The organism is Kitasatospora nipponensis, assembly GCF_039528135.1.
Classification (GTDB): domain Bacteria; phylum Actinomycetota; class Actinomycetes; order Streptomycetales; family Streptomycetaceae; genus Kitasatospora; species Kitasatospora nipponensis.
Map to the genome: position 1 here is coordinate 1 of NZ_BAAALF010000021.1, position 56,552 is coordinate 56,552.

Annotated in this window: 53 protein-coding genes and 1 pseudogene; 34 read left to right on the forward strand and 20 right to left on the reverse strand. The window is 72.5% G+C overall.

The window, feature by feature from the left end; genetic code table 11:
- Window positions 1-86 precede the first annotated feature (86 nt).
- From mshD to pstB, 8 genes are all read left to right on the forward strand, one after another.
- A complete protein-coding gene (mshD, locus tag ABD323_RS09005) occupies window positions 87-1,151 on the forward strand; it encodes a mycothiol synthase (RefSeq protein ID WP_344440719.1) in 1,065 nt (354 codons plus the stop codon).
- 263 nt (window positions 1,152-1,414) lie between these two features.
- Window positions 1,415-3,670, forward strand: a complete 2,256-nt coding sequence (locus ABD323_RS09010; protein ID WP_425555923.1) for an RNA degradosome polyphosphate kinase — start codon at window positions 1,415-1,417, stop codon at window positions 3,668-3,670.
- A 43-nt stretch (window positions 3,671-3,713) separates the two neighbouring features.
- A complete protein-coding gene (locus ABD323_RS09015) occupies window positions 3,714-4,874 on the forward strand; it encodes a CHAD domain-containing protein (protein WP_344440721.1) in 1,161 nt (386 codons plus the stop codon).
- The gene (locus ABD323_RS45950; protein WP_425555921.1) at window positions 4,859-5,530 is read left to right on the forward strand and encodes an NUDIX hydrolase; all 672 of its coding nucleotides are present in this window, start codon (window positions 4,859-4,861) and stop codon (window positions 5,528-5,530) included. The genes ABD323_RS09015 and ABD323_RS45950 overlap by 16 nt, the downstream gene beginning before the upstream one ends.
- A gap of 272 nt (window positions 5,531-5,802) precedes the next feature.
- On the forward strand, window positions 5,803-6,945 hold the full coding sequence (gene pstS / locus ABD323_RS09025; RefSeq protein ID WP_344440722.1) for a phosphate ABC transporter substrate-binding protein PstS: 1,143 nt from the start codon (window positions 5,803-5,805) through the stop codon (window positions 6,943-6,945).
- Window positions 6,946-7,108: 163 nt separating this feature from the next.
- On the forward strand, window positions 7,109-8,113 hold the full coding sequence (pstC, locus tag ABD323_RS09030) for a phosphate ABC transporter permease subunit PstC (RefSeq protein WP_344440723.1): 1,005 nt from the start codon (window positions 7,109-7,111) through the stop codon (window positions 8,111-8,113).
- Window positions 8,110-9,189: a phosphate ABC transporter permease PstA gene (gene pstA / locus ABD323_RS09035; protein WP_344440724.1), complete on the forward strand. Its 1,080-nt coding sequence runs from the start codon at window positions 8,110-8,112 to the stop codon at window positions 9,187-9,189. The genes pstC and pstA overlap by 4 nt, the downstream gene beginning before the upstream one ends.
- Window positions 9,190-9,231: 42 nt before the next feature.
- On the forward strand, window positions 9,232-10,008 hold the full coding sequence (pstB, locus tag ABD323_RS09040) for a phosphate ABC transporter ATP-binding protein PstB (RefSeq protein ID WP_344440725.1): 777 nt from the start codon (window positions 9,232-9,234) through the stop codon (window positions 10,006-10,008).
- A 205-nt stretch (window positions 10,009-10,213) separates the two neighbouring features.
- Here pstB and ABD323_RS09045 read toward each other — a convergent pair whose 3' ends face one another.
- Both ABD323_RS09045 and ABD323_RS09050 read right to left on the reverse strand, forming a co-directional pair.
- A complete protein-coding gene (locus ABD323_RS09045) occupies window positions 10,214-11,209 on the reverse strand; it encodes an inorganic phosphate transporter (RefSeq protein ID WP_344440726.1) in 996 nt (331 codons plus the stop codon).
- 5 nt (window positions 11,210-11,214) lie between these two features.
- On the reverse strand, window positions 11,215-11,835 hold the full coding sequence (locus ABD323_RS09050) for a DUF47 domain-containing protein (RefSeq protein WP_344440727.1): 621 nt from the start codon (window positions 11,833-11,835) through the stop codon (window positions 11,215-11,217).
- 313 nt (window positions 11,836-12,148) lie between these two features.
- Here ABD323_RS09050 and ABD323_RS09055 point away from each other — a divergent pair, with 313 nt between their 5' ends.
- Window positions 12,149-12,571 (forward strand): metal-sensitive transcriptional regulator, encoded by a 423-nt coding sequence (locus tag ABD323_RS09055; protein WP_344440728.1) that lies wholly within the window; start codon window positions 12,149-12,151, stop codon window positions 12,569-12,571.
- On the opposite strand, the gene ABD323_RS09060 is transcribed toward ABD323_RS09055, so the two are convergent.
- A complete protein-coding gene (locus ABD323_RS09060; protein WP_344440729.1) occupies window positions 12,549-12,797 on the reverse strand; it encodes a hypothetical protein in 249 nt (82 codons plus the stop codon). The genes ABD323_RS09055 and ABD323_RS09060 overlap by 23 nt on opposite strands.
- Before the next feature lie 214 nt (window positions 12,798-13,011).
- Window positions 13,012-13,899, reverse strand: a complete 888-nt coding sequence (locus tag ABD323_RS09065) for an SCO4651 family lipoprotein (RefSeq protein WP_344440730.1) — start codon at window positions 13,897-13,899, stop codon at window positions 13,012-13,014.
- A gap of 323 nt (window positions 13,900-14,222) precedes the next feature.
- Here ABD323_RS09065 and ABD323_RS09070 point away from each other — a divergent pair, with 323 nt between their 5' ends.
- A complete protein-coding gene (locus ABD323_RS09070; protein ID WP_344440731.1) occupies window positions 14,223-14,402 on the forward strand; it encodes a hypothetical protein in 180 nt (59 codons plus the stop codon).
- 41 nt (window positions 14,403-14,443) lie between these two features.
- Here ABD323_RS09070 and ABD323_RS09075 read toward each other — a convergent pair whose 3' ends face one another.
- Together ABD323_RS09075 and ABD323_RS09080 are read right to left on the reverse strand one after the other, a co-directional pair.
- Complete coding sequence (locus ABD323_RS09075; protein WP_344440732.1) at window positions 14,444-15,178, reverse strand: phosphatase PAP2 family protein; 735 nt, start codon at window positions 15,176-15,178, stop codon at window positions 14,444-14,446.
- Window positions 15,179-15,344: 166 nt separating this feature from the next.
- Complete coding sequence (locus ABD323_RS09080; protein WP_344440774.1) at window positions 15,345-16,544, reverse strand: C40 family peptidase; 1,200 nt, start codon at window positions 16,542-16,544, stop codon at window positions 15,345-15,347.
- A 399-nt stretch (window positions 16,545-16,943) separates the two neighbouring features.
- Here ABD323_RS09080 and ABD323_RS09085 point away from each other — a divergent pair, with 399 nt between their 5' ends.
- The 6 genes from ABD323_RS09085 (at window position 16,944) to ABD323_RS09110 (ending at window position 24,568) form a co-directional block, all read left to right on the forward strand.
- Window positions 16,944-17,255 (forward strand): hypothetical protein, encoded by a 312-nt coding sequence (locus ABD323_RS09085; protein WP_425555924.1) that lies wholly within the window; start codon window positions 16,944-16,946, stop codon window positions 17,253-17,255.
- Window positions 17,256-17,461: 206 nt separating this feature from the next.
- Window positions 17,462-18,292, forward strand: a complete 831-nt coding sequence (locus ABD323_RS09090) for a hypothetical protein (protein ID WP_344440734.1) — start codon at window positions 17,462-17,464, stop codon at window positions 18,290-18,292.
- A complete protein-coding gene (locus ABD323_RS09095) occupies window positions 18,282-19,586 on the forward strand; it encodes a hypothetical protein (RefSeq protein ID WP_344440735.1) in 1,305 nt (434 codons plus the stop codon). The genes ABD323_RS09090 and ABD323_RS09095 overlap by 11 nt, the downstream gene beginning before the upstream one ends.
- 7 nt (window positions 19,587-19,593) lie before the next feature.
- Complete coding sequence (locus tag ABD323_RS09100; protein ID WP_344440736.1) at window positions 19,594-21,183, forward strand: SCO6880 family protein; 1,590 nt, start codon at window positions 19,594-19,596, stop codon at window positions 21,181-21,183.
- 56 nt (window positions 21,184-21,239) lie between these two features.
- Complete coding sequence (locus ABD323_RS09105) at window positions 21,240-22,550, forward strand: ATP-binding protein (protein WP_344440775.1); 1,311 nt, start codon at window positions 21,240-21,242, stop codon at window positions 22,548-22,550.
- 209 nt (window positions 22,551-22,759) lie between these two features.
- On the forward strand, window positions 22,760-24,568 hold the full coding sequence (locus ABD323_RS09110; RefSeq protein ID WP_344440737.1) for a bifunctional metallophosphatase/5'-nucleotidase: 1,809 nt from the start codon (window positions 22,760-22,762) through the stop codon (window positions 24,566-24,568).
- On the opposite strand, the gene ABD323_RS09115 is transcribed toward ABD323_RS09110, so the two are convergent.
- The 5 genes from ABD323_RS09115 to ABD323_RS09135 all read right to left on the reverse strand — a co-directional run bounded on the left by ABD323_RS09115 (window position 24,559) and on the right by ABD323_RS09135 (window position 30,135).
- Window positions 24,559-26,097 (reverse strand): ATP-binding protein, encoded by a 1,539-nt coding sequence (locus tag ABD323_RS09115; protein ID WP_344440738.1) that lies wholly within the window; start codon window positions 26,095-26,097, stop codon window positions 24,559-24,561. The genes ABD323_RS09110 and ABD323_RS09115 overlap by 10 nt on opposite strands.
- A 5-nt stretch (window positions 26,098-26,102) precedes the next feature.
- Window positions 26,103-26,876, reverse strand: a complete 774-nt coding sequence (locus ABD323_RS09120; RefSeq protein WP_344440739.1) for a response regulator transcription factor — start codon at window positions 26,874-26,876, stop codon at window positions 26,103-26,105.
- Window positions 26,877-26,963: 87 nt separating this feature from the next.
- Window positions 26,964-28,145, reverse strand: coding sequence for a S1C family serine protease (locus ABD323_RS09125; protein WP_344440740.1), 1,182 nt, complete (start codon window positions 28,143-28,145; stop codon window positions 26,964-26,966).
- An 88-nt stretch (window positions 28,146-28,233) separates the two neighbouring features.
- A complete protein-coding gene (locus ABD323_RS09130) occupies window positions 28,234-29,280 on the reverse strand; it encodes a LacI family DNA-binding transcriptional regulator (RefSeq protein ID WP_344440741.1) in 1,047 nt (348 codons plus the stop codon).
- Window positions 29,281-29,373: 93 nt separating this feature from the next.
- A complete protein-coding gene (locus ABD323_RS09135) occupies window positions 29,374-30,135 on the reverse strand; it encodes a response regulator transcription factor (RefSeq protein ID WP_344440742.1) in 762 nt (253 codons plus the stop codon).
- Between the two features lie 469 nt (window positions 30,136-30,604).
- Between ABD323_RS09135 and ABD323_RS09140 the strand changes: the two genes are divergently transcribed.
- The 6 genes and pseudogenes from ABD323_RS09140 to ABD323_RS09160 form a co-directional block, all read left to right on the forward strand.
- Window positions 30,605-30,892, forward strand: coding sequence for a MoaD/ThiS family protein (locus ABD323_RS09140; RefSeq protein ID WP_344440743.1), 288 nt, complete (start codon window positions 30,605-30,607; stop codon window positions 30,890-30,892).
- Between the two features lie 159 nt (window positions 30,893-31,051).
- Window positions 31,052-31,741 carry an LmeA family phospholipid-binding protein gene (locus ABD323_RS09145; protein ID WP_344440744.1) on the forward strand — a complete coding sequence of 230 codons (690 nt, stop codon included), beginning with the start codon at window positions 31,052-31,054 and terminating at the stop codon, window positions 31,739-31,741.
- Between the two features lie 128 nt (window positions 31,742-31,869).
- Complete coding sequence (locus ABD323_RS45955) at window positions 31,870-31,950, forward strand: Ms5788A family Cys-rich leader peptide (protein WP_369405619.1); 81 nt, start codon at window positions 31,870-31,872, stop codon at window positions 31,948-31,950.
- 253 nt (window positions 31,951-32,203) lie between these two features.
- Window positions 32,204-33,043, forward strand: coding sequence for a sulfurtransferase (locus ABD323_RS09150; RefSeq protein WP_344440745.1), 840 nt, complete (start codon window positions 32,204-32,206; stop codon window positions 33,041-33,043).
- A 36-nt stretch (window positions 33,044-33,079) separates the two neighbouring features.
- Window positions 33,080-33,370 carry a DUF1416 domain-containing protein gene (locus tag ABD323_RS09155; protein WP_344440746.1) on the forward strand — a complete coding sequence of 97 codons (291 nt, stop codon included), beginning with the start codon at window positions 33,080-33,082 and terminating at the stop codon, window positions 33,368-33,370.
- 54 nt (window positions 33,371-33,424) lie between these two features.
- Window positions 33,425-33,673 (forward strand): annotated as a pseudogene (locus tag ABD323_RS09160) (DUF3099 domain-containing protein); the annotation flags it as partial.
- A gap of 115 nt (window positions 33,674-33,788) precedes the next feature.
- Here ABD323_RS09160 and ABD323_RS09165 read toward each other — a convergent pair.
- A complete protein-coding gene (locus ABD323_RS09165; protein ID WP_344440748.1) occupies window positions 33,789-34,151 on the reverse strand; it encodes a DsrE family protein in 363 nt (120 codons plus the stop codon).
- Between the two features lie 283 nt (window positions 34,152-34,434).
- Between ABD323_RS09165 and ABD323_RS09170 the strand changes: the two genes are divergently transcribed.
- The 3 genes from ABD323_RS09170 to ygfZ all read left to right on the forward strand — a co-directional run bounded on the left by ABD323_RS09170 (window position 34,435) and on the right by ygfZ (window position 36,616).
- On the forward strand, window positions 34,435-35,034 hold the full coding sequence (locus ABD323_RS09170; protein WP_344440749.1) for a heme-binding beta-barrel domain-containing protein: 600 nt from the start codon (window positions 34,435-34,437) through the stop codon (window positions 35,032-35,034).
- A 134-nt stretch (window positions 35,035-35,168) separates the two neighbouring features.
- The gene (locus ABD323_RS09175; RefSeq protein WP_344440750.1) at window positions 35,169-35,624 is read left to right on the forward strand and encodes a Fur family transcriptional regulator; all 456 of its coding nucleotides are present in this window, start codon (window positions 35,169-35,171) and stop codon (window positions 35,622-35,624) included.
- Window positions 35,625-35,650: 26 nt separating this feature from the next.
- On the forward strand, window positions 35,651-36,616 hold the full coding sequence (ygfZ, locus tag ABD323_RS09180) for a CAF17-like 4Fe-4S cluster assembly/insertion protein YgfZ (protein ID WP_344440751.1): 966 nt from the start codon (window positions 35,651-35,653) through the stop codon (window positions 36,614-36,616).
- Window positions 36,617-36,832: 216 nt separating this feature from the next.
- Here the strand turns inward: ygfZ and dtd are convergent, their stop codons facing one another.
- Window positions 36,833-37,282: a D-aminoacyl-tRNA deacylase gene (gene dtd, locus ABD323_RS09185; protein WP_344440752.1), complete on the reverse strand. Its 450-nt coding sequence runs from the start codon at window positions 37,280-37,282 to the stop codon at window positions 36,833-36,835.
- A gap of 396 nt (window positions 37,283-37,678) precedes the next feature.
- Between dtd and ABD323_RS09190 the strand changes: the two genes are divergently transcribed.
- Both ABD323_RS09190 and ABD323_RS09195 read left to right on the forward strand, forming a co-directional pair.
- Window positions 37,679-38,275 carry an RsiG family protein gene (locus tag ABD323_RS09190; RefSeq protein WP_344440753.1) on the forward strand — a complete coding sequence of 199 codons (597 nt, stop codon included), beginning with the start codon at window positions 37,679-37,681 and terminating at the stop codon, window positions 38,273-38,275.
- Between the two features lie 60 nt (window positions 38,276-38,335).
- Entirely contained in the window at window positions 38,336-39,295 is a 960-nt protein-coding gene (locus ABD323_RS09195; RefSeq protein ID WP_344440754.1) for an asparaginase, read from the forward strand.
- Between the two features lie 136 nt (window positions 39,296-39,431).
- Here the strand turns inward: ABD323_RS09195 and ABD323_RS09200 are convergent, their stop codons facing one another.
- On the reverse strand, window positions 39,432-39,926 hold the full coding sequence (locus ABD323_RS09200; protein ID WP_344440755.1) for an inorganic diphosphatase: 495 nt from the start codon (window positions 39,924-39,926) through the stop codon (window positions 39,432-39,434).
- Window positions 39,927-40,041: 115 nt separating this feature from the next.
- Between ABD323_RS09200 and dacB the strand changes: the two genes are divergently transcribed.
- From dacB to ABD323_RS09215, 3 genes are all read left to right on the forward strand, one after another.
- Window positions 40,042-41,412 carry a D-alanyl-D-alanine carboxypeptidase/D-alanyl-D-alanine endopeptidase gene (gene dacB / locus ABD323_RS09205; protein ID WP_344440756.1) on the forward strand — a complete coding sequence of 457 codons (1,371 nt, stop codon included), beginning with the start codon at window positions 40,042-40,044 and terminating at the stop codon, window positions 41,410-41,412.
- A gap of 86 nt (window positions 41,413-41,498) precedes the next feature.
- Window positions 41,499-42,704, forward strand: coding sequence for a zinc-dependent metalloprotease (locus ABD323_RS09210; protein ID WP_344440757.1), 1,206 nt, complete (start codon window positions 41,499-41,501; stop codon window positions 42,702-42,704).
- A 155-nt stretch (window positions 42,705-42,859) separates the two neighbouring features.
- Complete coding sequence (locus ABD323_RS09215) at window positions 42,860-43,270, forward strand: Rv3235 family protein (protein ID WP_344440758.1); 411 nt, start codon at window positions 42,860-42,862, stop codon at window positions 43,268-43,270.
- Between the two features lie 86 nt (window positions 43,271-43,356).
- Here ABD323_RS09215 and secA read toward each other — a convergent pair whose 3' ends face one another.
- A complete protein-coding gene (gene secA, locus ABD323_RS09220) occupies window positions 43,357-46,125 on the reverse strand; it encodes a preprotein translocase subunit SecA (protein ID WP_344440759.1) in 2,769 nt (922 codons plus the stop codon).
- Between the two features lie 233 nt (window positions 46,126-46,358).
- Here secA and ABD323_RS09225 point away from each other — a divergent pair, with 233 nt between their 5' ends.
- The 3 genes from ABD323_RS09225 to ABD323_RS09235 all read left to right on the forward strand — a co-directional run bounded on the left by ABD323_RS09225 (window position 46,359) and on the right by ABD323_RS09235 (window position 48,783).
- Window positions 46,359-46,913: a GNAT family N-acetyltransferase gene (locus ABD323_RS09225; protein ID WP_344440760.1), complete on the forward strand. Its 555-nt coding sequence runs from the start codon at window positions 46,359-46,361 to the stop codon at window positions 46,911-46,913.
- Window positions 46,913-47,503: a GNAT family N-acetyltransferase gene (locus ABD323_RS09230; protein ID WP_344440761.1), complete on the forward strand. Its 591-nt coding sequence runs from the start codon at window positions 46,913-46,915 to the stop codon at window positions 47,501-47,503. The genes ABD323_RS09225 and ABD323_RS09230 overlap by 1 nt, the downstream gene beginning before the upstream one ends.
- 80 nt (window positions 47,504-47,583) lie before the next feature.
- Complete coding sequence (locus ABD323_RS09235) at window positions 47,584-48,783, forward strand: winged helix-turn-helix domain-containing protein (RefSeq protein ID WP_344440762.1); 1,200 nt, start codon at window positions 47,584-47,586, stop codon at window positions 48,781-48,783.
- A 34-nt stretch (window positions 48,784-48,817) separates the two neighbouring features.
- On the opposite strand, the gene ABD323_RS09240 is transcribed toward ABD323_RS09235, so the two are convergent.
- Together ABD323_RS09240 and hpf are read right to left on the reverse strand one after the other, a co-directional pair.
- Entirely contained in the window at window positions 48,818-49,549 is a 732-nt protein-coding gene (locus tag ABD323_RS09240; protein ID WP_344440763.1) for a response regulator, read from the reverse strand.
- 273 nt (window positions 49,550-49,822) lie between these two features.
- A complete protein-coding gene (gene hpf, locus ABD323_RS09245) occupies window positions 49,823-50,512 on the reverse strand; it encodes a ribosome hibernation-promoting factor, HPF/YfiA family (protein ID WP_344440764.1) in 690 nt (229 codons plus the stop codon).
- 584 nt (window positions 50,513-51,096) lie between these two features.
- Between hpf and ABD323_RS09250 the strand changes: the two genes are divergently transcribed.
- A complete protein-coding gene (locus ABD323_RS09250; protein ID WP_344440765.1) occupies window positions 51,097-51,702 on the forward strand; it encodes a ComF family protein in 606 nt (201 codons plus the stop codon).
- Here the strand turns inward: ABD323_RS09250 and ABD323_RS09255 are convergent.
- The 3 genes from ABD323_RS09255 to mtrA are packed head-to-tail and all read right to left on the reverse strand — an operon-like array spanning window position 51,690 to window position 56,467.
- Window positions 51,690-53,621, reverse strand: coding sequence for an LpqB family beta-propeller domain-containing protein (locus tag ABD323_RS09255; RefSeq protein ID WP_344440766.1), 1,932 nt, complete (start codon window positions 53,619-53,621; stop codon window positions 51,690-51,692). The two genes, ABD323_RS09250 and ABD323_RS09255, sit on opposite strands and share 13 nt — an antisense overlap.
- A gap of 52 nt (window positions 53,622-53,673) precedes the next feature.
- A complete protein-coding gene (mtrB, locus tag ABD323_RS09260) occupies window positions 53,674-55,788 on the reverse strand; it encodes an MtrAB system histidine kinase MtrB (protein ID WP_425555922.1) in 2,115 nt (704 codons plus the stop codon).
- 1 nt (window position 55,789) lies between these two features.
- Complete coding sequence (gene mtrA / locus ABD323_RS09265) at window positions 55,790-56,467, reverse strand: MtrAB system response regulator MtrA (protein ID WP_344440767.1); 678 nt, start codon at window positions 56,465-56,467, stop codon at window positions 55,790-55,792.
- Window positions 56,468-56,552: the final 85 nt, after the last annotated feature.

The following is a 56,552-nucleotide window of genomic DNA, read 5'->3' on the forward strand; positions in this document are numbered from 1 at the left end:
AACAATCATTCAGGAGAAGCCCCCACCGTTTATTCGGTGGGGGCTTCTTCGCGTTTCGGGACCTTTCGCTGACGTATGGTCTGGCCATGGACGCTACGACGGGGGCGAGCCCCGAACAGAGCCGCAGCTATGCCAGGACGCCTGACCCGACGGGTGCCGCGCCCGGGGCGGGGACGAGCGGCCCGGAGAGTGTCGTCGTGGCCGGCCCGGTGCTGTCGGACGAGGAGCGCGACGGCGCGCTGAAGGTCCTGGCCGCCGCGCTGGCCGAGGACGGTCGGGAGGCGGTCTCCGAGCAGGGGCGGATCCGGCTTCGTTCGGCCGGGCAGCCCCGGCCCGCTGTCACCCATCTGGTGCAACTGACCCCCGCGGCTTCTCCGGCCCCCGACCGGCCGAGCCCGCAGGTGGTCGGATACGCGCAGTTGGAGGGCCGCAGCGGCAGCAGCGGGCCCACCGCCGAGCTCGTGGTCGAGCCCAGCCGCCGCGGTGAGGGCCTGGGCCGGCACCTGCTGGACGCTCTGCTGACCGAGGCCGCGGCGCCGCTCGACATCTGGGCGCACGGCGACCACCCGGCCGCCCGCCACCTCGCGGCGCGCTACGGCGCCGAGCTGGTCCGCGAACTGCGCCAGATGCGCCGCGGCGGCCCGTTCACCGTGCCCCTCGAGTCCACCCCGCTGCCCGCCGGCGTCACCCTGCGCACCTTCCGGCCCGGAGTGGACGACGAGGCCTGGCTGCGGCTGAACGCGCTGGCCTTCTCCCACCACCCCGAGCAGGGGTCCTGGACGGCTCAGGACCTGGCCGACCGCATGGCCGAGCCCTGGTTCGACCCGGCCGGCTTCTTCCTGGCCTTCCGCGGGGAGCGGCTGGTCGGCTTCCACTGGACCAAGGTGCACCCCGCCGGTGTCGCCGGCCCCGCGCTGGGCGAGGTCTACGTGGTCGGCGTCGACCCGCAGGAGCAGGGCAGCGGCCTGGGCCGGGCGCTGACCGCCGCGGGCCTGCGCCACCTCACGGGCTCGGGCCCGGGCGACCGTGGCCTGGGCGGGGTTCTTCTCTACGTCGACGAGGGGAACACGGCCGCGGTGCGGGTATATGAACGATTGGGGTTCACCGTCCACGAGGTGGACCTGATGTACCGCGTTCCGTCCCCGAAGTAGGCCAGGCGCCGTCGGGGTGGTCGGTACCGCCCGAACGGCCGCGGGGCCGACCGCCTCAGCTTTCCTCCTGGCCATGCGGTGTTTACCGTGGATTCAATTGCCGCCGCGAAGATCACAGGATGACGTCCGTAGTGTCTCGCTCCCGCAGCTCCGGCCACGCGGCCGGGCCCGGTCGGATATCGACCGGGCCCGGCGACGAGCCGAACCCGCAGCGGTCGGTGAGTGCGGCACGGCTCTCGGGTTCGACGGAGCAGTCGGGCGTCATGCCGCTGGAGGAGCTGGAACCCATGAGCATCCCCCGCCCGGTCCCGTCCGGAGCGCCCGAAGCACCAGGAGTCGTCCCCATGCCCGAGCCCGCGGCCGTCACCACCCCGTCCCGGCTGGTCAACGCGCTGGGTCTGGCCCTCGACCAGTTCTCCGACGCCGACGGCGCCGAGGCGGCCGAGGAGCTGCCGCAGGGGCGGTTCCTGGACCGGGAGCGCAGCTGGCTGGCGTTCAACGAGCGGGTGCTGGAGCTGGCCGAGGACCCGCAGATCCCGCTGCTGGAGCGGACCAAGTTCCTGGCCATCTTCGCCAGCAACCTGGACGAGTTCTTCATGGTGCGGGTGGCCGGGCTGAAGCGCCGGATCGCCACCGGGGTGGCCCAGCGCAGCGCCTCGGGCCTGCAGCCGCGCGAGGTGCTGGACCAGATCTGGACCCGTTCGCGCGAGCTGATGGCCCGCCACGCGGCGGCCTTCCAGCAGGACGTGCTGCCCGACCTGGCGGCCGAGGGCATCGAGCTGGTCCGCTGGGCCGAGCTCACGGACAAGGAGCAGGCCCGCCTGCACACCCTCTTCCGGCAGAAGATCTTCCCCGTGCTCACCCCGCTGGCGGTGGACCCGGCGCACCCCTTCCCGTACATATCGGGCCTGAGCCTCAACCTGGCCGTCGTGGTGCGCAACCCGGTCTCCGGGCACAAGCACTTCGCCAGGGTGAAGGTTCCGCAGTCGCTGCCGCGCTTCCTGGAGGCCTCCCCGCAGCGGTACGTCCCGCTGGAGGACGTGATGGGGGCGCACCTGGAGGAGCTCTTCCCGGGCATGGAGGTGCTGGCGCACCACGCCTTCCGGGTGACCCGCAACGAGGACCTCGAGGTGGAGGAGGACGACACCGAGAACATCCTCAAGGCGCTGGAGAAGGAGCTGATGCGCCGGCGCTTCGGCCCGCCGGTGCGCCTGGAGGTCGAGGAGTCGATCGACCCGTACATCCTGGACCTGCTGATCCGGGAGCTGAACATCACCGAGGCTGAGGTCTTCCCGCTGCCGGGGCCGCTGGACCTGACCGGTCTGTTCGGCATCGTCGCGCTGGACCGCCCCGACCTGCAGTACCCCAAGTTCGTGGCCGGTACGGCGCGCGGGCTGATCGACGTGGAGTCCGCCTCGCAGCCGGACATCTTCGCCGCCATGCGCGAGCGCGACGTGCTGCTGCACCACCCGTACGACAGCTTCTCGACCTCGGTGCTGGCGTTCCTGGAGCAGGCGGCGGCCGACCCGCAGGTGCTGGCGATCAAGCAGACGCTGTACCGGACCTCCGGCGACTCGCCGATCGTGGACGCGCTGATCGACGCGGCGGAGTCCGGCAAGCAGGTGCTGGTGCTGGTCGAGATCAAGGCGCGCTTCGACGAGCAGGCCAACATCAAGTGGGCCCGCAAGCTGGAGGAGGCGGGCTGCCACGTGGTCTACGGCCTGGTCGGGCTGAAGACGCACTGCAAGCTCTCCCTGGTGGTGCGCCAGGAGGGCGAGACGCTGCGCCGCTACGCGCACGTGGGCACCGGCAACTACCACCCCAAGACCGCGCGGCTGTACGAGGACCTGGGCCTGCTGACCGCGGACCCGCAGGTCGGCGCGGACCTGTCCGACCTCTTCAACCGGCTCTCCGGCTACTCGCGCCGGGAGTCCTACCGCCGGCTGCTGACCGCGCCGCGCGGGCTGCGGGACGGGCTGGTGGCGCGGATCCACAACGAGATCGCGCACCACCGGGCGGGCCAGCCGGCGTCGGTGAAGATGAAGCTCAACTCGATCGTCGACGAGACGGTGATCGACGCGCTCTACCGGGCCTCGCAGGCCGGGGTGCCGGTCGACGTCTGGGTGCGCGGGATCTGCGCAATCCGCCCCGGGGTGGCCGGTCTGAGTGAGAACATCCGGGTGCGCAGCATCCTGGGCCGGTTCCTGGAGCACTCCCGGATCTTCGTCTTCGGCAACGCCGGGGATCCCGAAGTCTGGTTCGGCAGCGCGGATATGATGCACCGTAACCTGGATCGACGGATCGAGGCCCTGGTCAGGGTGGCCGACCCGGCCCACCGGGCCGAGCTGGTCCGGCTCTTCGAACTCGGCATGGCGGATGACACCGCCTCGTGGCACCTGGGCCCGGACGGGGCGTGGTCCAGACGGAGCCAGGACGGCGAGGGCCACCGGCTCCGGGACATCCAGGAGCTGCTCATCGACTCGCGCCAGCGCCGCCGGAGTCCCTCCAGCACCCTCTGAACCATTCGTCGCCTGCCCTGGGGGAACGGGGAGTACCCAAGACATGACTGACGCGCCCATGACGGCCGCGGCGCCCTCGACGGCGCCGGGGCCCGCGACGGCCCCGGCGTCCACCGCGACCGCCGGGGAGGTTCTCTCCGGATACCTGACCGCGCAGGCGGGCAACTTCCTGCGCGCGCTGCCCCAGGCGGTGGGGGAGGCGGGGGCCAGGCCCGGTGCCGTGCCCTCGCTGAACTCGCCCACCGGTGCCGCCGGCACCGGTGAACTGCTGCGGGCGGTGCGCCGGATCGGCGGCGCGCTGCACACCTTCGGTCCGCTCTTCGAGCCGTCCTGGGCGCGTGAGGCGCGCGCCGAGCTGCGCTGGCTGCTCAACCTGCTCGCGCAGGAGCCGGCCTACCTGCGGCGTTCGGCGCGGCTGCTGGCCGCGCTGGACTCGCTGAGCGCCACCGGGGCGGCCAGTGAGGGCGGTGGTCCCGGGATGCTGGCCGGGCACCAGGGCGCACCGAAGGCCCGGGCCCTGCTGGACCGCCAGCTCACGCTGGCCCGGACCCGGGCGCACAGCACGGTGCTGCAGGAACTGCGGTCGGCGCGGCTGCACGCGCTGGCCGACCGGATGACGCTGCTGGTCGGTGAGGCGCCGCTGCTCGACTCCGCCACCGCGCGGGCCGGCGAGGTGCTGCCGCCGCAGGGCGCCGGGGCGTTCGCGGAGCTGGCGGCGACCGTGCAGCTGCTGCCGTTGCAGCGGGCCGCGTCGGCCTACCAGGGGGACGCGCTGCACCGGCTGGCGGGCGGGCCGGGCCGGGCGGGTGGCACGCCGGGCGGTTCGGTGCCCGCGCAGGGCCGGCCCGTCGGGGCGGGTGCCTCCGGTGGGGACGCCGACAGCGTGCTGGCCACCGACGACGCGCCCTGGCAGCGGACCCGGATCCTGGTCAAGCGGGCTCGTTACGCGCTGGAGGTCTGCGGGCGTCCCGGCGGCGAGCTGCAGGCGCTGGACACGGTGCTGGACCGTCACCAGGAGGCCGCGGACGCCGCCGTGACGGTGGCGACGGCGGCTCGCACCCCGCGGATCACCCCGGCGACCGCCTACGTGCTCGGGGTGGTGCATGCTGATCAGCGACTGGAGGTCGAGGCGGCGAGGTACGCCTTCGGCCACCTGTGGCCGAACCTCCCGCACCACGGATGGCACGAATGGGCGAGCGCCTGACCCCGGAGCACGATCCGCAGCACCCCGCAGCCCGGATGGCGGCCGCCAGCCCCTCCGGCGCCGGGGCGCCCTCGGGCGTCGACACGGGGGAGCGGGCGGAGCGGCTGGGGCGCAAGAAGCTGCGGGAGGCCAAGAAGCAGGGGCTGTGGTCCGGTCCGGGCCGCGGCACCGCCACGTCCGGGGCCGGCCACCGGCCGTCCCCGGGGCAGCGGGCCGCGCAGCCGGGCACGGTGCTGGCGGCCGGGGCGGTGCTCTGGGTGCCGGGCGGGCCGCGCCGTGACGGCAGCGGGATGCGCCGCCCGCGGATCGCGCTGATCCACCGGCCGAAGTACGACGACTGGAGCCTGCCCAAGGGGAAGTTGGAGCCGGGCGAGGCGGCCTGGGAGGCGGCGCTGCGCGAGGTCGAGGAGGAGACCGGGATGCGCTGCCGGCTGGGGGTGCCGCTGCCGACCCAGCACTACCTGGCCCAGGGGCGTCCCAAGGAGGTCCGGTACTGGGCGGCGGTGCCGGTGCGCGGGGAGTTCCGGGCGAACCGTGAGGTGGACCGGCTGAAGTGGCTCAAGCCGGAGAAGGCCAGGGCCAAGCTCACCCACGCCCGCGACCGTTCGCTGATCGACGCCCTGCTCGTGCACCTGGCGGACACCGGGGTGGTGTAGTCCCGTTCCCCGCCGGAGCGGCGCCGTTGTCCGTGTCTTGGCCGATCCCTTGCCGTGATGCAACCGTGACTACCGGCCCATGTTTCCCTGCGTCCGTTCGAGGTTCACTCTCCGTTCATTTGCGACCGGCTGATGCGTCACCTGCCCGGCTTAACTTCGGTCGTACCGGAGGGCCAGAGAGGCCCCGGACCACAGCAGGGTCCATTCCTGCCCGAAAGACACTCCAGTGCCCGGGCGTGCGTGCGGACCGTGCCTAAGAAAGGGACAACCCTGTGAAGCTCCAGCGGAACGGCCGCACCAAGGCCCTCGCGATCGGTGCCGTGGCGCTCGTCAGCACGCTGTCGCTCTCGGCCTGCGGCTCGGACAACAACAGCACCAGCTCCTCCAGCACCGCCTCCGGCTCGGCCCCCGCCGCCGCCCCCGCCGCCATCGCGTGCGCCGCCAAGCAGGCCCCGATGCTGGGCGCCGGCTCGACCGCGCAGGGCACCGCCATCGACGTGTGGAAGACCACGTTCGGCGCCGCCTGCTCGGGCAGCACCCTGAACTACAACGGTGTCGGCTCCGGCGCCGGTGTCCAGCAGTTCAACCAGGGCAAGGTCACCTTCGCCGGCTCCGACGCCGCGCTGAAGCCGGCCGAGGTCGACGCCTCCAAGGCGGTCTGCCCCGGTGGTCAGGGTGTCGACCTGCCGATGGTCGGCGGCCTGGTCTCGATCATCTTCAACGTGGACGGCGTGAAGCACCTGGTGCTCGACGGCCCGACCATCGCGAAGATCTTCGACTCGCAGATCACCAAGTGGAACGACCCGGCCATCGTCGCCCTGAACCCGGGCGCCACGCTGCCGGCCGCCGACATCCAGGCCTTCCACCGCTCGGACGACTCGGGCACCACCCAGAACCTCACCGCCTACCTGGCGAAGACCTCGGGCGGCGCCTGGAGCTACCCGGCCGCCAAGACCTGGGCCGGCAAGGGCGGCCAGTCCGCCGCGCAGAGCGCGGGCGTCTCCGCCCAGGTCAAGTCCGTGAAGAACTCGATCGGTTACGCCGAGCTCTCCTACGCCCAGAGCAACAACCTGGACAGCGCCTCGATCGCGACCGGCGCCAGCAAGCCGGTGGACGCCACCGCCGCCAACGCCGCCACCACGATCGGCACCGCCCAGGTCGTCGGCACCGGCAACGACCTGGCGCTGAACCTGGACTACGCCACCAAGACCGAGGGTGCCTACCCGATCGTCCTGGTCACGTACGAGATCGCCTGCGACAAGGGCAACAAGGCCGAGACGCTCGACACCCTGAAGTCCTTCCTGACCTACACCATCAGCGACGCCGGCCAGGCGGCCATCGGTGACAAGGGCTACGTCCCGCTCCCGAAGACCGTCGCCAGCAAGGTCCAGGCGCTCATCCCGACCCTCGCCTGAGTGTCGGCCGCAGTAACCGCTTGAAGGTAGGCGGTCCCGCCTAGGGGGGACGGGATCGCCTACCGGCTTTTTCTCCACCGCACCACCACCGACTCGTCCGGGGCACCGCCGCCATGGTGCCGCCCTCCCCGGGGCTGCATCACCAGACCGGAGACAGAACCTCATGACCTCATCACCCCCTGACTCCTCCAGGGACCAGACGCCGGCGTCCAGGCGCGGCTCTTCTCTCCAGGGCAACAGCCGCCTCGGCGACAGCCTGTTCTTCGGGGCCTCCGCGGGCTCCGGGATCCTGCTGCTGATCATCATGGGCGCGATCGCCGGCTTCCTGCTCTACCGCAGCGGGATCGCCATCAGCAAGGACCAGACGAACTTCCTCACCACCTTCGAGTGGGACCCCGACAACATCCTGAAGCCCAGCTTCGGCATCGCCGTGCTGGCCTTCGGCACCATCGTCAGCGCGGGCATCGCCATGCTGATCGCGGTGCCGGTGGCGATCGGCATCGCGCTGTTCATCTCGCACTACGCGCCGCGCAGGATCGCCCAGCCGTTCGCCTACCTGGTGGACCTGCTGGCGGCCGTGCCGAGCATCGTCTACGGCCTGTGGGGCGCGCTCTTCCTGGTGCCGCACCTGGCCGGGCTGAACAGCTGGCTCGACCAGTACCTCGGCTGGACCTACGTCTTCAGGATCAGCCACCACGGCTCGCCGGCCCGCAGCCTGTTCACCGTCGGCATCCTGCTGGCCATCATGATCCTGCCGATCATCACCGCGGTCAGCCGCGAGGTGTTCCGCCAGGTGCCGCGGATGCACGAGGAGGCCGCGCTCGCGCTCGGCGCGACCCGCTGGGAGATGATCCGCACCGCGGTGATCCCCTTCGGGCGCCCGGGCATCATCTCCGCCTCGATGCTGGGTCTGGGCCGCGCGCTCGGCGAGACCATCGCGGTGGCCACCGTGCTCTCCGCCAGCAACGTGCTCTCGCTGCACGTCCTGGACGCCGGCGGCGGCACCTTCGCGCAGAACATCGCGCTCAAGTTCGGTGAGACCGGCACCGTCGGCCGGGATGCGCTGATGGCCTCCGGCCTGGTGCTGTTCGTCATCACTCTGCTGGTCAACGGCGCGGCGCGAATCATCATCGCCCGCCGCAAGGAGTACTCGGGGGCCAACGCATGACGACCGCGACCTCAGTGGCGGACCGCACGCCGGTTCCCCAGCTCAACCAGCGGCTGACCGCCGCCAGCCTGCCCAGCTGGGCCCCGGCCGGCATCGCGGTGATCGCCATCGCGCTCGGCTGCGCGATCGGCGCCGGCTTCGGCCTGGCCAGCCACCTGCAGTGGGGCCTGATCTCCGCGCTGCTCTTCGTGGTGATCAGCTACGCCGTCTCGGCCCGCGTCGAGGGCCGCCGGCAGGCCAAGGACCGCCTGGCCACCTCGATGGTCTGGGTGGCGTTCATCCTGGCCGTCGTCCCGCTCGCCTCGCTGTTGATCTACACGATCCAGCAGGGCGCCGGCGTGGTGAACGGCGACTTCCTGCAGCACTCCATGAAGGGCGTGCTCTCCGCAGGCCCCGGCGGCGGCATCTACCACGCGCTGCTCGGCACCCTGCAGCAGGTCGGCATCGCCACCGCGATCGCCGCGCCGATCGGTCTGCTCACCGCCGTCTACCTGGTCGAGTACGGCCGCGGCCGGCTCGCGCAGGTGGTCACCTTCTTCGTCGACGTGATGACGGGCATCCCGTCCATCGTCGCCGGTCTGTTCATCCTCTCCGTCTGGAACCTGGCTCTCGGGTTCGCCTACTCCGGCTTCTCGGGCAGCCTCGCGCTGGCCATCCTGATGATGCCGGTGGTCGTGCGCTCCACCGAGGAGATGCTCAAGCTCGTCCCGAACGAGCTGCGCGAGGCCTCGTACGCGCTCGGCGTGCCCCGCTGGAAGACCATTCTGCGGATCGTCATCCCCACCGCGATCGGTGGCATCACCACCGGCGTGATGCTCGCGGTCGCCCGGATCACGGGTGAGACCGCCCCGGTGATGATGCTGGTGTTCGTCTCGGACTCCATCAACCCGAACCCGTTCGTCGGGCCGCAGATGAACCTGCCCGTCTACATCTGGCAGCAGTACGCGCAGGTCAACAACCAGTACGGCTACGCCCGCGCCTGGGGTGCCGCGCTCGTGCTGATCGCCTTCGTGATGGGTCTCAACCTCATCGCCCGTGGCATCGCCCGGTGGCGCTCGCCCAAGTCCGGCCACTGACCGACGACTGACGTACGAACAGACGAGAGAAGACGAAAGATCATGGCTAAGCGCATCGACGTCAGCGGACTGTCGGCTTTCTACGGGGGAACCAAGGCCATCGAGGACATCTCGATGACGGTCGAGCCCCGCTCGGTGACGGCCTTCATCGGCCCCTCCGGCTGCGGCAAGTCCACCTTCCTGCGCACCCTCAACCGGATGCACGAGGTGATCCCCGGCGCCCGGGTCGAGGGCAAGGTGCTGCTCGACGACGAGAACCTCTACGCGACCAACGTCGACCCGGTCGCGGTCCGCCGCACCGTCGGCATGGTCTTCCAGCGGCCGAACCCGTTCCCGACCATGTCCATCTACGAGAACGTCGTGGCCGGACTGAAGCTCGCGGGCGTGAAGAAGAAGTCGGTCCTGGACGGCGTGGTGGAGAGCTCGCTCAAGGGCGCCAACCTCTGGAAGGAGGTCAAGGACCGGCTGAACAAGCCGGGAGCGGGCCTGTCCGGCGGTCAGCAGCAGCGGCTCTGCATCGCCCGCGCGATCGCGGTCGAGCCGCAGGTGCTGCTCATGGACGAGCCCTGCTCGGCCCTGGACCCGATCTCCACGCTCGCCATCGAGGACCTGATCGGCGAGCTCAAGGAGCGGTTCACGATCGTCATCGTGACCCACAACATGCAGCAGGCGGCCCGCGTCAGCGACCGCACCGCGTTCTTCAACCTGGCCGGTGTCGGCCAGCCGGGCAAGCTGATCGAGCTGGACGACACCCAGCGGATCTTCTCCAACCCGTCGGTGCAGGCGACCGAGGACTACATCTCCGGCCGGTTCGGCTAGGACCGGTCCGGGTCCGGCCGGCCACCGAGGCCGGTCGGACCGCCCGTCCCGTCCGCCGCACCCGGCCCGCAGGGGCCCGGCGCGGGCGATGGGACCACCAGGCTGCTCCACGGCGCTGCATGGCGGTGCCGCCGCGGAGCATGAAGGAGGGCCCGCCCCCGGGACGCGGGGGCGGGCCCTCTTCCGTTTCCACGGATCCGGCCCCTCAGAGGAAGACCAGGTCGGTGAGCCAGTAGGCGGCCGCGGCCACCAGGGCGGCGGCCGGCATGGTGATGAACCAGCCGAGCACGATGTTCTTGGCCACGCCCCAGCGCACCGCGCGCACCCGGCGGGTGGCGCCGACGCCCATGATCGCCGAGGTGATCACGTGGGTGGTGGAGATCGGGGCCTTGAAGACGTACGAGGTGATGTACATGATCGTCGCCGCGGTCGACTCGGAGGCGAAGCCCTGCGGCGGGTCCAGCTCGATGATCTTGCGGCCCAGGGTCCGCATGATCCGCCAGCCGCCCGCGTAGGTGCCCAGCGACAGCATGGTGGCGCAGGAGACCTTCACCCAGATCGGGATGCCGCTGCCGGTCTGGTGACCGGAGATGGTCAGCGCCATCACCACGATGCCCATGGTCTTCTGGGCGTCCTGCAAGCCGTGCGCCAGCGCCATCGCGGCCGCCGAGGCGGTCTGCGCGACCCGGAAGTTGCGCTTGGCGCGGTGCGGGTTGGCCCGCCGGAAGAGCCAGAGGATGGCCAGCATCACCAGGTAGCCGGCCACCAGGCCGACGATCGGCGAGAGGAACATCGGGATGATGACCTTGTCGACGACCCCGCTCCAGATCACCCCGGTGCCGCCGGCCAGCGCCGCGCCGACCAGGCCGCCGAAGAGCGCGTGCGAGGAGGAGGACGGCAGGCCGTAGTACCAGGTGAGCAGGTTCCAGGCGATCGCGCCGATCAGGGCGCCGAAGAGGATCGCCATGCCCTGGCTGCCGCTGGGGGTGTCGATCAGCCCCTTGGAGACGGTCTGCGCCACCCCGCTGCCCAGGAAGGCGCCCGCCAGGTTCATCACCGCGGCCATCGCCAGCGCGGCCTTGGGCGTCAGCGCCCGGGTCGAGACGGAGGTGGCGATGGCGTTCGCCGAGTCGTGGAAGCCGTTGGTGTAGGTGAAGAAGAAGGCCACGCCGAGGACGGCGACGAGTGCTGCCATGTCCACGCTGGTCAGGACTCCTTGACGGCGATGGTCTCCACCGTGTTGGCGACGTGCTCGAAGGCGTCGGCCGCCTCCTCGAGGACGTCGACCACCTGCTTGAGCTTCAGCACCTCGATCGCCTCGTACTGGCCGCTGAACAGGTGGGCCAGGAGCTTGCGGTGGATCTGGTCCGCCTGGTTCTCCAGCCGGTTGATCTCGATCCAGTACTCGTTGAGGCCCGACATGCTGCGCAGGTTCGGCATCGCGGCGGCGGTCAGCTCGGCAGCCCGGGCGAGCACCTCGATCTGCTGCTCGACACCCGCCGGCAGGGTCTGGATGTCGTAGAGGACGACCAGGTCGACGGCCTCCTCCATGAAGTCCATGATGTCGTCCAGCGAGGAGGCCAGGCTGTAGATGTCCTCGCGGTCGAAGGGCGTGATGAACGAGGAGTTGAGCTGGTGGAAGACCGCATGGGTGGTGTCGTCGCCCGCGTGTTCGGCGGCGCGCATGCGCTCGACGATCTCCGCGCGGGCTGACACGTCTGAGCCCAGCAGTTCCAGCAGGAGCTTCGATCCGACGACCAGGTTCTCCGCGGCCGCGGCGAACATGTCGTAGAAGCTCGTCTCCTTCGGGGTCAGGCTAAAACGCACGGGATCTCCGATGTGCGGGGTGCGGACTGAACGATGCTAGGTGTTCTGCGTCAGGATTGTGCAAACGGGGTGCGCGTCAGGGAACCGGATGCTCCCCTTCCAGCCACGGGCCGACCGGATTCGATCGGCAGCCGTACCGCGGCGTACGGGCGCGGAGCCCAGTCTGACGGAAGCTCGGCCGGAATGCTCCTGCTCCGACTGCCGTGATCAGCCCGCACCGCCCGGACGGGGGAACCCCGCGGGCGGGCCCGGTGCGGGACACTGGAGGTCACCGGCGGGCAGCGGCCGGGCCAGCGCGAGGACGGGGCAGCCGATGAGCACGGGGACCACGGGGAGCAGGGCGGACGGCGTCGGCGTCGGCGCCGAGGACGCGGGCGGGCACGAGGGGGCCGAGGGGCACGAAGGGCGTGACGGGGCCGGCGTGGTGGTCGGCGGCGGGCACGGGGGGCACGGCCCGCACGGCTACAGCTCGCACAAGGCGGACCACCTCAAGCGGCTCCGGCGGATCGAGGGTCAGGTCCGCGGCCTGCAGAGGATGGTGGAGGAGGACGTCTACTGCATCGACATCCTCACCCAGGTCTCGGCCGGCACCAAGGCCCTGCAGGCCTTCGCCCTCTCGCTGCTGGAGGAGCACATCAAGCACTGCGTGGCGGCGGCCGTCGAGGAGGGCGGCGCGGCGATGGACGAGAAGGTCGCGGAGGCGATGACCGCGATCAGCCGGCTGCTGCGGAGCTGACCGGCCCCGAGCCGGTGGGGCCTTCGTCGGCCCGTTCCCCGGCGGCCCCCTGCTCGCCGGCGGGCCCGCCGGGCGGGGTCTGCAGGAGCAGCACCTCGTCGATCCGGGCGGTGGGCAGTCGCTCGGCGCTGCTGGCCGTCGCGGCGATCATCAGCTCGCCGGTCAGGTCGATCTCGTCGAGGGCCGCGTTCTCGTGGCCGACCGTTCGATCCGCGGAGGACGACACCCAGCACCACCCCTTCAGCGCCCGCACACCGGGGCGGCAGCCACCCGTCTCCAGCCTAGGCAGTACCGGGCCCGGGCCCCATGGCACGGACGGGTCATTCCTGGCACCGAAACGGGTGGCTGCGCCGGGCGGCGCGGTGGGGTGTCCGGTGGGGTGGGCGGGGGGATCGGTGCCCGCGCCCGGACAATCCGTCATGTCCATGTCTGATTGACCGTCACTTCGGGGAGCCGGAGTCCTTCATCTCGACCACGTCCGCCGCGGCCGGCTCGGTGGCGTCGACCGGCTTGCCGAAGCCGCTCAGCGTCAGCGAGGAGGTGACCGTCACCTGGTCCTTGGGGTCCTTGGAGCCGGCCACCCCGGCGAAGGTGAAGACCTCGGTCACCTTGTGCAGCCGGCCCTGGGAGTCCAGCCACGCCTCGAAGGGGACCTCCTTGACGGTGAAGGTGCCGGCCGCCATCCGCAGGCCGTACCCGCCCTGCCCGCCGGTGGCGTCGGCGGCCTTGGCCAGGTCGAGGGTGCCCTTGAGGTGCTTGAGCGGCACGCCGTCCACCGTCTCGTCGCCGACCGCGGTCGCCCGCTGGGCACCGCGCAGCGCGGCGGCGGCGGTGGCCGGGTCGGTGGCGCCGTTGCTGATCAGGTTGCCGTCGGCGAGCTGGCGCACGTCCAGCTTGACCCACTTGCCCTCCGGCACCTTGGCGCCGCTGTTCTGCAGGTACACGGTGCCCGGCAGGACCACCTCGACCACCTTGCCGGTGGTGGCGGCGCCGGGTGGGACGGCCACCTCGAGGCGGCCGATCCGCTTGGCGTAGTCGTAGCCGCCGGAGCCGGTGAAGGAGGCCTTCTTGTCGCCGGACGCGGTGGTCAGCTCGGTGGCGGCCTGGACGGACCCGGTGCGACCGGTGAGATCCGCGGCGTTGCGCACCGCCGTCAGCGGGTCGTCGGCCAGCTTGTCGGCGAGCGGGCTCTGGCCGGCGCCGGTGGCGCTGCCCGCGTCGGTGGAACCGCTGGAGCCGCCCGAGCAGGCGGCCAGGGTGGTGGCGGCGAGCAGCATGGCCGCCGCCGAGCCGAGGAACCGCGCGCTGTGACGCCGTGACGTCGTCATGGTGATCTCAACCCCCTCGGGCGGGTGCCCGGCAGGACACCGCCCCTGGATGGGCGGAGCCGTCACTGCCAGAACGAGCCCGGGCTGCGCGGGTTACTCGGCACCCGGCGTGCGGAGGCCTTCGCGCGCCGGGGGTGCGGCGCGTTACCGTGAACGACGTGCATACGGAGCTGTCGGGCCGGCCCGACCCCCCTGCCGAATTCACACCTGTACCCCGCGTGGCGCCAGGCGCCGGGGCGAGCGCCGGGATCCCTGGGATGGGCGGGACCCTCTGGATCGTCGGGGCGAGCAGATCCGCGAGCGGAGCGGAACGGGGATCGGAGGTGGGCTCCGGGGGCGGGCACCGGGTGGAGATCAGCGAGCGGGGGTCGTTCGTCTCGGCGGTCTGCAGCTGCGGCTGGTTCGCCCCGGCCCGCCGGGCCCGCGACCGGGCCCGGCGCGACGGCGCGCAGCACCTCGCCGAGCAGGGCGGTCCGGGCCCGCAGCGGCCGGCGGCGGTGTAGCCGGGGGTGACGGGGGTTCAGCGTGGTGCGGGGCCGGTGGATCAGGCCGCGAGGTCCGAGTCGGCGCCCGGGTGGTGCCCGCCGCCGTCGTGCCGGGCGTCCCGGTCGGCCGGGGCGGAGCCGCCGCGCCGTCGCCGGCCGCCGCGCGGACTGCCGGCCGGGCCCGCGGTGATCAGCGGGGCGGCCGCGGTCCGGGCCACCGCGTGGCAGAGCGGGACCAGCACGGCCATCGCGATCGGGGCGAGCAGCAGGACCACCGCGGTCGCCAGCGCGTAGCCGCCCAGCACGTCGGTCGGGTAGTGCAGGCCCATGAACATCCGGCAGAATCCCTGCAGCAGGGCCAGCCCGCCGGCGATCGCGCCCAGCCTGCGGTTGACCAGGAACAGGGCGACGGCGATGCCCATGCTCATCGTCGAGTGGTCGCTGACGAACGAGTGGGTGCCGGCCTTGCCGCCGATCAGCACGTCCAGACCGGGATGGTCGACGAACGGGCGCGGGCGGTCGACGATCGCGGCGATCGGGATGTTGGCCAGCTCGGCCAGGGCCACCGCGAGCGGGGCCCAGAGCACGCCGGCCACCGCGACCGGGGCGTCCGGTCTGCGGCGGGCCTGCAGCCAGCCGGCCGTGCACAGGGCGAGCAGGCCGATCAGGATGCCGTACTCGCCCACCCAGGAGACCAGGGAGTCCAGCCACACCGGCGCGGATCTGGCCCAGCCGTTGACGGTCAGGAGGAGTCCGAGGTCCGGATTGGTGGTGTCGGCCAACAGCGTCGACACGCCGTACCTCCTGGGGTCTGCCGCCTGATCAGCTCGGTGGTCTGCTTCATGATCGGATCTCTGCGTGACGCAGAACGACCTGGAACGGCCACAGCGTTCCACGCAGACCGACTGTTATGGAAACTTGACGCAGTGTGCACATATCTGCCACGTCGTCAGTCGGACCTCAGGGCCTGCGGGTCGGTGAGCGCAGGTCCGCCTGTTGCAGCGTCAGCGGTGCGCCGGAGCCGGCGCCGCTGACGGGCGAGGAGGGTGAGGCGGGTGAGGTGAGCGAGGCGGGTGAGGCCGGCGGGGCGGAGGCGGGCGCGGCGGACTGCGCGGTGGGCTGGGGGGTGGGGACGGAGCCGCCGGTGATGGTCCCGGTCACGGAGCGCGCGGGCAGCGCGGCGGCGCCGTCCTGGGTGACCCGGGTGGCGCCGATGTAGTCCCGCTGGTCGATGGTGTCGTAGCGGATCACCGCGTTGGTGTGCGGCGCGTTGATCATGTACCCGCCGCCGACGTAGATGCCCACGTGGTGGATGCTGCGCGGGTCGCCGAGGTCGGTGGCGAAGAAGACCAGGTCGCCCGGGCGCAGCTGGTCGCGCGAGGGGTGCGGCCCGGCGTACCACTGGTCGTTGGCCACCCGGGGCAGGGTGATGCCGACCGAGGCGTAGGCGGCCTGGGTCAGTCCGGAGCAGTCGAACCGGCCCTCCTGCGAGGGCAGGCCCTCACCGCCCCAGAGGTACGGGGTGCCGAGCTTGGTCTGCGCGAAGTAGATGGCGCCGGAGGCCTGCGGGGAGACCGCCACCGTGCTGACCGGGGCGCTGAAGCTCTGCTCCAGCGCCTTGATCGAGCGGACGTAGCCCTGGGTCTCCTGGTAGGCGGGCACGCCGTGGGCGCTGATCACCGCGTACGGGCCGGCGTTGTAGGCGGCCAGCAGGTTGGCCTGCGGGTCGCCGGGCACGTTCGCGGTGTCCTGGGCCAGCGCGCAGTCGTAGGTCGCGGCCGCGGGGATCGCGTCGGCCGGGTCCCAGATGTCCTTGCGGCCGTCGCCGTTGCCGTCCACCCCGTAGGTGGCCCAGGTGCTCTCCAGGAACTGGGCGATGCCGTAGGCACCGGCGGCACTGCGGGCCGTCGGGTCGAAACCGCTCTCCTGGTACAGCTGGGCCGCCAGCATGGGGGGGGAGATCTGCGCGCAGCGCGTGCCCCACTGCTGGATCAGTCCCTGATAGGCGGCGGGGACGGTGCCCGGGGCCAGCGCGAGGCTCGAGCCGCCGGTCTGCCCGACGCCGCTGGCCGCGTACGTGCCGGCGCCGATCAGACCCAGGAAGCCGAATGCAACAGCTCCCGCTGCGGCAGCCGCTCGGGGCCCTTTCCGGAGTACCATCAGCACCATCCCGATGCAGTGTCAGAGTGCTTGCGCCCCAAGGGCAGAGCCTCCGGCGCGACACCGGTACGCATATGCCCCCCGCACGCGCCAGGTCGATCGGCCGACACCCTCACCAGTCTGCTGCAAGGCGTTGCTCAGCGCAATCATCGGAGATACAAAGAGTGAGCGCTATCCTTCGTACGGTGGACATCCTGGCGTACGTGTCCCATGCCTCGCGACCAATCCTCGAGAAGTAGCCAAGTCGACATCAGATCTGGCCAAGAATGGGTCCCAGCTCTTCGCCCGTCGTGGGTGATGGGCCTTGAATTGCCTGATCGGGCGGTGAGACAGGAAATGCACGTGAGTGACTCAGTGAGCAGTGTGGGCAGCACCGTACGCGGATTCGCGACGGGTTACCTGGCCGACGACCCGCCCAAGAAGGGCAACATCGACACCATTATCGGTGGGATTGCCCCGGATTGGGGTCCATTCTCCACGCTGGGGTCGGAGGCCAGGATCATGGTCGAGGTCGTGATGGCGGTGGCCATCCTGGCCTGCCTGGCGATCGCGGTCTGGGGGGCGGCGAAGCAGCGGATCGGCGCCACGGCGATGCGCGACACCTTCAGCGCCGAACAGGGCAAGGGGCTGATCATCGCCGGCCTGACCGGCGTGTTCATCATCGGATCGCTGGGCACTCTGTTCACCATTGTCTACGGCATGGCCATCTGACGATCAGACAGTCGGCCCGGAACCTCCTGGGGCGGCCGCCGCCGGGGTGTCCCGGACCCATCGACCCGCGTCGCCGTCGCCTCGCTCTCCCGTCACCGCGCCGGCCCGCGACAGCTGCGACGCCGACCCGCGACGCGGACCCGAGACGCAAGCCCGGATCGTAACGCTGGAGCCATCCACCGGCTCCCTGTCCCAGGAGGGCCGCCGTGCCGTTGCCCGACGACCAGCCGCACACCCGTACGCGGCTGCCGGTCGGCGAACAGCCCTCCCTGCAACCGTCGGGCCGTCAGCCGCGGCCACTGCGCACCCTGCTGACCATCCTGCTGGTGGTCACCCTGCTGGTGCTCGCCATCTCGATCGCCAACAGCGGCAAGAGCGTGACCGGCGCCGACGGCTCCGGCACCCCCGGCGCGCGCGGGTCGGCCGCGCCGCTGCCGCCCGGCGGCAGCGCGCCCACCGCGCCCAGCGGCGACCAGCCGGTCGCCGGCACCAGCAACGGGGTGGGCGTGGGCTACCCGCACACCGAACAGGGCGCCCAGTCGGCGGCGGCCAACTACGCGGTGGCCCTGGGGGGAACGGACATGCTCAAGGCGGACGGGCGGCGCACGATACTCGCCGCGATCGCCGATCCGGGGGCCAGCGCCGACCTGCAGAGCCGCCTCGACCAGGCGATCACCCCGGACGTGCTGTCCGGCTACGGCCTCGACGCCCAGGCCCAGGCGCCCAAGGGGCTCACCTTCGTCAGCCGCGCGGTCCCGATCGGGACCCGCACGGACGGCTACACCGCCGACACCACCAAGGCCCTGGTGTGGTGCATGGGACTGGGCGGACTCGCGGGCGAGTCCTCCACCAAGCCCGTCACGGCGAACTGGTACACCCTCACCCTCAGCCTGCACTGGACCGGCAGCGACTGGAAGCTCACCGACGTCAGCCGCCAGGCCGGTCCCGCCCCTGTCCCCGCCGACCAACAGGCCGCCACCGCTCAGGAGATCACCGGCGCCGTCCAGCAGTTCGGAGGCTTCCGCTATGCCCGTTGACGGCCGCGAACGGTCCTTCCTGCGCCGCGCCGGCCGCCTCGGGGGCGCGCTGGCCACGGTCCAGCTCGGCGCGCTGCTGGCCGCCCAGCGGGCCTTCGCCGCGCCGAGCCCGGGGGCCTCGCCCAGCGGGGGCGCGAGTCCGAGCCCGTCGGGCTCGCCCAGCGGTGGCAACTGCAACGTCCTTCCCCTGCCCGGTAGCGACGTCTACTGCGCTCAGGGCAACGGCAGCACCCTCCCCGGCTCCTCGACCGTCAACTCCGTCACCGACCCGCTCTCCTCGCTCGCGAAGGGCTGCGCGCAGGCCGCCGCGTGGGTGGTGCGGCAGCTGTCGGGGGCGATCGACGGCACCACGCAGGTGGACTTCACCAACGCCGCCTTCCTGCAGCAGTACGCCGTGGTCTTCGCCGGCTCGACCGTGGTCACGCTGGTGCTGTGGCTGCTCGCGGTGACCAAGCGCGCGGTGCGTGGCGCCCCGCTGACCCAGGCCTTCTCGGAGGCGATCGGCTTCCTGTGGCTCACCGTGGTCGCCTCCGCCTTCACGCCGCTGATCCTCTACACCCTGGTGAGCGCCACCGACGGGCTGACCACCACGATCGCGGCCGGCACCAAGTCGGACACCGGGACGTACCTCGGCGGGTTCGCGGACACCCTGGAGCACGGCAACCTCGGCGGCGGTCCGCTGATCCTGATCTTCGTCTCGCTGGTGGCGGTGCTCGCCGCCGCCCTGCTCTGGGTCGAACTGCTGGTCCGGGCCGCGATGCTGTACGTCGGCGCGCTGCTGGGGACCGCGGTCTACGCCGGCCTGGTGGACAAGCAGCTGTGGAAGCACGTCCGGCGCTGGGCCGGGTTGATGGCCGCCATCGACCTGGCCAAGCCGGTGATCGTGATCATCCTCGGGCTGGCCGGGGCGGTGGCGACCGGCGCCGGTGCCTCGGACGACTTCTCCCGGGTGCTCTCCGGGCTCGCGATCCTCTTCCTGTCGATCTTCGCCAGCAGCGCGATCTACCGCTTCGTGCCCGGCTTCGGGGACGAGATGCTGCACCTGCGCCAGGCCCGGGCCAGCGCCGTCTCGGCGGGCTCGGCGATGATCAACGGACCGGCCAACCTGGTCAAGCAGGGCATCTCGACGCACGGCGGCCGGGACGGCGGCGAGGGCGCGGGCGGCGGTGGTGGCGGTGCGGGCGGCGGTTCGGTCGCGCCGGGCATCGCCGCGCACGCCTCGCGCAGCCCGGCGCCGCCGGCGGCGAAGCCGCCCGCGCCGGCCCCAGCACAGAACCCAGCGAAGGGAGGATGACCGCAGCATGAGCAGCGAACCGCTCGGGCAGTACGGGGGGCAGTACGCCCAGCCGTACGTCCACCAGCGCCGCACCTACCTGATCGGCAAGGCCCGGCCCAACGCGCCGATCGGGCGCAACCGGGAGTCCGGCGAGATCATCCTGATCATCTTCGGCGCCTTCCTCGGGATGCTCTGGGGCCTGCTGATGCCGGTGCTGCCGCTGCGGATCGCCGGGCTGGTGGGTCTGCCGCTGCTGGCCATCGCCGCGGTCTACGTGCCCTACCGGCGCCGGACCTTCTACAAGTGGCTCGAGATCAGCCGCACCTACCGGCGCACCCTGCGCAACGGCCGGGCGGTGTGGCAGTCCGGCGTGATGGACGCCGGGACCAGGTTCGACGGCCGGGAGATCGAGGTCGGCCCGCCGCCGGGGGTGGGACGGCTGCGCTGGCTGAGCGCGCCGTTCGGCCCGGACGAGGTCGGCGTGCTGATGCACCTGGAGCGCCGCACGGTCACCGCGGCGATCGAGATCGAGGGGCCCGGTGTCGGCCTGCGCGACTCGGAGGACCAGGAGGCGCTGGTCGACCGGTTCGGCACGCTGCTCAAGCACGTCGCCAACGGCGACGGCTTCGTGACCCGGCTGCAGATCCTGGCCCGGACCCTGCCGGCCGACCCGGACGCGCACGCCAAGGACGTCGAGCGGCGCGGCGACCAGCGCTCCCCGAACTGGCTGAAGGACTCCTACGACCAGCTGCAGTCGATGGTCTCCACCTCCTCCGAGCAGCACCGCGCCTACCTGGTGGCGTGCATGCACTACAACCGGGACCTGGCCGCCGAGGCGCACGCGATGGGCCGCAGCGCCTTCGACACCGGATCGGCCAACCGGCAGCTCCGTGACGACGACGGCCTCGCGGCGGTGATGGCGCGCGAGCTCACCGACATCTGCGCGCGGCTGGCCGAGGCGGACATCCGGGTGCGCCAGCCGCTGGGACAGGCCCGGCTCTCCTCGCTGCTGCACTCGATGTACGACCCGGACCACCCCATCGACCACATCCAGGCGATGTCCCAGCGCAACGCCTGGCCGGCCGAACTGGACGCCACGCACCCGCAGTTCCTGCAGGCCAAGACCCGTGAGTCGCAGACCCGCGAGCCCTGGTGCCACGCGACGGCCTGGGTCAAGGAGTGGCCGCTCACCCCGGTGGGCGTCAACTTCCTGGCCCCGCTGCTGGTGCACACTCCGGACGTGATCCGCACGGTGGCCGTCACGATGGACCTGGAGCCCACCGACGTGGCGATCGAGCGGATGCTCACCGAGAAGACCAACGACGAGGCCGAGGCCAGCCGGGCCGCCAAGATGAACCGGACGGTGGACCCGCGCGACCTGGCGCACACCGGCCGGGTCGACCAGCGCGGTGACGACCTGGCCTCCGGCGCCGCCGGGGTGAACCTGGTCGGCTACATCACGGTCTCCTCGCGCAGTCCCGAGGCGCTGGCGCGCGACAAGCGCACCATCCGGGCCTCGGCCGGCAAGAGTTACCTCAAGCTGGAGTGGTGCGATCGCGAGCACCACCGGGCGTTCGTCAACACCCTCCCGTTCGCCACCGGCATCCGCCGCTGACCCTCCCGGAGACCCTCGTGGCGTTTGGCAATCTCACCGACGCCTTCACCAGCCTGATGTTCGGCAAGGTGGAGACCACCCGGCTGCCCGTGCGCACCTCCACCGGGCAGGCCCAGGCGGTCTACCTGCCGACCGCCGCGCCGGGCCTGGGGGACTCCGGGGTGATCATCGGCCGCGAGGTGTACAGCGGCAAGGGGTACGTCTACGACCCCTTCCAGCTCTACGGGCAGCAGCTGCCGGCGCCGCACTGGCTGGTGCTGGGGGAGTCCGGCAACGGCAAGTCGGCGCTGGAGAAGACCTACGTGCTGCGGCAGTTGAGGTTCCGCGACCGGCAGGTGGTGGTGCTGGACGCGCAGGGCGAGGACGGCGTCGGCGAGTGGAACCTGATCGCCGAGGCGCTCGGCATAAAGTCCATCCGGCTGGACCCGATGGCGGCCCGCGACGGCGGCGTCAAGCTCAATCCGCTCGACCCGGCGATCACCACCACCGGCCAGCTCTCGCTGCTGCGCACCATCATCGAGGTGGCGATGGGCCGCGGGCTGGAGGAGCGGGCCGGCTTCGCGCTCAAGGCCGCGCACGCCCACGTGCGGGCCACCGTGACGGACCGGCAGCCGATCCTGGGCGACATCATCGACACCCTGCGCCGCCCGGACCTCTCCTCGGTGGAGTCGCTCGGCGTCGATCCGCAGGAGGTGCAGTCCTGGGGCCTGGACGTGGCCCTGGTGCTGGACCGGCTGGTCGACGGTGACCTGCGCGGCATGTTCGACGGCCCGACCGCGGACGGCATCGACCTGGACGCGCCGCTGATCGTCTTCGACCTCTCGCACATCGACCGCAACTCCATCGCGATGCCGATCCTGATGGCGATCGTCGGCGTCTGGCTGGAGCACACCTGGATCCGGCCCGACCGGCGCAAGCGGATCTTCCTGGTCGAAGAGGCGTGGCACATCATCAACAGCCCCTTCGTGGCCCAACTCTTCCAGCGGCTGCTGAAGTTCGGCCGCCGGCTGGGCCTGTCCTTCGTGGCGGTGGTCCACCACCTCTCCGACGTGGTGGACGGCGCGGCGGCCAAGGAGGCCTCCGCGATCCTCAAGATGGCCTCCACCCGCACGATCTACATGCAGAAGGCCGACGAGGCCAGAGCCACCGGCCGGGTGCTGGGCCTGCCGCGCTGGGCGGTGGAGATCATCCCGACCCTCTCGCCCGGCATCGCGGTCTGGGACGTCAACGGCAACGTGCAGGTGGTCAAGCACATCATCACCGACGTCGAGCGCCCGCTGGTCTACACCGACCGCGCGATGACCGAGGACGCGGTGGCCGAACGGACCCGCGCCGAGCGGCAGTTGGCGGCCGAGCCGGGCGTCTGAGCAGGTCGGACGGACGGTCGACCAGGTGGCCGGGCCGGGGCGGGGACGCCCCGCCCGCCTCCGATGTTAAAGAAATACTCCCGTTCCGTTCAAAGCCCTGCCAACTACGCGCGTCAACCCTAAGCTGCACTGGTCGCTCAGCACATGTGACACCAGCCGTCGGCCCGGCCCCACCCGTGGGGCCACCAAGGTGCAGGGGACCCTGACTGATGCCCAACCTTCGTTTCCGTCAACGCGCCGTCCACCGCGCGGCGTTCACGGCCGCTGCCACCGCGGGCCTGGTCGGCGCGCTGCTGGCCCCGGGGGTGGCCCAGGCGGCCAACGCCCACCAGCCGCGGCTGGCCAACCTGCAGTTGCTCGCGATCAACGACGTGCACGGCAACCTGGAGCCGCCCGCCGGCTCCTCCGGCACCGTCCAGGAGATCGACCCGGTGACCGGCAGGACCGTCGCCACGCCGGCCGGCGGCCTGGAGTACCTGGCCACCGCGCTGCGCCAGGCGCGGGAGGGCGCCGACGACTCGATCACCGTGGCGGCGGGCGACATCGTCGGCGCCAGCCCGCTGATCTCCGGCCTCTTCCACGACGAGCCGACCATCGAGGCGATGGACGAACTCGGCCTGGACGTCACGGCGGTGGGCAACCACGAGTTCGACGAGGGAGCGGCCGAACTGCGCCGCCTGCAGGACGGCGGCTGCCACCCGGTGGACGGCTGCTACGCCCCCGGCCGCACCTTCAAGGGCGCCAACTTCAACTACCTCGCGGCGAACGTCACCGACGACAGGACCCACCGCACGATCCTGCCGCCGTACTGGATCACCAAGTCGCAGGGCGTCAAGATCGGCTTCATCGGCGTGACCCTGCAGGGCACCCCGAACATCGTCACCGCCGCGGGCGTGCAGGGCCTGTCGTTCGGCAACGAGGTCGCCACCATCAACAAGTACGCCGCCGAGCTCAAGAGCAAGGGCGTCAACTCGATCGTGGCGCTCGTGCACGAGGGCGGGTACCCGGCCAGCAACGTCTACAACTACGACTGCGGGGCCGGTGGTTCGGGTCTGTCCGGGCCGATCGTCGACATCGCGAAGAACATCGACCCGGCGGTCGGCGCGATCGTCACCGGCCACACCCACAACGCCTACGCCTGCATGATCCCGGACCCCAACGGCGTGCCGCGCTCGGTCACCAGCGCCGCCTCCTTCGGGCGGCTCTACACCGAGATCGACCTGCAGCTCGACAGGAGCACCGGCACCATCGTGCGCCCCTCGGTCAAGGCCGCGAACCACATCGTGCGACGCGACGTGCCCAAGGCCGCCGACCTGACCAGCCTGATCGACTACTACCGCACGCTCGCGGCGCCGATCGCCAACCGGCCGGTCGGCTACATCGGCGCGGACATCAACGGCCGTGGCAGCAGCGACTTCGAGAAGCCCGGCGGTGACCTGATCGCCGACGCCCAGCTGGCCGGGATGTCGGCGCCGAGCCTGGGCGGTGCGCAGGTCGCCTTCATGAACCCCGGCGGCATCCGCTCCGACTTCGTCTACAAGGCCACCGGGGCCGAGGGCGACGGCGTGGTCACCTACGCCGAGGCCTACACGGTCCAGCCGTTCACCAACATGATGCAGGTCAAGACCCTCACCGGGGCCCAACTGCTCGACGTGCTGCGCCAGCAGGTCAGCGGCCTCAACCTGGCCGCGCCCAAGATCCTGCAGCCCTCGGCGAACCTGCACTACACGCTGGACCTGACGAAGAGCGGTGCGGACCGGATCGTCACCGACTCGGTGCGCCTGGGCGGTGCGCCGATCGACCCGGCCGCCACCTACCGCGTCGCGGCCAACGAGTTCCTGGCCGGCGGCGGCGACGGCTTCCCGGCCTTCGCGGCCGGGACGAACAAGCTGGTCGGCCCCTCCGACCTGGACGTGCTGGTCGCCTACCTGGGCGCGCACAGCTCGCCCAGCAGCCCGCTGGCGGCGCCGGCCCGGGACCGGATCACGGTCCTGGGTGCCGGCAGCGATCAGGACTGATCCGGTCCCCGGTCCGCCGGGGTCGGCACCGGCGGCTCCGCCGCACCCGGCAACCGCACGGTTGCCTGGGTGCCGGGGCCGCCGTCCTGTGCGGGGCCCAGCGCCACCTCGCCGCCGGAGTCCCGGATGGTCTGCGCCACGATCGACAGGCCCAGCCCGGAGCCGGGCAGCTGGCGCGAGGACGGTGAGCGCCAGAACCGGTCGAAGACGTACTGCAGTTCCTCCGGCGGGATCCCCGGGCCGTGGTCGCGCACGATCAACCGCCCGTCGTGCAGGGCGACTTCGATGGTGCCGGCCGGTGGGCTGTACTTCACCGCGTTGTCCAGCAGGTTCATCACCGCCCGTTCCAGCGTGGCCGGGTCGGCGTGTACGTACCAGGGGTCCAGGACGACGTCGTAGCTCAGGCCCGGCCCGCGCAGCTTGGCGCGCTCGACGGCCCGGCCGGTGATCTCGTGCAGCGCGACGATGGCGGTGTTCTGCCCCGGCCGCGGCGAGTCGGGCCGGGAGAGCTGCAACAGGTCGCCGATGAGCAGGGTCAGTTCCTGCATCTGCGCCTTCATCGAGGCCAGCAGCTTGGTGCGGGTGGCCGGCGGCAGCGGGCGGCCGGTGTCGTCGCTGCGGATCAGCAGGTCGACGTTGGTGCGCAGCGAGGTGAGCGGGGTGCGCAGTTCGTGGCCGGCGTCGGCGATCAGCCGGGTCTGCCGCTCGCGGGAGTTGGCGAGCGCGGTGCTCATCGAGTTGAACGAGCTGGAGAGCCGGGCGATCTCGTCGTGCCCGTGCACCGGGATGGTGCCGCCGACCTCCTCGGTGCGGGCGATGTGCTCGACCACGTCGGTCAGGTCGTGCACCGGCTTGAGCGCCGCCCGGGCGACCACCCGGCCCGTTATCCCGGCGGCCAGCGCGCCGACCGCGGCGACGCCGAGCAGCAGCAGGGCGAGCTGCTGGAGGGAGTCGTCGACCTTGTTGAGCGGAGTGGAGGTGAGCAGCACGTAGTTGACGTGCGAGCGCGGGTCCTGGATGTGGCTCAGCCGTACGATGGCGCGCTCGCCGTTGAGGTAACTGCCGTAGCGGTACTCGACCTGGTCGCGCCCGAGGACGAGCGCGTCCTGGTCGGAGGGCTGCACCTTGACGACGGCGGAGGGGTTGGCGCCGATCGCCAGGCAGACCTGGCTGCCGTCGCTGGTGAGCAGCTGGCTGTCCCAGCGGTTGGGGCGGGTGGTCAGCGCCGGGTACTGGTGGGCCAGGGTGTTGTTGGCGGCCTGCAGCTCGGTCACGGCGGCCTGCGGGGTGGCCGCGCAGACGGTGTTGACGTCGAGCATCGGCAGCGTGGGCAGGCCGGCGGGCGCCGCCGCGAGTTGCTGGCGCTGCAGGTCGTACAGCTTCTCGCGGACGATGAACCAGCACGCCACCGAGCAGGCCGTGATCGCCACCGCCACCGCCAGTGAGGCCAGGATCGCCAGCCGGCTGCGCAGCGATCTCTTGCGGTACCAGCCGGTGAGCCGCCCCCGTCGTACCTCTGTCTGCGTCATCGTCCTCAGGCCGCCGAGCCGCTGGGTGCGCGCAGCGCGTAGCCGACGCCGCGCACGGTCTGGATCAGCCGCGGCATGCCGCCCTGCTCGGTCTTGCGGCGCAGGTACATCACGTACACGTCCAGCGAGTTGGAGGAGGGCTCGAAGTCGAAGCCCCAGACCGCCTTGAGGATCTGCTCGCGGGTCAGCACCTGGCGCGGGTGCGCCAGGAACATCTCCAGCAGCATGAACTCGGTGCGGGTGAGCTCGACCGGGCGCCCGTCGCGGGTGACCTCGCGGGTGGCGGTGTTCATCCGCAGGTCGGCGAAGGCGAGCACCTCGGAGTCGTCCTCGACGGCGGTGGCCCGGGCCGCGGCCTCGGTGGCGAGCGCGTTGCGGCGCAGCAGGGCGCGGACCCGGGCGAGCAGTTCGTCGAGTTCGAAGGGCTTGGCGAGGTAGTCGTCGGCGCCCACGTCCAGGCCGGTGACCCGGTCCCCGACGGCGTCGCGGGCGGTGAGCATCAGCACCGGCGCGGTGTCGCCGCGCGAGCGCATCCGGCGCACCGCGGTGAGGCCGTCCATCCGCGGCATCATGATGTCGAGCAGCACCAGGTCGGGCTGGTCGCGTTCGACGGCCTCCAGGGCCTCGTAGCCGTCGGTGGCGGTGGTGACCTCGTAGCCCTCGAAGGCGAGGCTGCTCTCCAGGGCGTCCCGCAGGGCGGGTTCGTCGTCGACCACGAGCAGTCGGGCCGGGGCGGCCTGCTGCTCGGCAGGAGTGCGGTCGTCGGCGGGGGGAGTCATCGGCGGTCTGGCCCTCTCTGGGTCCGGAAGGGGTCTTGCCATTGTGCGGGGTGACTGCGGGGGAACGGGGGCGGCCGGCCGGCGGGATTACAGCGTCTGCCCGGCCTGCATCCTGGGCAGCACCTGCTGGACGGCGTTGATCGGGATGGCGAAGCCGAGGCCCACGCTGCCGGCCTGGTTGGTGCCGGCGGCGCTGGAGCTGGAGCCGCTGCCGGAGTACATCGCGGAGTTGATGCCGATGACCTGCCCGCCGGCGTTGATCAGCGGGCCGCCGGAGTTGCCGGGGTTGAGGGCGGCGTCGGTCTGCAGGGCCTGGTAGGTCGCGGTGTCGGTGCCGGTGGAGTTCGAGCCGGAGCCGCCCGAGCCGCCCGAGCCGCCGGAGGAGCGGCCGCCGAAGCCGGGCAGGTTCGGGAAGCCGAACCCGCCGTTGCCGCGCGTCGAGCCCTCGTCGACCTGGACGGTGACCTGACGGTTCTTGGCGCTGATGATGCCGGAGGTGACGGTGCCGGTCAGGCCCTCGGGATTGCCGATGGCCACCACCGAGTCGCCGACCGCGACGGAGTCGGAGTTGCCGAGGACGGCCGGGGTCAGGCCGGTGCGGCCGCCTGCGGTGATCACCGCGACGTCCAGCGACTTGTCGGTGCCGGTGACCGTGCCGCCGGCCTTGGAGCCGTCCTGGAAGGTGATGCCGATGGTGCCGCCGTCGCTGACGGCGCCGGAGATCACGTGGTAGTTGGTGAGGATCTGCCCGTTCGCGGTGAGGATCACCCCGGTGCCGGTCGCGGTGCCCTGGCTGGTCTGCACGGTGATCTGGACGACGCTGGGGGAGACCGCGCCGGCGATGGCGGCCACGTTCGCCGTCCCGTCGGCCCGGGCGGCCACCGGGCTGACGACGGTGCTGCCGGCGGTGGCGGCGCTGTGCTCACTGGCGCCGGCCAGCGTGCCGCCGGCCAGTCCGCCCAGCACGGCGGCGACCGCGGCGACGGCGGTCACCAGGGCGAGCCGGCCGCGCAGCAGACCGCCGCGGGCGGCCCGCCGGGCGTGTCCGGGGGAGCCGGGCGGCGTGCCCTGCGGGTCGGTGCCGTGCGGGTCGCCGCCGTCGGGGTCCCCGTCGTAGGGGTCCTGGGCGAAGGCCGTGGCGGACGGTTCGGCGGACGGCTCGGCGAAGGAGGCGTAGCCGTGGAGGTACTGAGCAGTGGGAGCCTCCGCCGGCATCGGCGGGAGGGGGTGCCCCGACTCATCTGCGGTACTGCGGTGCTGGTCGCTCATGGACCCAACGTCCGCCCACCGGATGAAGATCTCATGAGAGTGGGGTCAGAACGGCCAGAGAAGCCCGTTGACTTCTCATAAAGACCCGCTACTGTGCGGCCTGCTCGTCGCCGCAGCCGCAGGAGCGCCGGACCACCAGCCGGGAGGGGAACTTCCGCACCCGCTCGGTGTCCGAGCCCGGCACCATCAGCGAGTCGTCCAGCACCAGGTCGACGGCGGCCCGCGCCATCGCCTCCCGCTCGCTGGCGATGGTGGTCAGCGGCGGGTCGGCCAGCGCGGCCTCGGGGATGTCGTCGAAGCCCGCCACCGCCAGGTCCTGCGGCACCCGCAGGCCGACCTCGCGGGCCGCCCGCAGGACGCCGATGGCCTGGTCGTCGGTGGAGCAGAAGATGGCCGGCGGCCGGTCGGGCGAGCGCAGCAGCTCGACGGCCACCTCGTAGGCGCCGTACCGGTGGAAGGGCGCGTCGACCAGGTGCGGGGCGCTGTCCAGGCCGTGCGCGTCCATCGCCCGCTGCCAGCCCTCGACGTGGTCGATGACCGGGTCGCCGGGCGCGGGGAAGGCGACCGGGCCGCCGAAGCAGGCCACGTAGGGGTAGCCGTGCACCTCGAGCAGGTGGCGGACGGCCAGTTCGGCGCCGCCCACGTCGTCGGTGACCACCGAGACGTCGTCGATGGTGTCGGGCCGCCGGCTCAGCAGGACGACCTTGGCGCCCTCCATGGTGGCGAACTCCTTGGCCGCGCGCTGCGGGGCGCCCTGGCTGACCAGGATCAGGCCGGAGACCCGCATCCCGAGGAACGCCTGGATGTAGTGCATCTCGCGGTCGTCGACGTAGTCCGAGTTGCCGATCAGGACCAGCTTGCCGCGGTCGGAGGCGGCGCGTTCGACCGCGTGCGCCATCTCGGCGAAGAAGGGCTGGCGGGCGTCCGGCACGATCATGCCGATCAGGTTGGTCCGCCGGGAGGCCATCGCCTGCGCGACGCTGTTCGGCCGGTAGCCGAGCTGCTCGATCGCGGCGAGCACCTTCTCCTTGGTCGCGGGCGCGACAGGGCGCGGTCCGTCGTTGATGACATAGCTGACGACCGCGGTCGAGGTCCCAGCCAGTCGGGCTACATCGTCGCGCGTCACCTTGGCCACGCACGGAGTCTACGCGTGTTTGTCCAGTGGGCGCCGGGTGGGCCCGCCACCGTCACCGCCCGGCCCCGCCGTGGCGGTGGGGCCGGGCCGCGGTCAGGACTCCAGCGCGCCGGCGACGGCCTGCTCGGCGGCCTGCTCCGCGACGTCCCGCTCGACCGCGCCGCGCTCCCCGCGCTCGCCCTGCGAGGGCACCACGAAGCGGTAGCCGACGTTGCGCACGGTGCCGATCAGCTGCTCGTGCTCGACGCCGAGCTTGGCGCGCAGCCGGCGGACGTGGACGTCCACCGTCCGGGTGCCGCCGAAGTAGTCGTAGCCCCAGACCTCCTGCAGCAGCTGCGCGCGGGTGAAGACCCGGCCGGGGTGCTGGGCGAGGTACTTGAGCAGCTCGAACTCCTTGAAGGTGAGGTCGAGCACCCGGCCCTTGAGCTTGGCCGAGTAGGTCGCCTCGTCCACCGAGAGGTCGCCGTTGCGGATCTCCATCGGGGAGTCGTCCACAGCGGCCTGCTGCTGGCGTCCGGTGGCCAGTCGCAGCCGGGCCTCGACCTCGGCGGGGCCCGCGGTGTCGAGCAGCACGTCGTCGACGCCCCACTCGGCGGTGACGGCGGCCAGCCCGCCCTCGGTGACCACCAGGATCAGCGGCGCGCTGACGCCGGTGGAGCGCAGCAGCTGGCACAGGCTGCGGATCTGCGGCAGGTCGCGCCGGCCGTCGACCAGTATGACGTCGGCACTGGGGGTGTCGACCAGGGCCGATCCTTCGGCCGGGGCCACCCGCACCTGGTGCAGCAGCAGCCCCAGGGCCGGCAGCACCTCCGCCGAGGGCTGCAGCGCGTTGGTGAGCAGGAGGAGAGAACTCATACCCGGGTCGTCCCCTTTCCGGGTCGTCGCGGTCGCGTGACAGCGGAGGACTCGTGGGTGCGCAGAGCGGGCCGGGGCGCCGGGCCGGGGTCCCGCAACCCCGCTCGGCACAACGCTGCCCTGCTCATCCGCGAACCGTCCGCTCTTCTCCCCGGACCAGCTGCGTGCACGTCGTTGTGCGGCACCTGGCACGGGTGGGCTACCACTCGCAAGGACGTCCGTATCGGTGTCCTGAAAGCACAAAAGGACCCGGGGGCGACTCTGCCCGGATCCCTTACGCCATGAGAATAGCCCAACACGCCGGGTCGGCGAAGGGTCCGTGCGACGTGATCCCGCTCGCGTTCGGTGCCGTGCGCCCCCGGTGCGACCGGGCTGGCCTGCGTGATTCCCGCTCGAACGGATGACGGGGCCATCATGGAGCACGGCATCGACCGGCACCGTCCGTGTACACCTTCGAAAAGGGGCCGCCATGACCGCGACCACCGAACCCACCGCCCTGGTGACCGGGACCATCCGTTACTGGGCCGCCGCCAAGGCCGAGGCCGGCCGGTCCGAGGATCCGTACCGCGCCGCCACGCTGGCCCAGGCGCTGGACCAGGCCCGGGCCGCGCACGCGGACCGGCCGGGGTTCGTCCGAGTGCTGGGCATCTGTTCCTTCCTGGTGGACAGCGAGCCGGTGGGCGGGCGCGACCACGCCACCGTGGCGCTGAGCGAGGGCGGCACGGTCGAGGTGCTGCCGCCCTTCGCCGGCGGCTGACCGTCCCGGGACGCGGGGCGGTGGGGCCGCGGCCGTCCCGGGTCGCGGCCCTGCCGCCCCGCGGCTACGGCTCCACCCCGCCGGTGGTCGCGGAACCATGGTTCTGGTCAGATCGTCGTATCGCTCGATAGGGCGACCACGGACGGGGGAGAGTTCTCGATGCGGATCTGGATCAAAGCGGCCGTCGCCGTCCTGGTGCTGGGCGGGCTGCTGGTGGGCGCCGACCGGATCGCGCTGAACGTGGCCGAGGGCCAGGCGGCGGACCGGCTCGCCGGCCGGCAGGGCCTGAGCGGCAAGCCCTCGGTGACCATCGAGGACTTCCCCTTCCTGACCGACCTGCTGAGCCGCAAGGTGGACCGGGTCAAGCTGTCCGCCGACAGCGTCCAGCTCACCGGCGGCGGGCGCACCTTCCAACTCAGCGACTTCTCCGCCCGGTTGACCGGGGTTCAGGTCGGCGACGACGACCGGTCGGCGACCGTCGACTCCGGTGCCGGCTCGGGGCGGATCAGCTACCAGCAGGCGCACGACCTGCTGGGTCTGGACGGCCGCAGCAGCCTCGGGTACGGCGGGCCCGGCCGGCTGAAGGTCACCGTCGAGGTGCTCGGGCAGAAGGTCTCCACCACCGTGAAGCTGCGCACCGAGGGCAACAAGGTGCTGGTGGACAGCGTCGGCGACGTGCCCGGGGTGGGATCGCTGCCGGGGGTGAGCACGATGGTGTCCTCGGCGATCGGCTCGCACAGCTTCGCCCTGGACGGGATGCCCGTGGGACTGGACCTCAGCGAGGTGAACCCGCAGGCCGACGGGCTGTCGCTGGCCTTCCAGGGCACCAAGGTGCAGCTGGTCGGCTGACCGCCGGGCGGCGCGGAGCGGGGCGGGGCAAGGCCAAGCAGGGGTCAAATCCCAGTATGCGAACATCCTGGTCTCGCCATTCGATACGCTGGTGACAGAGCCGCTCCTCGGTCCCTAGCATCGTCCACATGAAGCGACAGGCGGACCTCACAAAGCGGCGGGCGGTAGACCTCTGCCGCGTGGCTGCCTGCCTGTGTCGAATGCGCTGACCGGCGGCCTGCTCCGGCAGAATTGACCCGCCACCACGCCCGCTTTCCGGCCTGCTTGGGCAGATCCGCCCGCAGCCGCCCCTGAATTCCGCCTGACGGCTCCCTGTCCCGGCACTCGGCCGGCAGGGACTTCCCGCTCCGCCCCGTCCCACTATCCGGACAGATTTTCGGACAAGTGGCTCGGATGCTCGGACCGGGCCCGGCCGGGCGCCTCTCACCTTCCGCCAACCGCCCCCGGATGGAGACACATCACATGAGCCGCAGCGACGTCCTGGTCGACGCCGACTGGGTCCAGGCCCACCTGGACGACCCGAAGGTCGTCATCGTCGAGGTGGACGAGGACACGTCCGCGTACGACAAGAACCACATCCGCAACGCGGTGCGGATCGACTGGAAGAAGGACCTCCAGGACCCGGTCCGCCGCGACTTCGTCGACCAGGCGGGCTTCGAGGCGCTGCTCAGCGCCAAGGGCATCGCCAACGACGACACCGTGGTGCTCTACGGCGGCAACAACAACTGGTTCGCCTCCTACGCCTTCTGGTACTTCAAGCTGTACGGCCACGGCGACGTCCGCCTGCTGGACGGCGGCCGCAAGAAGTGGGAGCTGGACTCCCGCGACCTGGTCGACGGCGCCGAGGTGCCCAGCCGCCCGGCCACCGAGTACCGGGCGCAGGCCCAGGACACCTCGATCCGCGCCTTCCGCGACGACGTGGTCGCCGCGATCGGCAACAAGAACCTGGTCGACGTCCGCTCGCCCGACGAGTTCTCGGGCCGCCTGCTCGCCCCGGCCCACCTCCCGCAGGAGCAGTCGCAGCGCCCCGGCCACGTGCCGAGCGCCCGCAACATCCCGTGGTCGAAGAACGCCAACGACGACGGCACCTTCAAGTCGGACGAGGAGCTCCGGGCCCTCTACGCGGCCGAGGGCGTGGACCTCGAGCAGGACACCATCGCCTACTGCCGGATCGGCGAGCGCTCCGCGCTCACCTGGTTCGTGCTGCACCAGCTGCTGGGCCAGCAGAGCGTCCGCAACTACGACGGTTCGTGGACCGAGTACGGCAGCCTGGTGGGCGTGCCGATCGAGATCGGCGCCTGAGTACCGCACTGCGGCAGGAAGCAAGGAGACCAAGACATGTGTGGTGCGAAGGCCGGCGGGCCGGATCTGGCAGGAGTTGACGTGGCGATCGAGACCATCATCCAGGGGTCGGTGACCCGGGACGGCGAGCCCGTCACCGGCTACGTCCGACTGCTCAACGAGGGCGGCGAGTTCACCGCCGAGGTGCCCACCTCGGCCACCGGGCAGTTCCGCTTCTTCGCGGCCCCCGGCAAGTGGACCGTGCGCGCGCTGGTGCCCGGTGCGACCGTGGACCGCGTGGTGGTCGCCTCCCAGGGCGCCCAGACCGAGGTGCCGATCGCGGTCTGACCCGTGAGCGGCGGGGGCTCCTCGTCGTGCGGCCCGGCGCCGTACCGTGGAGGGGTGCAGCAGCGGCGCCGGCGGATGTACTACTTCGTGATGATGGGCGTGTGCCTGGGGCTCTTCGTCCTGGCCTGGGGCGTGGTGCGCTTCTTCTCGGTGGGCGCGGCGATCGGCCTGTGCCTGGTCGCCATGGTGATCCCGCCGCTGGCCGCGGTCTTCGCCAACCGGCGCGACCCCGAGGACGACTGGTGGCAGGACCCGCGCTGGGACGATCCGGGCTGGGACGAACCCGGTCACGACCGCGACCGCCCCGACCGCGAGCCGCCCGGGGCCGCTCCGCCGAGGGCCGACCGTCCGGGGCCCGACCGTCCCGGCTCCGACCGTCCCGGTTCCGACCGTCCGGGGCCCGAGCGGTAGCGCCGGGTCAGTAGACGAGTGCCTGCACGCCGTCGGCCATGATCTCACTGAGGAAGACCTGAGCGCCCGCGATGCGGACACCCGCCACGGTGTCGTCCTGCGCGATCCCGCGCCGCGCGGCGCACTGGGTGCAGAGCGTGAGCGTCCCGGCGGCCAGCACCGCCTCCAGCAGGTCGGGCAGCGGCGCGGCGTGCGGCAGCTCGAACTCGGCGGCCCGGCCCGGCAGCGCGAACCAGGACGCCTCCCCGGTCAGCCAGAGCGAGACCTCCACGCCGCTGGCGACCGCGACGGCCGCGACCGTGAACGCCTGCGAGCACCGCTCGGGCGCATCGGCTCCGGCGGTGACCTTGATGACCAGCTTCTTCGACACGCCGTCAGCCTAGACCCGCCCGGCGCGGCCGTGTGGCGGGCCTCACCGCGTCGGGCGGATCACCGACCGATAGACTCGGCGCCGTCCTCAGTCCGTCCGCATCACCGCACCGGGAGCCCCGCCGTGAGTGGTCTCGAAATCTTCTACACCAGCCTGCTGGTCATCGTCGGCGTCGTGATCGCCTGGTTCGCCATCTTCTCCGTGATGAAGCTCTACCAGGGCCAGCGCTGACCCCTCCCGTACGGTTGAGGTAGCCCGACCGCCCACGACTGCGACCAGGACCATGATCGAGATCCCCTCAGACCTCCACAAGGACGTCGTCCCGCTGGCCTTCCTCCTCGGCACCTGGGAGGGCGCGGGCGTCTTCGCGCCGCTGCCCGGCCAGGAGGGTGCTCAGGAGAAGTGCAACTTCGGTCAGGAGGTCGTCTTCCGCCACGACGGCCGGCCGTTCCTGGAGTTCCGCTCCCGCACCTGGGTGCTGGACGACGAGGGCGAGAAGGTCCGCCCGCTGGAGAACGAGCACGCCTTCTGGCGGATCACCAGCAACCAGCACGGCACCAGCGGCGAGCGCGGCGTGGAGATCTCGATGCTGCGCGACGACGGCACGGTCGAGGTCTGGTACGGCGAGCTCGCCGACGGCAAGCCGCAGATCAACGTGGCCACCGACGCGGTCGCCCGGATCGAGGGCTCGGCCCCGTACAGCGGCGGCAAGCGGCTCTACGGCTTCGTCAACGACGAACTGCTCTGGGTCGGCGAGAAGGCCGCCCCCGAGGTGCCGCTGCGCCCGTACATGTCCGCGCAGCTCAAGAAGGTGCTCAGCCCCGCCCAGCTGATCAAGGACATCAACGACCTGCCGGACGACGGGATCGCCTTCTTCCGCTGAGTCCGCCGCGAGGCCGCTGCCGCACCCCTCGCCGCACCTGCCGTCGGGCCCCGGCCGGGCCCACGGTCGGGTCCAGACCGGGGGTCGGTCCCTACACTGGTCGCAAGGACCTCGATCTGGGCAGGGACACCATCGTGGCGAACAACGGGACGGCCGCTTCCAGCGACTGGAAGACCGATCTGCGCGAGCGCGGCTACCGGCTCACCCCCCAGCGGCAGCTGGTGCTGGAGGCGGTCGACGTGCTGGACCACGCGACCCCGGACGAGATCCTCCACCAGGTCCGGCTGACCGCCAGCGGGGTCAACATCTCCACGGTCTACCGGACCCTGGAGCTGCTGGAGGAACTCGGCCTGGTGTCGCACGCCCACCTGGGCCACGGCGCGCCGACGTACCACCTGGCCGGCCGTCACCACCACCTGCACCTGGTCTGCCGGGACTGCGAGAAGGTGACCGAGACGGACACCGCGATCGCCGCCCCGCTGATCGACAGCCTGCGCGCCCAGCACGGCTTCGACACCGACCTCAAGCACTTCGCGATCTTCGGCCGCTGCGCCGACTGCACCGCCAGGCTCGCCCAGCCGCAGGCCTAGCCCGCGCGAGTCGTAAGCTGGCGGGCATGAAGAGTCCGCTGCTGTCCCTGCCCGGAGCCGTCCCCGCCGAGGGTGCCGACGAGGGCGTCGCGGCCCACTACGGCGACCTGTTCCGCGAGCAGCGGGAGTTGGCCGCCGGCCGGGCCTTCGTGGACCTCTCGCACCGCGGGGTGCTCACCGTCACCGGCCCCGACCGGCTGAGCTGGTTGCACCTGCTGCTCACCCAGCACGTCAGTGAACTGCCGCCGCAGCAGGCGGTGGAGGCGCTGGTGCTCTCCCCGAACGGGCACGTCGAGCACGCCCTGTACCTGGTCGACGACGGCACCACCACCTGGGCGCACGTCGAGCCCGGCACGCTGCCGGCGCTGGTCGAGTACCTGGAGCGGATGAAGTTCATGTACCGGGTGGAGATCACCGACGCCACCGGGCAGTTCGCGGTCGTCCACCTGCCGGCCGGCTCCACCGCGCCGATCACCGGTGCCGCCGCCGTGCGCGAACTCCCCTACGGTCGCGACCTGTTCCTGCCCCGCGCCGAACTGGCCGAGCTGGCAAAGGGGTTCGGCTCGCCGGCCGGGAGCTGGGCGTACGAGGCGCTGCGCATCGAGGGGCACCGCCCGCGGCTCGGCTTCGAGACCGACCACCGCACCATCCCGCACGAAGTCGACTGGCTGGCGACCGCGGTGCACCTGAACAAGGGCTGCTACCGCGGCCAGGAGACGGTGGCCCGGGTGCACAACCTGGGCAAGCCGCCGCGCCGGCTGGTCTTCCTGCACCTGGACGGCACCGAGGAGGTGCTGCCGCCGCACGGCAGCGAGATCAGGCTGGCCTCCGAGGGCCCGCAGAGCCGCCCGCTGGGCTTCGTGACCTCCTCGGCCCGCCACCACGAGCTGGGCCCGGTCGCGCTCGCCCTGGTCAAGCGCAACGTCCCGGTGGACGCCGTGCTGCTGGCCGGCAGCGTCCCCGCCACCCAGGACGTCGTGGTCGCGCCCTGATTCCGGCTCGGTTCGCCTCCGGGCGCTCCTGACCCGGTGTCGACGCTCCTCCCTCCGGCGCTCCCTCCTTCGTCGGTCGCTTGTCGCTCTCCCTCCTTGCCCGCCAGCGGGCAGGAGGGGCCCTTCTCTCGACACCGGCGCGCCCTTCGGCTCACTCGCACCCCTCCGGCGCGGTTCGCCTCCGGGCGCTCCTGGCCGGTGTCCCGGCAGGGCGTCTCAGACCTCCAGCAGGACGGTGAACGGCCCGTCGTTCACCAGGGAGACCTTCATGTCCGCCCCGAACCGTCCGGTCTGCACGGTGGCGCCCAGCGCCCGCAGCTGCGCGACCACCTCGTCGACCAGCGGCTCGGCGACCGGACCGGGGGCGGCGGCGTTCCAGGTCGGCCGGCGGCCCTTGCGGGCGTCCCCGTAGAGGGTGAACTGGCTGATCACCAGCAGCGGGGCCGCCAGGTCCGAGCAGGAGAGCTCGCCGGGCCCGTCGGGGTCCGCGCTGCCGTCGAAGAGCCGCACGGTCCACAGCTTGCGGGCCAGCTGGGCGGCCTGCTGCTCGGTGTCCCCGTGGGTGACCCCGACCAGGACGCAGAGTCCCGGCCCCTCGATCGCCCCGACCGTCTCGCCGGCCACCGTGACCGCCGCCCCACTCACCCGCTGCACCACTGCTCGCATGCGGGCCATTGTGCCGGTCCCTCCCGCGGGCGCGTGAACGGCCTGGCGCGCCGGTGGCGTGCGCCGTTCACCCCCGGATCGCCCGCTGCCGTACGGCGGCCACCAGGTCATATCAGCCACCCCCGTTCGCCACGGGGCCGTTCGGGTGCATCGGTGCCACACCGGGGCCCGCGCAGTGGCACGATGCGGGGCGGGCGCCCGGCGAGGTCGGGCCGCGTCGAGCGGGTCGCGGACAGCTGTTCGTACCAATCGTCCGTTCGTGCGGGTCCGGCTAGCCCAGCCGGGTGGCTCCGGCCGGGCGGGGGAACTCCGGGGGGACCGTCGGGCGTGCTACGGGCGCAGGGCCGCAAGGGTGGGACCAAGGGTGGGACCGGGACAACGGCAGGTGGTTGGTCGATGGACGCGAACAAGGTGCCCCGCGAGCCCGCGGTGTCGGGCGTGGAACTGACCGCGCTCGGCCTGGGCGAGCTGCGCGTCCTGCGCCGCGACGCCCAGGAGCAGGAGGCCGATCTCTCCTACCTGCGCCGGCTGCTGCAGGGGCGGGTGGACATCCTGCGCGCCGAGCTGGACCGCCGCACCTTCGACCGGCACCGCCCGGCCCCCTGCGATCCGCTGCACCCGGACCGGGCGCACCCCGACCGGCCGCACGCCGACACCCTGCTCCAGCGGTTGCCGCAGATCCTCGCCGACGCCCCCTCGCACGTGCGCCAGTCGGCCCGGCACGTCACGCTGGGCACCCCGCGCGGCGAGCAGTACCGCGAGCAGGCGGACGCCCTGATGGGCGACGTCCAGCTGGCCGACCTGTCCGCGCACGCCTCCGCCGAGCTGCTCGCGGCGCTGGACCGGCTGACCGCGCACGAGCGGGAGGTCTCCGGCCGTCGTCAGGGACTGCAGCGGACGGCGGACGGCTGCAGCGCCGAGATCACCCGGCGGTACCGTGAGGGGGAAGCGCGGGTCGACGACCTGCTCGCCGGTGGTCCGCTGCCCGACTGAGAACCAGCGGGAGCGGTGGCCGGCCGATCACCCTCGTGCGTTCCGGAAGGCCACCCCCCTATGCCTGACACTGCCGCTGTCCTGCCCGTCCTCGCCGAGGTGGTGCGCTCGGGATTCACCGAGGGCCACCATCGCGGTTCGCTGGTCGTTCTCGCGCCGGACGGCTCGGTGGAACTCTCGCTCGGCGAACCCGAGCGGCCGGTCTTCCCGCGGTCGTGCAACAAGCCGTTCCAGGCGGTGGCCACGCTACGCGCCGGACTGCCGATCGAGGGTGAGCTGCTGGCGCTGGCCGCCGCCAGCCACTCCGGAGAAACGTTTCACCTCGATGGCGTGCGGACCATCCTGGCGGGCGCGGACCTGGCCGAGGAGGACCTGCAGACCCCGCCCGACCTGCCGCTGGACCCCACCGAGGCCGAGCACCACCTGGCGGGCGGCGGACACCGGTCCCGGCTGCTGATGAACTGCTCGGGCAAGCACGCCGCCTGGCTGGCCGCCAGCACGGCCAACGGCTGGGGGACCGGCGACTACCTGGACCCGGCCCACCCGATCCAGCGCCTCGCGCTGGAGGCGCTGGAGGAGGCCACCGGCGAGTCGATAGCCGCCGAGGGGACGGACGGCTGCGGCGCGCCGCTGCTGGCCGTGTCGCTGGTGGGCCTGGCCCGCGGCTACCGCTCGCTGCTGCTCGCGGCCCCCGACAGCCCGCAGCGCCGGGTGGCCGACGCGATGCGCGCCCACCCCGAGTACGTGGCCGGCACCCGCCGCCCGGACACCTGGCTGATGCGGGGCCTGCCCGGTGCGCTCGCCAAGATGGGGGCCGAGGCGGTGCAGGCGGTGGCGCTCCCGGACGGCCGGGCCGTGGCGTTCAAGATCGACGACGGCGCCACCCGGGCGCTCGGCCCGGTGCTGGCGGCCGTGCTGCGCCGGCTGGGCCACACCGATCCGGTGCTGGACCGGATCGGCGCGGCCCCGCTGCACGGCGGCTCCGCGGTGGTCGGCGAGATCCGCGCCGTCACCCTCTGACCGCTGCCGCCGCCCGCTGAGGGCCCGCCCAACGCCGACGGCCGGGACCACGGAGCGCTGCTCCACGGTCCCGGCCGTCGGGACGAACTGCCGTCAGGTTGCCTAGAAGGACCCAGAACGGACCGGCCACGCCACGTCAGTGGGCGTCGCCGGACTCCTGCAGGCGCTTGATCGAGTTGGTGATCTCGGCCTCGGCCTCGATGCGGCCCACCCAGGCCGCACCCTCGACCGACTTGCCGGGCTCGAGGTCCTTGTAGACCTCGAAGAAGTGCTGGATCTCCAGGCGGTCGAACTCCGACACGTGGTGGATGTCCCGCAGGTGCTCCCAGCGCGGGTCGGTCGCCGGGACGCAGAGCAGCTTGTCGTCGCCGCCGGCCTCGTCCGTCATCTGGAACATGCCGATCGCGCGGCACTTGATCAGGCAACCGGGGAAGGTCGGCTCGTCCAGGATGACCAGCGCGTCCAGCGGGTCGCCGTCCTCGCCGAGGGTGCCCTCGACGAAGCCGTAGTCGGCCGGGTAACGGGTCGAGGTGAAGAGCATCCGGTCCAGCCGAAGTCGACCAGTCTCGTGGTCGACCTCGTACTTGTTGCGGGAGCCCTTCGGGATCTCGATGGTGACGTCGAACTCCAACGGTTCCTCCAAGGTAGGGACTGACAGAATCCAAGTGTCTCCTACGGGAGGGAGTGCTGTGGAAAGGGGCCGGGCAGTGACAGGGGCTGGGGCAGAGGGACGACGGCGCGGTGCGGTGGTTGTGGCCGTGCTGGCCGGCGCGACGGGGTTCGCCCTGCTGGCGGGCGGCGCGCAGGCCGCTCCGCAGGCGTACCGCGCGGACCAGGCGCCGCCGCCGGCCGCCGCGGTGCTGCAACCCGCGGACACCGGTGGGACGGTGGGGATGCCCGGTCAGGCCGGGCTGCAGGCGGCGCTGGCCCCCCTGCTGCAGGACAAGGCGCTCGGCACGCTGACCTTCGCGATCAGCGACGGCGCCACCGGCAAGCTGCTGCTGGGCTCGGGCGAGGGGTCGCCGGCCACCCCGGCCTCCACCACCAAGCTGGCCACCGCGGTGGCCGCGCTGGACCTGTTGCCGCCGACCACGCGGCTGGCCACCCGGGTGGTCGCGGGCGCGACGCCCGCCGACATCACCCTGGTGGGCGGTGGCGACCCGACGGTCACCGGCCTGCCGCTCGACCAGGTCCGGATCGGCGGCGCCCCGGTGGACGCCGACTCGGCGCCCGCCTCGCTGGCCGAACTGGCCCGGCAGACCGCCGTCGCGCTCAAGGCGGCCGGCGTCGCCACCGTGCACCTGGCCTACGACACCTCGATGTACACCGGCCCGGTGCTGCACAAGTACCACGACGCCATGAACATCGCCGCGGTCGTCCCGCTGATGGTGGACGAGGGCCGGATCGACCCCAGGTCGCCCGACGAGGCGCCGGCCCGGACCTTCGACCCGGCGGGCCAGGCGGCCGACGAGTTCGCCCAACTGCTCGGCGCCCAGGGCGTGGCGGTGGACGGCAAGGCCAAGGCGGGGCAGGCCCAGCCCGGCGCCGCCCAGCTGGCGCAGGTGCTCTCGCCCACCCTGCCGCGGCTGGTGGACCGGATGCTGACCACCTCCGACAACACCCTGGCCGAGGCGGTGGCCCGGCAGGTCGCGCTGGCCGCCCACCAGCCGCCGAGCTTCGACGGCGCGGCCGCCGCGGTGGTCCAGACGCTGACCAAGCTCGGCGTGCCGATGCAGGGCGTCTCGATCAACGACGGCAGCGGGCTGCACCTGCAGAACGCCATCCCGCCGCTGGTGCTTGCCGACCTGCTGGCGCTGGCCGCCTCGCCCGACCACCCCGAGCTGCGCCCGGTGCTGACCGGGCTGCCGATCGGCGCCTTCAGCGGCACCCTGATCAGGCGCTTCACCCCCGCGCAGGGCTCGGCCGACGGGGCCGGCGTGGTGCACGCCAAGACCGGCAGCCTCAGCGGCGTCAACACGCTGGCCGGCACGGTGGTGGACGCGGATGGGCGGCTGCTGGTCTTCGCGCTGATGACCCGCACCCCGGCCGGCGCCGACCAGGCCCGCGCCGCGATGGACCGGATCGTGGCCCGGCTCACCGCCTGCGGCTGCGGCTGATCCCGGCCCGCCGGCGGCCGTCCCGCGCGGTGGGGGAAGCAGGTGAAGGGGTGGGGGCGAGGGCACGCAGCACGTACGGTGAGGGCATGACGAGCGCGAGTGGCGGTGCGGAGATGGTCGACTGGAATCTCGCGGTCGCGACGGCGACCCGGCTGGCCAGGCCCGGGCCGCAGGTCACCCGGGAGGAGGCCCGCACCGTGGTGGCCGAGTTGCGCCGCCACGCGCTGGCCGCCGAGGGCGCGGTGCGCGAGTTCACCGGCATGCGGGCGAGCAGCCTGGCCGCCGACGGCTCGGCGCCGGTGCTGGTGGTTGACCGGCCCGGCTGGGTGCGCGCCAACGTGGCGGGCTTCCGCACGGTGATCCGGCCGCTGACCCAGAAGCTGGCGGCCCGCCGGGCCGAGACGTCCGGTGGCGCGATGCTCGGCCTGGTCGGCGAGAAGATCACCGGGGTCGAGGTGGGCGCCGTGCTGGCGCTGCTGTCGGGCAAGGTGCTCGGGCAGTACGAGACCTTCGCGGGTGCCGCGCCGGCTCCCGCCGGGCGCGCGGCCGCGGGCGTCCACCGCGGACCGGACGGCGACCGCACGCAGGCGCCGGACAGCCCCGCCGGCCTCTTCGACCAGCCCCGGCTCGGCCCCGACCAGCCCGGCCCGGGCCGGCTGCTGCTGGTGGCGCCGAACATCGTGCAGGTGGAGCGGGAGCTGGACGTCGACCCGCACGACTTCCGGCTCTGGGTCTGCCTGCACGAGGAGACCCACCGCACCCAGTTCAGCGCCGTGCCCTGGCTGCGCGACCACGTCCAGTCCGAGGTGCAGGCCTTCCTCGCGGAGACCGACGTGGAGCCGGTGGCCCTGCTGGAGCGGCTGCGCGAGGCGCTGGCCCCCGGCGAGCGGGCGGGCGGTGGCGGCACGCTGCTCGAGGTGGTCCAGACGCCCAACCAGCGCGAGATCCTCAGCCGGCTGACCGCCGTGATGTCGCTGCTGGAGGGCCACGCGGACGTGGTGATGGACGGCGTGGGCCCGGCGGTGGTGCCCAGCGTGGGCGAGATCCGGGAGAAGTTCCAGCGCCGCCGCGACCGGGGCGCCAGCCGGCTCGACCTGATGCTGCGCCGGCTGCTGGGGATGGACGCCAAGCTGCGCCAGTACCAGGACGGCGCGGTCTTCGTGCGCGGCGTGCTGGACCGGATCGGCATGGAGGGCTTCAACCGGGTCTGGACCTCGCCGAACACGCTGCCGACCAAGGAGGAGATCCACCAGCCCGCCGCCTGGGTGGCCCGGGTCGGACGCCAGTCCTAGCCGTAGCCCCCGGACGAGTGAAGGGTGATGCCGAAGGAACGTTTCTTCATTCACCCGTCCGTGGGACGGTGGTCGTACCGGTGGCGCGGGTGGCTCGGCCACGCTCCGGTTTCTGCGACGATCTGTGAGCATCCGGTCACGGCCCGCCACGGGCAGTGACCCCTGCCGCCCGCTCGACCCGCCACCCGCGGGCGGCCTGCGCCGCCACCGGCCCGGGAGCCGGCGCCGGCCACCCGCGCCACGCCCGTCCCGAGCTCGCGGCCCGCTTCGCGCAGCGTCTGGTGGAGGTGCTCAGCGGCCTGCGCCCGCCGGGCCAGCTGGCCCGGCACACCACCCACGACGGCTACCGCCAGCTGGCCCGGCTGGCGCACGGCGGAGCGCTGCGACCGAGCGGCGGCGCCGGGCGGGCCAGGCTCGGACCGGTGCACGACTTCGCCCCGGCGGCGGGCTCGCTGGAGGTCTGCGTCCGGGTCGAGACCGGCCACCGGCACCACCTGCTGGCCTTCCGGCTCGAACGCCACCGGCACACCGAGCAGTGGCAGTGCGCCGCCGTGGAGACCCGGTGAGCACCGGCCGGGTCCCGGACGCGACGCGGCGGGGCGCCGCCCCGGTGATCCGGAAGCGGCGCCCCGCCGGTGCTGCGTCAGTCGCCTCAGGCCTTGCGGCGGCGACCCTTGGCCGACTTCGCGGCCTTGCGGCGCTCGGCGCGGGTCAGCCCGTCGCCCTCGCCGTCCGTGTCGTCCTCGTAGGAGCCCTCGAAGTCGCCCTCGATCACGGTGTCGTCGCCGTCCACCGACGGAGCGGTGTAGTGCAGGCGCTGGCGGACCGGCGCCTCCAGGCCCTTGGCCTTGATCTCCGGACGGACGTCCTCCTTCTCCAGCGAGACGACCTCGTCGGAGTCGGAGACCGGAACCTCCTCGACCTGCTGCTCGACCTGGACCTCCAGGTTGAACAGGTAGCCGACGGACTCCTCCTTGATGCCCTCCATCATGGCGCCGAACATGTCGAAGCCCTCGCGCTGGTACTCGACCAGCGGGTCGCGCTGGGCCATCGCGCGCAGGCCGATGCCCTCCTGCAGGTAGTCCATCTCGTAGAGGTGCTCGCGCCAGCGGCGGTCCAGCACCGACAGCACGACCCGGCGCTCGAGCTCGCGCATGACCTGCTCGCCGAGCTGGTCCTCGCGGGCACCGTACTGGGCCTGGATGTCCTCCTGGACCACCTTGGTGAGGAACTCGGTGGTCAGGCCGGCGGCGCCGCCGGCCTCCTCCTCCAGGGCCTCGACCTCGAGGCTGACCGGGTAGAGCTGCTTGAGCGCGGACCAGAGCTTCTCCAGGTCCCAGTCGTCCTCGAAGCCCTCACCGGTGGCGGCGCTGACGTACGCCTCCACGGTGTCGTCCATGAAGTGGCCGATCTGCTCCTGCAGGTCCTCGCCCTCCAGGACCCGCCGGCGCTCGCCGTAGATGACCTCGCGCTGGCGGTTGAGCACCTCGTCGTACTTCAGGACGTTCTTGCGGATCTCGAAGTTCTGCTGCTCGACCTGGGTCTGCGCCGAGGCGATGGCGCGGGTGACCATCTTGGACTCGATCGGCACGTCCTCCGGCACGTTGGCCATCGAGAGCACGCGCTCGACCATGCCGGCCTTGAACAGGCGCATCAGGTCGTCGCCGAGCGAGAGGTAGAAGCGGGACTCGCCCGGGTCGCCCTGACGGCCGGAGCGGCCGCGCAGCTGGTTGTCGATCCGGCGCGACTCGTGGCGCTCGGTGCCGAGCACGTACAGGCCACCGAGCTCCTGCACCTCCTCCTGCTCCGTCTTGACCGCGGCCTTGGCCTTCTCCAGCGCCGCCGGGAAGGCCGCCTCGTACTCCTCCGGGGTCTCGGTCGGGGTCAGCCCGCGCTGCGCGAGCTCGGCCGAGGCCAGGTGGTCGGAGTTGCCGCCGAGCATGATGTCGGTCCCGCGGCCGGCCATGTTGGTGGCCACCGTGACCGCGCCCTTGCGCCCGGCCTGCGCGACGATCTGCGCCTCGCGCTCGTGGTGCTTGGCGTTCAGCACCTCGTGCGGGATGCCGCGCTTGCGCAGCTCCTGCGAGAGGTACTCGGACTTCTCGACCGAGACCGTGCCGACCAGGACCGGCTGGCCCTTCTCGTGCTTCTCGGCGATGTCCTCGACCACGGCGGCGAACTTGGCCGGCTCCGACTTGTAGATCAGGTCGGGCTGGTCGATGCGCAGCGGGTCGCGGTTGGTCGGGATCGGCACCACGCCGAGCTTGTAGATCTGGTGGAACTCGGCCGCCTCGGTGGTGGCCGTACCCGTCATGCCGGAGAGCTTGTCGTACAGGCGGAAGAAGTTCTGCAGGGTGATGGTGGCCAGCGTCTGGTTCTCGTTCTGGACCTCCACCCCCTCCTTCGCCTCGATCGCCTGGTGCATGCCCTCGTTGTAACGGCGACCGGCCAGGATGCGGCCGGTGTGCTCGTCGACGATCATGACCTCGCCGTTCATGACGACGTAGTCCTTGTCGTTCTTGTAGAGCTCCTTCGCCTTGATGGCGTTGTTCAGGAACCCGACGAGCGGGGTGTTCACCGACTCGTAGAGGTTGTCGATGCCGAGGTAGTCCTCGACCCGGGTGACACCCTCCTCCAGCACGCCCACCGTGCGCTTCTTCTCGTCGACCTCGTAGTCGCGGTCGCGCTTGAGGCGCAGCACCAGCTTGGCGAAGTCGGCGTACCACTTGGTCGCCTGGTCGGCCGGGCCGGAGATGATCAGCGGCGTACGGGCCTCGTCGATCAGGATCGAGTCGACCTCGTCGACGATCGCGAAGTTGTGGCCGCGCTGGACGAGCTCGTCCTGCGACCAGGCCATGTTGTCGCGCAGGTAGTCGAAGCCGAACTCGTTGTTCGTGCCGTACGTGATGTCCATCCCGTACTGGCGCTTGCGCTCGGCGGGCGGCATGTTGCCGAGGATCACGCCGACCTCGAGACCGAGGAAGCGGTGCACCCGGCCCATCCACTCCGAGTCACGCTCGGCGAGGTAGTCGTTGACCGTGATCAGGTGCACGCCCTTGCCGGTCAGCGCGTTGAGGTACGCGGGCAGCGTGCCCACCAGGGTCTTGCCCTCGCCGGTGCGCATCTCGGCGACGTAGCCCAGGTGCAGGGCCGCGCCACCCATGATCTGGACGTCGTAGTGCCGCTGGCCGAGCACGCGCTTGGCGGCCTCGCGAACGGTGGCGAACGCCTCGGGGAGGATGTCGTCCAGGCTCTCGCCGTCGGCGAGCCGCGACTTGTACTCGTCGGTCAGTGCGCGCAGCTCGTCGTCCGTGAGGTTGACGAAGTCCTCTTCGATGGAGTTGACCTGGGCAGCAATCCGCTGCAGCTTGCGAAGGATCTTGCCTTCGCCGACGCGCAGGATCTTGTCGAAGACGGACACTTGAGCGGGCTCCTCGCCTGGATTGGCACTGGACTGAGCAACTACGAATGCGACGGGAGCCACCCCACCGCACGGGCCATCGTATGCGAGGAGACCAACGCCCCGGGAGGTGCGTCAGCACGCCATTCCCGTGTCACTCCTGGGAGCGGATCCCTCAATAGGTGTCACAACCGGTGCAAACCGGGCGGGAAAACGGCTTTCGCCCTCGCTGCGGGCGCGACGATACTCGCCGCATGAGCGACATGATCCCCTCCCCGACGGTCCTGGAGACCGAACGACTCATCCTGCGACCCCCCGTGGGCGAGGATGTCGACGCCGTCTTCACCGCCTGCCAGGACGAGCAGATCCAGCGCTGGACCGTCGTGCCCTCCCCCTACCGGCGCGCCGACGCGGAGTTCTTCGTCGAGCAGCTCGCCCCCGACGGCTGGCGCACCGGCCGGCAGGCGACCTGGTGCGTGCTGGAGAAGGAGACCGGCGCCCTGGTCGGCACCCAGAGCCTGACCACCCGCGCCCCGGGCGCCGCCGAGGTGGGGTTCTGGGGGACCGCCGACTCGCGCGGTCGCGGCTACGCCGTGGAGGCGCTGCTGGCGGTGGCCCGCTGGGGATTCGCCGAGCGGGCCGTGCGCCGCCTGGAGTGGGTCGCCTACGTGGGCAACGAGCCCTCGCGGGCGGTGGCCCGCCGGGCCGGCTTCACCCTGGAGGGCACCCTGCGCTCCTACGCCCCGCAGCGCGGCGAGTACCGCGACTGCTGGGTCGCCTCGCTGCTGCCGGCCGATCTGGAGGTCTGATGACCACACCACCGCCCACCCTGGATCCGGTCGAGCTGGCCGGTGACGGGCTGCTGCTGCGCCCCTGGCCCACCGTGCTCGGAACGCGCGACCTGGCCGACCTGCGGATCGGGCTGAGCGACCCCGAGCAGGGCCGCTGGAACCCGCGCGCGCTGCCCGCCACCGCGCCCGACGAGACGCTGCTGGCCTGGGTCGCCCGCCTGCGGGCGGGCTGGGCCGAGGGGACGATGGCGAGCTGGGCGGCCCGTGACCCGCTCGACGGCCGGCTGCTGGGCCACCTGGCGATCCGCGAGGTCAGTGTGGAGTTCGGCACCGGCCGGGTCGGCTACTGGACCATGCCGGCCGAGCGCGGGTGCGGCGTGGCCCGCCGGGCGCTGCTGTCGGCCACCGACTGGGCCTTCGAGCAGCTCGGCCTGCACCGGGTGGACCTGGCGCACGCGGTGGGGCACGGCGCGTCCTGCCGGATCGCCGAGCGCGGCGGCTACCGCTGGGAGGGCACGCTGCGCGAGGCGATGCCGGACAGCTCCGGGCGGCGGCACGACATGCACCTGCACGCCCGGCTGGCCACCGACCCGCGCCCGCCCGACTAGGGCCTCTTCCCGGTGGCTCCCCGGCCGGGGAGCCACCGCCGGCCCACCGCGCTGTCGGTGCCACCGCCTACGCTGCCCGCATGACCGCAGCGCCGCCCACCCCGCCCCCCACCGTCACCCTGAGCGCCGACGAGGCCCGCCGGATCGCCCTGCGCGCCCAGGGCCTGCTCGGCGCGCCGGACCGGCGTGGCGGCACCCGCGGCGTGCTGCGCCGGCTCGGCGCGGTCCAGCTGGACACCATCTCGGTGCTCGCCCGCTCGCACGAGCTCATCCCGTACGCCCGGCTCGGCGCGGTGGGCCGCCCCACCGTGGAGAGCGCCTACTGGGGCACCGGGGCCTCCTTCGAGTACTGGTCGCACGCCGCCTGCATCCTGCCGGTCGAGGAGTGGCCGCTCTTCGCCTTCCGCCGCCGCGCCTACCGCGAGCGCGGGAACCTCTGGAACCACCAGGTCAGCCCCGAGGCCTACCACGGCGTGCTGGCGCGGCTGCGCGCCGAAGGTCCGCTGACCAGCACCGAACTCGGCGGCGCCAAGCGGACCGCCGAGTGGTGGGACTGGTCCGACACCAAGATCGCGGTGGAGCGCGCGCTGGCCTTCGGCGACGTGGTCTGCACCGAGCGGCGCAGCTGGAAGCGGGTCTACCGGCTCGCCGAGCAGGCGATCCCGGCCGACCTCCACGGGCAGGAGCTCACCGACCGCGAGTGCCTGACCCGGCTGGTCCGCCAGGCAGGCCAGGCCCTGGGGGTCGCCACCCGGGCCGACCTGACGGACTATCACCGGATCAGGGCCGACCAGCTCGACGCCGTGGTGGCCGACTGCGGCCTGGTGCCGGTGACGGTGGCCGGCTGGGGCGCCGGCGGGGCGGAGCCGGCCCCGGCCTGGGCCGACCCGACGGCGCTGGCCACCGAGCCGCGCGGGCGCCACCGCACCACGCTGCTCTCCCCGTTCGACTCACTGGTCTGGGACCGCGCCCGCACCGAGCGGATCTTCGGCATGGCGCACCGGCTGGAGGCCTACACGCCCAAGGAGAAGCGGGTGCACGGGTACTTCGCGATGCCGGTGCTGGCCGGCGGCCGGCTGATCGGCCGGGTGGACCCGGCCCGCGAGGGCGCCACCCTGGTGGCCCGCCGGGTCTCGCTCGACGTCCCCGCCCAACTCCCCGCGCTGGCCCGGGCGCTGCGCGAGGCCGCCGACTGGGTGGGCTGCTCGGCGGTCCGCGTGGAGGCGCTCGCGGACGAGTCGCTGCGCCCGGCACTGACGGCCCTGCTCGCCCAGGACTGAGCGCGGCGGGGCCGGCCGCGGCGGCCGGGGCGGGTCACCCTATCTCGAGGATCTTCTCCCGCATCGCGTAGACCACGGCCTCCATCCGGGAGTGCAGTTGGAGCTTCTCGAGGATGTTCCGCACGTGGTTCTTCACCGTGTTCTCGCTGATGAAGAGTTCCTTGGCGATCTCCCGGTTGTTCATCCCGGTGGCGACCAGCTTGAGCACTTCGAGCTCCCGGTCGGTCAACCGCGGGGCGGGCACCAAGTCCCGGTCGTCCGAGCGGCGTTGGATCATCGACTTGAACTCGGTGAGCAGCTTGGCGGCCATCGACGGGCTGATCTGCGACTGCCCGTCCGCCACCGCCCGGATCGCGGTGGCCACCTCGTCGGTGGAGATCTCCTTCAGCAGGTAGCCGGTGGCCCCAGCCTTGATCGCCTCGTAGAGGTCGGCCTCCTCGTCGCTTATCGTCAACATGATGATCTTGGTGCTGGGGGCCACCTCCTTGATCGAGGTGCACGCCTCGATGCCGCTGCGCCGCGGCATCCGCACGTCCATCAGGATGATGTCGGGCAGCAGGTCAGCGGCCTTGAGCACCGCCTCGGCACCGTCCCCCGCCTCGCCGACGACCCGGATGTCCTCCTCCTCGGCGAGCACGATCTCCAGCCCGCGGCGGAAGAGCGCGTGATCGTCCACCACCAGGACCCGGATCGGCTCGCCCCCCCGCGGCCCGTACCCGCCCGCGGGACCGTCACCTCCGCCGCTGCCGTGGAACCGCTCCCCCATCCGCCCCTCCCCCTCGCCGCATGCTGTGGGCCACATCATTCCACGGCCTCCGGGGCCCGGATCACCCGCCGATCAGCAGGTCCCCCCAACGGGCGTCGCCGGCGCCGGGGCGGTACCCGAACGGCGCCCGGACCCGGGGGCGGCGGGCCGGGAACAGGCCCGGCGGCCGGTTTTCGGCCGGCCGCCGGGGTCGTCAACTGGTTGGGGTGGCACGGCGCCGTCGTCGGGCCCGTGCCACGGGGTCGGGTACCCGGACCCGGTCCGGGCGCCCGGTCAGCGGTCGGCGCCGTTGATCGCGCCGCCGGCGCCGCCGATCTCGTCCTCCGGCTCCAGGCCGTTCGCCTGCAGGTGGATGACGCCGTAGTCGTAGCCGCGCCGCCGGTAGACCACGCTCGCCAGGCCGCTGTCCTTCTCCATGAAGAGGTAGAAGTCGTGCCCCACCAGCTCCATGGCGTGCAGCGCCTGACCGAGCGTCATCGGCGCCGCGGTGTGGGTCTTCTCACGGACCACCAGCGGGCCCTCGCCCTCGACCTCCAGCGAGCCCGCCATCGTCTTGCGCACCTGCGGCTCCGCCAGCTCCTCCGTGCTCGCCGTGCCCGGCAGCGACGCGATCCGCGCCGTCGCCTCGGCGACGCTCAGCGGCGTGCTGCGGGCCCCGTGGTGCACCCGGCGCCGGTCGGCCGACTTGCGCAACTGCGCGTCGAGCTTCGCCGAGGCCAGGTCCAGGGCCGCGTACGGGTCGGCGGCGGCCGCCTCGGCCCGGATCACCGGGCCACGGGTACGGACGGTGATCTCCACCCGGTCCGACCGGTCGGCCTGACGCGGGTTGTGTTCCTTGGACACCTCGACGTCGAGGCTGATCACCTTGCCGTCGAACTTCTGGACCTTCTCCAGCTTCTCGGCCACGTGCTCGCGGAACCTCTTGGGCACCTCGGTCTTACGACCCTTGACGACGATGTCCACGCAGAACTCCGATCCCTCGTACTGACGCCGGTCCGGACTACCGGACCGGGCATGAGACCCAGCCTGACCAGCCACTCTGCCGCCGGCCCGCCGCCCGCCGAACCGGCGGTGCGGGCTGGGCCCTCACCCACTTCCTCCCCACCACAGGGGCTTGAAACCCCTCCGGAGCCTCATCAGACACCCCGGTCGGGCTTTTCGCCTCTCCAGCGGACCATAGGCGGTGCGGGTTCGGGCCGGACAGCTGTTCCCCCCTGTCTACCCTCAATCGAGTGAAGTGAGGGTAAATATCTGGACAACTCCGCCCAGACGGCCCACCCTGGGCCCACCACAGGGGCCTCGAAGAGGCCGCCGGACCGCTCGGAGGTGTCCCGATCGCCGCACCGACCTCACTCCTGGCACCGGCCCTGACCACGCTGCTCGACCTGCTGCTGCCGGCCCCCTGCGCCGCCTGCGGGGCCGACGGCGGGCCGCTCTGCGCCGGCTGCGCCACCCTGCTCGACGAGCTGCCCGCCCGCCCGGCCGGGCCCTGGCCGCCGCCCGCCGGCCTGCCCCCGCTGTACGCCTGCGCCCCCTACGCCGATCCGGTGCGCCGACTGCTGATCGCCCACAAGGAGCGCGGGGTGCTCCCGCTGGCCGGCCCGCTCGGCGGGCTGCTCGCCACCGCCGTGCGCGCCGCGACCTGCGGGGCCGTCCAGGGCACCGCCCGGGAGGGCGCCCCGCAGCGCAGCCACCCGGGCGCCCCGCACCCGCTGCTCCTGGTGCCGATGCCCTCGGCCCGCCGGGCGGTACGGGCCCGCGGCCACGACCCGACCCTGCGGCTGGCCCGGCGCGCCGCCCGCGTGCTGAACGGCTCGGGCCTGCCCTGCGTCGCCGCCCCGGTGCTGCGCCCGCGCCGCCGGGTGGCCGACCAGTCCGGCCTCGGCGCCGCCGCGCGCCACCGCAACCTGCACGGCGCGCTGCACGTGCCGAGCCGCTTCCACCGCCGGCTGAGCGGCCGTCAGCTGGTCCTGGTGGACGACCTGGTGACCACCGGGGCGAGCCTGGCCGAGGCCGCCCGGGCGCTGCACGAGGCGGGCGCGCCACCGCTGGCGGCGGCCACCGTCGCCGCCACCGCCCACCGGCGCCACCCGCACGGGCCGGGCGCCGGCCCGCACCCGCGTCAGGGCGGCGGCCGGCGTCAGCTCGGGTAGGCCGGCATCAGCCCTGGCTTGCCGAACGCCCGCCACTGCGGCTGGACGGTGCCGCTCAGCCCGTAGATGGTGTTCTGGCTGTCCTTGGAGTCGGCGAGCACCGGGTCGCCGCGGTTCTCCGAGGCGGCCACCACCGTCATGCCGTCCACCCCCTGCAGCGCGCTGTCCGCCCCGTCGGTGCCGTCCGTGCGCAGGTAGTGCAGCTGCTGGAGGCTGTCGCGCTCCTTGCCGAGCACGAGCAGCAGGTCCGGGTCCGCCCAGGAGACCGAGCTGACGTCGGAGAGCTGCCCGGCGAGCGTGCGCAGCCCACTGATGCTCGCGCTCGGGTGGCCCGGCGAGCCACCGCGGGTCACCAGGCCCACGGCCAGGCTGTGGCTGCCGGTGGCGTTGTCGCGCAGCAGCAGGGCGGCCCGGGTGCCGTCCGAGGAGAGCCGGATGCCGTCCACCGTGCGGCCCACCTGGGGGTCCACCGCGACCGTCACACCGATCATGGGGGCGGGGCCGGTCGAGCCGGCCGAGCCGGCCGGACCCTTCACCAGCAGCAGGACCTTCGGGGCGGCCGGATCGCGGTCCACCACCCAGAGCCCGCCGAAACCGTCCCAGCTGGGCGAGGCGAACCCCTGGCCCGGCTTGGTGGCCCCACTGGTCGCCACCGGCGTGTTGATCTTGTCGCCGTCCCGCAGGCCGGCGAGGTAGAGGGCCCTGCCGTCCTCGCTCACCACCGCGGCCGTGGCACCGTCGCGCCTGACCGCGAAGGCCCCGCTCACCCCGGCGGTGCCCACCGGCGCCAGCGCGGGCGGCAGCGGGTTGGCGCCCAGCGCCCCGGCCACCGGCGTCGGGGTGAGGGTGTCGGGACCCAGCAGGCGCACCAGCTGCCCGGTGTCGGCCCGCCGCGCGTACGACTGGCTGATGCCGCCCGGCCCGATCGGATCGCCGGCCAGGCTGCCGGGCGCGATGAAGAGCGACTTGGCCAGCGGCCCGTTCATGTCGCAGCCGCTGTGGTTGGAGGTCAGCGTCACCCGGTCGATGGAACCGATGCCGCTCTGGCTGACCAGCGTGAAGTACAGCTGGGCGGCCATCTCGCGGCACTGCTGCGCGCTCTTGTGGAAGTCCATGCCGTCGAGCTGCAGCCTGGGGTTGCGCGGGTCGTCGGTGTTGACGGTGAGCGCGGTCCTGGACGGCTCGAAGGCGGAGCGGACGGCCGGCTCCAGCCAGCTGGAGGGTCCTTCGGCCAGCGCGGTGGCGGCGGCCGAGGCCGGGTCTATTCGCCGCCGCAGGTAGACCGGGTCCGGCACCAGGACCGGCTGGTCGGTGTTGGACGAGGCCGGGTCGGCCTTGGTCAGGAAGTACCGGTCGGCCTGCTGGAAGGTGTTGCGGAAGTTGGTCTGGTTGATGATCAGCGCGGCCGGCAGGTCGGCGATCCGCCACTGCGCCTTGGCCGCCGCGTCCTTGCCGTCCTTGCCGTCCTTCGCGTCCTTGGCCACGTTGACCAGGGTGAAGTCGGCCTCGTACCCGGCCCGCTGGACGGCGGTGTAGGTGTGCCGGGAGTCCAGCGAGCCGACCTCGGTGGCGTTGATCGACACCACGGGGTGCTCGGGGTCACTGCTGGGCACCACCAGGCCCGTGGTGTTGTCGAGTACGACGACCCGGTTGTCCGGGCTCCACTTGGAGGCCGCGTCGGACGTCAGGTACTGCTTGGCGGTCCGGTAGGTGGGGTCGTCCGCGATGGCGGCGTCCAGGAAGTTCTGCAGCACCTCGCGGGCCGACTGGCCCTCCTGCGGCGGCACCGGGATCACCCGCACCTGGACGCCCTTGTCCGCCCCCGCGCCCTGCGGCGGGTCGACCCGCTCGGGGGCGCCGCTGTCGGGCATCGTGGCGCAGCCCGCGGCCAGCAGCGCGGTCAGCGCCGTCCAGGCCACCGCGGCACACCGTCGGGCCCGCACGCCGGCGGTCCGCCCCGACGGGCCCGCGTCACCCCTGCTGGTGCTCCCCACCCTGTGACCCCTCCGCGCTCGTGTCCACGCCGCTGTCCGCGTCGCCGTCGTCCTCGCCGGACCCGTCCCCGGCGTCGCCGGCCGTCGGCCGCGGCGGCACCCGGTCGACCAGCACCTGGGCTCCGGTGGCACCGTACCCCGCCGCGGCCCGGACGTCCGAGGGGTCCGAGAGCGGGGTCTGCGGCACCCGCCGGGTGCCGAGCCCGCCGGCGATGCTGAGCACGCCGCCCAGTCCCGGTCCCAGTCCGCTGCCTGCGCCGCCGGGCGTCTCGGGGATCACGGTGGGCTCACCGGCCGCCGTCAGCGCGGTCGCCCCGGCCGGCAGCGCGCGCTGGTAGGGGGTGCCCTGGGCCCGCAGGCCGCGGTTGTAGCGGGAGTCCTCGGGTTCGAGGCGGAACGGTGCCCGGCCTATCTCGCCGCCGCGGGTGCGCGGCAGGGTGAGCCGGAAGTGCGAGCCACCGCCCGGCTCGCCCCAGGCCTGCAGCCAGCCGCCGTGCAGATGGGCGTCCTCGACCGCGATGGACAGGCCCAGGCCGGTGCCGCCGGTGGTCCGCACCCGCGAGGGGTCGGCCCGCCAGAAGCGGTGGAAGACCCGGGAGGCCTCGCCGGGCTTGAGCCCGATGCCGTAGTCGCGCACGCCGACCGCCACCGCCCCGCCGGCCGAGCCGAGCTGGATCACCAGGTCCCGGCCCTCACCGTGCTCCAGCGCGTTGACCACCAGGTTGCGCAGGATCCGCTCGATCCGGCGCGGGTCCACCTCGGCGACCACCGGCTCGTCGGCGCCGCGCAGCAGCACCGCGCTGCCCTTGAGGCGGGCCAGCGGGTCGGCGGCCTCGACCACCCGGTGCACGATGTCGCGCAGGTCCACCGGTTCGGCGTCCAGGATCGCGGCGCCGGCGTCGAAGCGGCTGATCTCCAGCAGGTCGGCGAGCAGCGACTCGAAGCGGTCCAGCTGGCCCTGCAGCAGCTCCGCCGAGCGGGCCGCCATCGGGTCCAGGTCCTCGCGGCTGTCGTAGATCAGGTCGGCGGCCATCCGCACCGTGGTCAGCGGGGTGCGCAGCTCGTGCGAGACGTCCGAGACGAACCGCCGCTGCACCCGGGAGAGCTCCTCGAGCTGGCGGATCTGGGTCTGCAGCGCGCCGGCCATCCGGTTGAAGGACTCGCCGAGGCGGGCGATGTCGTCCGTGCCGGTGACCTTCATGCGTTCCTCGAGGTGACCGTCGGCCAGCCGCTCGGCGATCCCCGCGGCCATCCGCACCGGCGTCACCACCTGGCGCACCACCAGCCAGGCGATGCACCCCAGCAGCACGACGATGAAGACGCCCGCGGTGGCGACCGTGCCGGTCACCAGGTTGAGGGTGTTGTCCTCCTGCGCGAAGGAGAAGGCGAAGTAGAGCTGGTAGTCGATGCCGCCCGGACCGCGCAGCTGCTTGCCGATCACCAGGCCCGGCTCGGCGATCTCGCCGCCGTTGGGGGTGCTGCGGTGGATCGTGGTGGTCTGCTCGTGCGGGACGCTCGGATCGCGCCGCACGTCGTCCTGCAGCTGGGGGGAGATGCTGTTGTGGGCGTCGACGTCGCCGGCCACCCGGGTGCTGGGCAGGCCCGCCCCGCCGGCCTGCGAGTTCTGCTCGGCCGAGGGGACCATGCCGACCACCGAGTAGACGCCCTGGCCGCCGCTGGCCAGGCTGCTGACCTGGTCGGCCAGCCAGGTGCCGGTCTCGCTCGATCCCGAGCCGCCGGTCGTGCCGGCCTTCGCCCGCAGGTCGTCGAGGGCGTCGCTCTGCTTCTGGGCGGTGGTGAAGCCGCCGCGGGCCTGGCCCTGGGCGGCGTGCTTCTTGGTGTCCAGCAGTCCGGTGCGGACCTGCGCCATCACCACGACGCCGAGCACGACCACCAGCGCGACGGAGAGCAGCAGGGTGGCCGCGACCACGCGCAGCTGGATCGAGCGCCGGTAGAGCGCGCTCGCCTGGTGGAACGGACGGCCCAGCCGGCCGAAGGCCTGAGCCGGGCCACCGCGGGCGGCCGCCCCCTTGATGCGGTCCTCCCCGCCGGCCTCGGGGCCGGACGGGGAGGGCTGAGCCTGGTGCGCCACGTCAGCTGGGCCCGGCCTTGTAGCCGACGCCGCGGACGGTCACCACGATCTCCGGACGCTCCGGGTCCTTCTCGATCTTCGAACGCAGGCGCTGGACGTGCACGTTCACCAGCCGGGTGTCGGCCGCGTGACGGTAGCCCCAGACCTGCTCCAGCAGCACCTCGCGGGTGAAGACCTGCCAGGGCTTGCGGGCCAGCGCGACCAGCAGGTCGAACTCCAGCGGCGTCAGCGGGATGCCCCGGCCGTCGCGCTTGACCGAGTGGCCGGCGACGTCGATCACCAGGTCGCCGATGGCCAGCTGCTCGGGCGTCGGCTCCTCGGCACGGCGCAGCCGGGCGCGGACCCGGGCCACCAGCTCCTTGGGCTTGAACGGCTTGACCACGTAGTCGTCGGCGCCGGACTCCAGGCCCACGACGATGTCGACCGTGTCGGTCTTGGCCGTCAGCATCACGATCGGCACCCCGGACTCCGCCCTGATCTGCCGGGCGACGTCGATCCCGTCGCGTCCGGGCAGCATCAGGTCGAGCAGGACCAGATCCGGCTTGGTCTCGCGGAACGCGGCCAACGCCTTGTCGCCGTCCGCCACGAAGTACGGCTCGAAACCCTCGCCACGCAACACGATGCCGAGCATTTCGGCCAGTGCGGTGTCGTCATCTACAACCAGGACGCGACCTTTCATGCGCCCATCCTCTCATTACCGGATTGTGACCTGACGCACACCCGTGCCATTTTCCCCGCCGGTCCTCCGCCGAGATCGCTCATAT

Coding starts and splice junctions, on each gene's coding strand:
- ABD323_RS09105 (WP_344440775.1), top strand. CDS start 21,240: ATGTTCGGCAAGGTGGAGACCACCCGGCTGCCCGTGCGCACCTCCACC.
- dtd (WP_344440752.1), bottom strand. CDS start 37,282: ATGCGAGCAGTGGTGCAGCGGGTGAGTGGGGCGGCGGTCACGGTGGCC.
- ABD323_RS09230 (WP_344440761.1), top strand. CDS start 46,913: ATGACCACACCACCGCCCACCCTGGATCCGGTCGAGCTGGCCGGTGAC.
- ABD323_RS45955 (WP_369405619.1), top strand. CDS start 31,870: ATGAAGCGACAGGCGGACCTCACAAAGCGGCGGGCGGTAGACCTCTGC.
- ABD323_RS09015 (WP_344440721.1), top strand. CDS start 3,714: ATGACTGACGCGCCCATGACGGCCGCGGCGCCCTCGACGGCGCCGGGG.
- pstB (WP_344440725.1), top strand. CDS start 9,232: ATGGCTAAGCGCATCGACGTCAGCGGACTGTCGGCTTTCTACGGGGGA.
- ABD323_RS09055 (WP_344440728.1), top strand. CDS start 12,149: ATGAGCACGGGGACCACGGGGAGCAGGGCGGACGGCGTCGGCGTCGGC.
- ABD323_RS09080 (WP_344440774.1), bottom strand. CDS start 16,544: ATGGTACTCCGGAAAGGGCCCCGAGCGGCTGCCGCAGCGGGAGCTGTT.
- ABD323_RS09170 (WP_344440749.1), top strand. CDS start 34,435: ATGATCGAGATCCCCTCAGACCTCCACAAGGACGTCGTCCCGCTGGCC.
- ABD323_RS09110 (WP_344440737.1), top strand. CDS start 22,760: ATGCCCAACCTTCGTTTCCGTCAACGCGCCGTCCACCGCGCGGCGTTC.
- ABD323_RS09150 (WP_344440745.1), top strand. CDS start 32,204: ATGAGCCGCAGCGACGTCCTGGTCGACGCCGACTGGGTCCAGGCCCAC.
- ABD323_RS09235 (WP_344440762.1), top strand. CDS start 47,584: ATGACCGCAGCGCCGCCCACCCCGCCCCCCACCGTCACCCTGAGCGCC.
- ABD323_RS09210 (WP_344440757.1), top strand. CDS start 41,499: ATGACGAGCGCGAGTGGCGGTGCGGAGATGGTCGACTGGAATCTCGCG.
- pstA (WP_344440724.1), top strand. CDS start 8,110: ATGACGACCGCGACCTCAGTGGCGGACCGCACGCCGGTTCCCCAGCTC.
- ABD323_RS09125 (WP_344440740.1), bottom strand. CDS start 28,145: ATGAGCGACCAGCACCGCAGTACCGCAGATGAGTCGGGGCACCCCCTC.
- ABD323_RS09155 (WP_344440746.1), top strand. CDS start 33,080: ATGTGTGGTGCGAAGGCCGGCGGGCCGGATCTGGCAGGAGTTGACGTG.
- ABD323_RS09065 (WP_344440730.1), bottom strand. CDS start 13,899: ATGACGACGTCACGGCGTCACAGCGCGCGGTTCCTCGGCTCGGCGGCG.
- ABD323_RS45950 (WP_425555921.1), top strand. CDS start 4,859: ATGGGCGAGCGCCTGACCCCGGAGCACGATCCGCAGCACCCCGCAGCC.
- ABD323_RS09225 (WP_344440760.1), top strand. CDS start 46,359: ATGAGCGACATGATCCCCTCCCCGACGGTCCTGGAGACCGAACGACTC.
- ABD323_RS09010 (WP_425555923.1), top strand. CDS start 1,415: ATGCCGCTGGAGGAGCTGGAACCCATGAGCATCCCCCGCCCGGTCCCG.
- ABD323_RS09145 (WP_344440744.1), top strand. CDS start 31,052: ATGCGGATCTGGATCAAAGCGGCCGTCGCCGTCCTGGTGCTGGGCGGG.
- mtrA (WP_344440767.1), bottom strand. CDS start 56,467: ATGAAAGGTCGCGTCCTGGTTGTAGATGACGACACCGCACTGGCCGAA.
- ABD323_RS09100 (WP_344440736.1), top strand. CDS start 19,594: ATGAGCAGCGAACCGCTCGGGCAGTACGGGGGGCAGTACGCCCAGCCG.
- mshD (WP_344440719.1), top strand. CDS start 87: ATGGACGCTACGACGGGGGCGAGCCCCGAACAGAGCCGCAGCTATGCC.
- ABD323_RS09120 (WP_344440739.1), bottom strand. CDS start 26,876: ATGACTCCCCCCGCCGACGACCGCACTCCTGCCGAGCAGCAGGCCGCC.
- ABD323_RS09240 (WP_344440763.1), bottom strand. CDS start 49,549: ATGGGGGAGCGGTTCCACGGCAGCGGCGGAGGTGACGGTCCCGCGGGC.
- ABD323_RS09095 (WP_344440735.1), top strand. CDS start 18,282: ATGCCCGTTGACGGCCGCGAACGGTCCTTCCTGCGCCGCGCCGGCCGC.
- ABD323_RS09115 (WP_344440738.1), bottom strand. CDS start 26,097: ATGACGCAGACAGAGGTACGACGGGGGCGGCTCACCGGCTGGTACCGC.
- ABD323_RS09135 (WP_344440742.1), bottom strand. CDS start 30,135: ATGAGTTCTCTCCTCCTGCTCACCAACGCGCTGCAGCCCTCGGCGGAG.
- ABD323_RS09195 (WP_344440754.1), top strand. CDS start 38,336: ATGCCTGACACTGCCGCTGTCCTGCCCGTCCTCGCCGAGGTGGTGCGC.
- ygfZ (WP_344440751.1), top strand. CDS start 35,651: ATGAAGAGTCCGCTGCTGTCCCTGCCCGGAGCCGTCCCCGCCGAGGGT.
- ABD323_RS09140 (WP_344440743.1), top strand. CDS start 30,605: ATGACCGCGACCACCGAACCCACCGCCCTGGTGACCGGGACCATCCGT.
- ABD323_RS09190 (WP_344440753.1), top strand. CDS start 37,679: ATGGACGCGAACAAGGTGCCCCGCGAGCCCGCGGTGTCGGGCGTGGAA.
- pstC (WP_344440723.1), top strand. CDS start 7,109: ATGACCTCATCACCCCCTGACTCCTCCAGGGACCAGACGCCGGCGTCC.